The sequence below is a fragment of the Caloramator sp. E03 genome, assembly GCF_006016075.1.
GTDB lineage: Bacteria > Bacillota > Clostridia > Clostridiales > Caloramatoraceae > Caloramator_B.
In genome coordinates, this window is the sequence record NZ_CP040093.1 from 1,542,501 (window position 1) to 1,600,171 (window position 57,671).

General features: G+C 30.9%; 56 protein-coding genes, 1 tRNA gene and 1 pseudogene (1 of these 58 only partly in view). 45 read left to right on the top strand and 13 right to left on the bottom strand.

Going from position 1 to position 57,671, the window contains the following annotated elements:
- From gyrA to dnaA, 7 genes are all read right to left on the bottom strand, one after another.
- Positions 1–2,388: the 5' portion of a DNA gyrase subunit A gene (gyrA, locus tag FDN13_RS07650; RefSeq protein ID WP_207670870.1), read on the bottom strand. 54 nt of this gene lie to the left of the window's left edge; the window shows 2,388 of its 2,442 coding nt (coding positions 1–2,388); it begins with the start codon at positions 2,386–2,388; its stop codon lies beyond the left edge, outside the window.
- Between the two features lie 14 nt (positions 2,389–2,402).
- Positions 2,403–4,307: a DNA topoisomerase (ATP-hydrolyzing) subunit B gene (gene gyrB / locus FDN13_RS07655; RefSeq protein ID WP_138979659.1), complete on the bottom strand. Its 1,905-nt coding sequence runs from the start codon at positions 4,305–4,307 to the stop codon at positions 2,403–2,405.
- A gap of 17 nt (positions 4,308–4,324) precedes the next feature.
- Positions 4,325–4,582, bottom strand: coding sequence for an extracellular matrix regulator RemB (gene remB / locus FDN13_RS07660; RefSeq protein ID WP_138979660.1), 258 nt, complete (start codon positions 4,580–4,582; stop codon positions 4,325–4,327).
- Between the two features lie 38 nt (positions 4,583–4,620).
- Entirely contained in the window at positions 4,621–5,733 is a 1,113-nt protein-coding gene (recF, locus tag FDN13_RS07665) for a DNA replication/repair protein RecF (protein ID WP_138979661.1), read from the bottom strand.
- A gap of 1 nt (position 5,734) precedes the next feature.
- Complete coding sequence (locus FDN13_RS07670; RefSeq protein ID WP_138979662.1) at positions 5,735–5,959, bottom strand: RNA-binding S4 domain-containing protein; 225 nt, start codon at positions 5,957–5,959, stop codon at positions 5,735–5,737.
- A gap of 57 nt (positions 5,960–6,016) precedes the next feature.
- Positions 6,017–7,108 (bottom strand): DNA polymerase III subunit beta, encoded by a 1,092-nt coding sequence (dnaN, locus tag FDN13_RS07675; RefSeq protein WP_138979663.1) that lies wholly within the window; start codon positions 7,106–7,108, stop codon positions 6,017–6,019.
- Positions 7,109–7,379: 271 nt separating this feature from the next.
- Entirely contained in the window at positions 7,380–8,726 is a 1,347-nt protein-coding gene (gene dnaA / locus FDN13_RS07680; protein ID WP_138979664.1) for a chromosomal replication initiator protein DnaA, read from the bottom strand.
- A 498-nt stretch (positions 8,727–9,224) separates the two neighbouring features.
- On the opposite strand from dnaA, the gene rpmH reads away from it, so the two are divergent.
- The 9 genes from rpmH (at position 9,225) to FDN13_RS07725 (ending at position 16,336) form a co-directional block, all read left to right on the top strand.
- A complete protein-coding gene (rpmH, locus tag FDN13_RS07685; RefSeq protein ID WP_138979665.1) occupies positions 9,225–9,359 on the top strand; it encodes a 50S ribosomal protein L34 in 135 nt (44 codons plus the stop codon).
- Positions 9,360–9,418: 59 nt separating this feature from the next.
- Positions 9,419–9,793: a ribonuclease P protein component gene (gene rnpA / locus FDN13_RS07690; protein WP_138979666.1), complete on the top strand. Its 375-nt coding sequence runs from the start codon at positions 9,419–9,421 to the stop codon at positions 9,791–9,793.
- Positions 9,765–9,974 carry a membrane protein insertion efficiency factor YidD gene (gene yidD, locus FDN13_RS07695; RefSeq protein ID WP_138979667.1) on the top strand — a complete coding sequence of 70 codons (210 nt, stop codon included), beginning with the start codon at positions 9,765–9,767 and terminating at the stop codon, positions 9,972–9,974. The genes rnpA and yidD overlap by 29 nt, the downstream gene beginning before the upstream one ends.
- Positions 9,975–9,989: 15 nt before the next feature.
- The gene (yidC, locus tag FDN13_RS07700; protein WP_138979668.1) at positions 9,990–10,664 is read left to right on the top strand and encodes a membrane protein insertase YidC; all 675 of its coding nucleotides are present in this window, start codon (positions 9,990–9,992) and stop codon (positions 10,662–10,664) included.
- 14 nt (positions 10,665–10,678) lie between these two features.
- Positions 10,679–11,305: an RNA-binding cell elongation regulator Jag/EloR gene (jag, locus tag FDN13_RS07705; RefSeq protein WP_138979669.1), complete on the top strand. Its 627-nt coding sequence runs from the start codon at positions 10,679–10,681 to the stop codon at positions 11,303–11,305.
- Positions 11,306–11,416: 111 nt separating this feature from the next.
- Positions 11,417–12,799: a tRNA uridine-5-carboxymethylaminomethyl(34) synthesis GTPase MnmE gene (gene mnmE / locus FDN13_RS07710; RefSeq protein ID WP_138979670.1), complete on the top strand. Its 1,383-nt coding sequence runs from the start codon at positions 11,417–11,419 to the stop codon at positions 12,797–12,799.
- Positions 12,800–12,814: 15 nt separating this feature from the next.
- Positions 12,815–14,698: a tRNA uridine-5-carboxymethylaminomethyl(34) synthesis enzyme MnmG gene (gene mnmG / locus FDN13_RS07715; protein WP_138981053.1), complete on the top strand. Its 1,884-nt coding sequence runs from the start codon at positions 12,815–12,817 to the stop codon at positions 14,696–14,698.
- A gap of 3 nt (positions 14,699–14,701) precedes the next feature.
- Positions 14,702–15,421, top strand: coding sequence for a 16S rRNA (guanine(527)-N(7))-methyltransferase RsmG (rsmG, locus tag FDN13_RS07720; protein WP_138979671.1), 720 nt, complete (start codon positions 14,702–14,704; stop codon positions 15,419–15,421).
- A 126-nt stretch (positions 15,422–15,547) separates the two neighbouring features.
- The gene (locus FDN13_RS07725; RefSeq protein ID WP_207670871.1) at positions 15,548–16,336 is read left to right on the top strand and encodes a ParB/RepB/Spo0J family partition protein; all 789 of its coding nucleotides are present in this window, start codon (positions 15,548–15,550) and stop codon (positions 16,334–16,336) included.
- 314 nt (positions 16,337–16,650) lie between these two features.
- Here FDN13_RS07725 and FDN13_RS07730 read toward each other — a convergent pair whose 3' ends face one another.
- Together FDN13_RS07730 and FDN13_RS07735 are read right to left on the bottom strand one after the other, a co-directional pair.
- Positions 16,651–17,826, bottom strand: coding sequence for an ISL3 family transposase (locus FDN13_RS07730; RefSeq protein WP_138979155.1), 1,176 nt, complete (start codon positions 17,824–17,826; stop codon positions 16,651–16,653).
- A gap of 194 nt (positions 17,827–18,020) precedes the next feature.
- Complete coding sequence (locus FDN13_RS07735) at positions 18,021–18,290, bottom strand: TMEM165/GDT1 family protein (protein ID WP_138979673.1); 270 nt, start codon at positions 18,288–18,290, stop codon at positions 18,021–18,023.
- 89 nt (positions 18,291–18,379) lie between these two features.
- Between FDN13_RS07735 and FDN13_RS07740 the strand changes: the two genes are divergently transcribed.
- From FDN13_RS07740 to FDN13_RS07755, 4 genes are read left to right on the top strand one after another with little or no spacing between them, the layout of a single operon-like run.
- A complete protein-coding gene (locus FDN13_RS07740; RefSeq protein ID WP_138979674.1) occupies positions 18,380–19,150 on the top strand; it encodes a ParA family protein in 771 nt (256 codons plus the stop codon).
- A 2-nt stretch (positions 19,151–19,152) separates the two neighbouring features.
- Positions 19,153–20,004, top strand: coding sequence for a ParB/RepB/Spo0J family partition protein (locus FDN13_RS07745; protein WP_138979675.1), 852 nt, complete (start codon positions 19,153–19,155; stop codon positions 20,002–20,004).
- A gap of 48 nt (positions 20,005–20,052) precedes the next feature.
- Positions 20,053–20,544 carry a DUF4446 family protein gene (locus FDN13_RS07750; RefSeq protein WP_371414811.1) on the top strand — a complete coding sequence of 164 codons (492 nt, stop codon included), beginning with the start codon at positions 20,053–20,055 and terminating at the stop codon, positions 20,542–20,544.
- 56 nt (positions 20,545–20,600) lie between these two features.
- On the top strand, positions 20,601–20,855 hold the full coding sequence (locus tag FDN13_RS07755) for a YkuS family protein (RefSeq protein WP_168190110.1): 255 nt from the start codon (positions 20,601–20,603) through the stop codon (positions 20,853–20,855).
- On the opposite strand, the gene yyaC is transcribed toward FDN13_RS07755, so the two are convergent.
- The 3 genes and pseudogenes from yyaC to FDN13_RS07770 form a co-directional block, all read right to left on the bottom strand.
- Positions 20,828–21,430 carry a spore protease YyaC gene (yyaC, locus tag FDN13_RS07760; RefSeq protein ID WP_138979678.1) on the bottom strand — a complete coding sequence of 201 codons (603 nt, stop codon included), beginning with the start codon at positions 21,428–21,430 and terminating at the stop codon, positions 20,828–20,830. The genes FDN13_RS07755 and yyaC overlap by 28 nt on opposite strands.
- Before the next feature lie 64 nt (positions 21,431–21,494).
- Positions 21,495–22,538 carry a sporulation integral membrane protein YtvI gene (gene ytvI / locus FDN13_RS07765; RefSeq protein WP_138979679.1) on the bottom strand — a complete coding sequence of 348 codons (1,044 nt, stop codon included), beginning with the start codon at positions 22,536–22,538 and terminating at the stop codon, positions 21,495–21,497.
- A 279-nt stretch (positions 22,539–22,817) separates the two neighbouring features.
- Positions 22,818–23,858: pseudogene (locus FDN13_RS07770) on the bottom strand (IS6 family transposase).
- Between the two features lie 120 nt (positions 23,859–23,978).
- On the opposite strand from FDN13_RS07770, the gene glnA reads away from it, so the two are divergent.
- The 16 genes from glnA (at position 23,979) to FDN13_RS07850 (ending at position 36,321) form a co-directional block, all read left to right on the top strand.
- Positions 23,979–25,319 (top strand): type I glutamate--ammonia ligase, encoded by a 1,341-nt coding sequence (gene glnA / locus FDN13_RS07775; protein ID WP_138979680.1) that lies wholly within the window; start codon positions 23,979–23,981, stop codon positions 25,317–25,319.
- 9 nt (positions 25,320–25,328) lie between these two features.
- A complete protein-coding gene (locus tag FDN13_RS07780) occupies positions 25,329–25,886 on the top strand; it encodes an ANTAR domain-containing response regulator (RefSeq protein ID WP_138979681.1) in 558 nt (185 codons plus the stop codon).
- Between the two features lie 107 nt (positions 25,887–25,993).
- Positions 25,994–26,575, top strand: a complete 582-nt coding sequence (gene yedF, locus FDN13_RS07785; protein WP_138979682.1) for a sulfurtransferase-like selenium metabolism protein YedF — start codon at positions 25,994–25,996, stop codon at positions 26,573–26,575.
- 8 nt (positions 26,576–26,583) lie between these two features.
- The gene (locus FDN13_RS07790; protein ID WP_138979683.1) at positions 26,584–26,844 is read left to right on the top strand and encodes a DUF3343 domain-containing protein; all 261 of its coding nucleotides are present in this window, start codon (positions 26,584–26,586) and stop codon (positions 26,842–26,844) included.
- A gap of 78 nt (positions 26,845–26,922) precedes the next feature.
- Positions 26,923–27,783: a mechanosensitive ion channel family protein gene (locus FDN13_RS07795; RefSeq protein WP_138979684.1), complete on the top strand. Its 861-nt coding sequence runs from the start codon at positions 26,923–26,925 to the stop codon at positions 27,781–27,783.
- Positions 27,767–27,988, top strand: a complete 222-nt coding sequence (locus FDN13_RS07800) for a DUF951 domain-containing protein (protein ID WP_138979685.1) — start codon at positions 27,767–27,769, stop codon at positions 27,986–27,988. The genes FDN13_RS07795 and FDN13_RS07800 overlap by 17 nt, the downstream gene beginning before the upstream one ends.
- Before the next feature lie 79 nt (positions 27,989–28,067).
- Entirely contained in the window at positions 28,068–28,352 is a 285-nt protein-coding gene (gene rpsF / locus FDN13_RS07805) for a 30S ribosomal protein S6 (RefSeq protein ID WP_138979686.1), read from the top strand.
- A gap of 18 nt (positions 28,353–28,370) precedes the next feature.
- Complete coding sequence (locus tag FDN13_RS07810) at positions 28,371–28,793, top strand: single-stranded DNA-binding protein (protein WP_138979687.1); 423 nt, start codon at positions 28,371–28,373, stop codon at positions 28,791–28,793.
- A gap of 24 nt (positions 28,794–28,817) precedes the next feature.
- Positions 28,818–29,060, top strand: coding sequence for a 30S ribosomal protein S18 (rpsR, locus tag FDN13_RS07815; RefSeq protein WP_138979688.1), 243 nt, complete (start codon positions 28,818–28,820; stop codon positions 29,058–29,060).
- Positions 29,061–29,190: 130 nt separating this feature from the next.
- Positions 29,191–29,517 (top strand): MazG-like family protein, encoded by a 327-nt coding sequence (locus FDN13_RS07820; protein ID WP_138979689.1) that lies wholly within the window; start codon positions 29,191–29,193, stop codon positions 29,515–29,517.
- Between the two features lie 11 nt (positions 29,518–29,528).
- On the top strand, positions 29,529–30,491 hold the full coding sequence (locus FDN13_RS07825; RefSeq protein ID WP_138979690.1) for a YybS family protein: 963 nt from the start codon (positions 29,529–29,531) through the stop codon (positions 30,489–30,491).
- A 25-nt stretch (positions 30,492–30,516) separates the two neighbouring features.
- Positions 30,517–32,508: a DHH family phosphoesterase gene (locus tag FDN13_RS07830; RefSeq protein WP_138979691.1), complete on the top strand. Its 1,992-nt coding sequence runs from the start codon at positions 30,517–30,519 to the stop codon at positions 32,506–32,508.
- Positions 32,505–32,951 carry a 50S ribosomal protein L9 gene (gene rplI / locus FDN13_RS07835; RefSeq protein ID WP_138979692.1) on the top strand — a complete coding sequence of 149 codons (447 nt, stop codon included), beginning with the start codon at positions 32,505–32,507 and terminating at the stop codon, positions 32,949–32,951. The genes FDN13_RS07830 and rplI overlap by 4 nt, the downstream gene beginning before the upstream one ends.
- Positions 32,952–32,962: 11 nt before the next feature.
- Positions 32,963–34,840, top strand: coding sequence for a Lon family ATP-dependent protease (gene lonC, locus FDN13_RS07840; RefSeq protein ID WP_138979693.1), 1,878 nt, complete (start codon positions 32,963–32,965; stop codon positions 34,838–34,840).
- A gap of 11 nt (positions 34,841–34,851) precedes the next feature.
- The gene (locus tag FDN13_RS07845; RefSeq protein WP_138979694.1) at positions 34,852–36,183 is read left to right on the top strand and encodes a replicative DNA helicase; all 1,332 of its coding nucleotides are present in this window, start codon (positions 34,852–34,854) and stop codon (positions 36,181–36,183) included.
- 62 nt (positions 36,184–36,245) lie between these two features.
- Positions 36,246–36,321, top strand: a tRNA-Thr gene (locus FDN13_RS07850).
- 185 nt (positions 36,322–36,506) lie between these two features.
- Here FDN13_RS07850 and FDN13_RS07855 read toward each other — a convergent pair.
- The gene (locus FDN13_RS07855; RefSeq protein ID WP_138979155.1) at positions 36,507–37,682 is read right to left on the bottom strand and encodes an ISL3 family transposase; all 1,176 of its coding nucleotides are present in this window, start codon (positions 37,680–37,682) and stop codon (positions 36,507–36,509) included.
- A 739-nt stretch (positions 37,683–38,421) separates the two neighbouring features.
- Here FDN13_RS07855 and FDN13_RS07860 point away from each other — a divergent pair.
- The 16 genes from FDN13_RS07860 (at position 38,422) to tnpA (ending at position 57,659) form a co-directional block, all read left to right on the top strand.
- Complete coding sequence (locus FDN13_RS07860; RefSeq protein ID WP_138979695.1) at positions 38,422–39,807, top strand: NCS2 family permease; 1,386 nt, start codon at positions 38,422–38,424, stop codon at positions 39,805–39,807.
- A 61-nt stretch (positions 39,808–39,868) separates the two neighbouring features.
- A complete protein-coding gene (gene ade / locus FDN13_RS07865; RefSeq protein WP_138979696.1) occupies positions 39,869–41,542 on the top strand; it encodes an adenine deaminase in 1,674 nt (557 codons plus the stop codon).
- A 158-nt stretch (positions 41,543–41,700) separates the two neighbouring features.
- The gene (locus tag FDN13_RS07870) at positions 41,701–42,987 is read left to right on the top strand and encodes an amidohydrolase family protein (protein ID WP_138979697.1); all 1,287 of its coding nucleotides are present in this window, start codon (positions 41,701–41,703) and stop codon (positions 42,985–42,987) included.
- Between the two features lie 11 nt (positions 42,988–42,998).
- A complete protein-coding gene (locus FDN13_RS07875; RefSeq protein WP_138979698.1) occupies positions 42,999–44,081 on the top strand; it encodes a 4Fe-4S binding protein in 1,083 nt (360 codons plus the stop codon).
- Positions 44,082–44,085: 4 nt separating this feature from the next.
- The gene (locus tag FDN13_RS07880) at positions 44,086–44,874 is read left to right on the top strand and encodes an FAD binding domain-containing protein (protein ID WP_243120196.1); all 789 of its coding nucleotides are present in this window, start codon (positions 44,086–44,088) and stop codon (positions 44,872–44,874) included.
- Entirely contained in the window at positions 44,874–45,326 is a 453-nt protein-coding gene (locus FDN13_RS07885) for a (2Fe-2S)-binding protein (RefSeq protein ID WP_138979700.1), read from the top strand. The genes FDN13_RS07880 and FDN13_RS07885 overlap by 1 nt, the downstream gene beginning before the upstream one ends.
- Positions 45,323–47,632: a xanthine dehydrogenase family protein molybdopterin-binding subunit gene (locus FDN13_RS07890; protein ID WP_138979701.1), complete on the top strand. Its 2,310-nt coding sequence runs from the start codon at positions 45,323–45,325 to the stop codon at positions 47,630–47,632. Before FDN13_RS07885 ends, FDN13_RS07890 begins: the two co-directional genes overlap by 4 nt.
- A 1-nt stretch (position 47,633) precedes the next feature.
- Entirely contained in the window at positions 47,634–48,206 is a 573-nt protein-coding gene (locus FDN13_RS07895; RefSeq protein WP_138979702.1) for a nucleotidyltransferase family protein, read from the top strand.
- A 2-nt stretch (positions 48,207–48,208) separates the two neighbouring features.
- On the top strand, positions 48,209–50,350 hold the full coding sequence (locus FDN13_RS07900; protein WP_138979703.1) for a xanthine dehydrogenase family protein molybdopterin-binding subunit: 2,142 nt from the start codon (positions 48,209–48,211) through the stop codon (positions 50,348–50,350).
- Positions 50,340–50,816 (top strand): (2Fe-2S)-binding protein, encoded by a 477-nt coding sequence (locus tag FDN13_RS07905; protein WP_138979704.1) that lies wholly within the window; start codon positions 50,340–50,342, stop codon positions 50,814–50,816. The genes FDN13_RS07900 and FDN13_RS07905 overlap by 11 nt, the downstream gene beginning before the upstream one ends.
- Positions 50,810–51,631 (top strand): FAD binding domain-containing protein, encoded by an 822-nt coding sequence (locus FDN13_RS07910; RefSeq protein WP_138979705.1) that lies wholly within the window; start codon positions 50,810–50,812, stop codon positions 51,629–51,631. Before FDN13_RS07905 ends, FDN13_RS07910 begins: the two co-directional genes overlap by 7 nt.
- 18 nt (positions 51,632–51,649) lie before the next feature.
- Positions 51,650–52,876 carry a YgeY family selenium metabolism-linked hydrolase gene (locus tag FDN13_RS07915; RefSeq protein ID WP_138979706.1) on the top strand — a complete coding sequence of 409 codons (1,227 nt, stop codon included), beginning with the start codon at positions 51,650–51,652 and terminating at the stop codon, positions 52,874–52,876.
- Position 52,877: 1 nt separating this feature from the next.
- The gene (locus FDN13_RS07920; RefSeq protein WP_138979707.1) at positions 52,878–53,861 is read left to right on the top strand and encodes an ornithine carbamoyltransferase; all 984 of its coding nucleotides are present in this window, start codon (positions 52,878–52,880) and stop codon (positions 53,859–53,861) included.
- A 1-nt stretch (position 53,862) separates the two neighbouring features.
- Complete coding sequence (locus FDN13_RS07925) at positions 53,863–55,233, top strand: 8-oxoguanine deaminase (protein ID WP_138979708.1); 1,371 nt, start codon at positions 53,863–53,865, stop codon at positions 55,231–55,233.
- Positions 55,234–55,330: 97 nt separating this feature from the next.
- Positions 55,331–57,001, top strand: coding sequence for a formate--tetrahydrofolate ligase (locus FDN13_RS07930; protein WP_138981054.1), 1,671 nt, complete (start codon positions 55,331–55,333; stop codon positions 56,999–57,001).
- 184 nt (positions 57,002–57,185) lie between these two features.
- The gene (tnpA, locus tag FDN13_RS07935) at positions 57,186–57,659 is read left to right on the top strand and encodes an IS200/IS605 family transposase (RefSeq protein WP_138978540.1); all 474 of its coding nucleotides are present in this window, start codon (positions 57,186–57,188) and stop codon (positions 57,657–57,659) included.
- The last annotated feature ends 12 nt before the right edge of the window (positions 57,660–57,671 follow it).

A 57,671-nucleotide genomic window follows, 5' to 3' on the forward strand; every position in this document is an offset into this window, starting at 1 on the left:
CCTTTCATCTTCTTTTGTCTTCATTAATGTTACTCCCATAGTATTTCTTCCTTGTCTTGAAATTTGATCAACTTCAAGTCTTATTATGATGTTGTTATTGTTTATAAGCATTATTTCATCACTATCTTTTACTGTTTTTGCACCAACTATTTTTCCTGTCTTATCTGTGACTTTATAGGTTATTATTCCTTTTCCTCCTCTATGATGAACAGTATATTCAGTATACGGTGTCCTCTTTCCATACCCATTTTCACTTACAATAAGAAGATCTTGATTTAAGTCTAAAATTTCTACACCAACTACAATATCATTTTCCCTTAGAGTTATAGCTTTAACTCCAGCAGCTGTTCTTCCCATAGCCCTTACGTCCTCTTCATTAAATGTAAGACTATATCCATTTTGAGTTACTATCGTTATGATCTGCTTTCCATCCGTAAGCTTTGCACCAATAAGTTCATCAGAATCCTTAAGATTAATTGCATTAAGACCATTTTTTCTCATTGAACTAAACTCACTTAATATAGTCTTCTTTATAAGACCATTTTTGGTCACAAATAATAGATATTCTTCATCATTAAATTCTTTAATAGAAATTACTGTCTGAATTTTTTCTCGTGGATTTAAAGGTAGTATATTTACAATATTAGTTCCCTTTGCAGTTCTTCCACCTTCAGGTATTTCGTAAGCTTTAAGTTTATATGCTCTTCCCATATTAGTAAAGAATATAATGTTATTGTGGGTTGAAGTTATAAATAAATGTTCAACAAAGTCATCTTCTCTCGTTGAAAGACCCTGTATGCCCTTCCCCCCACGCTTTTGACTTTTATAGTTATCAATGGATATTCTTTTAATATATCCTGCATGAGTAATAGTTACTGCTACTTCTTCTTCCTGTATCAAATCTTCAACATCAATTTCTTCAAACTTACTTACTATTTTTGTTCTTCGATTATCGCCATATTTTTGTTTTATCTCATTAAGCTCATCCTTTATTATACTAAGCAATAACTTCTCATTTTGCAGTACTTCCCTTAGATAATTAATAGTTTTTATAAGTTCTTCGTATTCCTCTTCAATTTTTTCTCTTTCAAGACCTGTAAGCCTTTGTAGCCTCATATCCAGTATCGCTTGTGCTTGTTTTTCTGAAAGACCAAATCTTTGCATTAATCCTGTTCTTGCAATTTCAACTGTCTTAGAACTTCTTATAAGATTTATTACTTCATCTATATGATCAAGAGCAATTCTTAAACCTTCTAATATATGTGCTCTTGCTTCTGCTTTATCAAGATCATATTTAGTCCTTCGAGTTACAACTTCTTTTTGGAAATTTATATAATTAGTTAAAATTTCCTTTAAGTTTAATGTTTTAGGCTCTCCATCTACAAGAGCAATCATTATAACCCCAAAAGTATCTTGCATCTTTGTATGCTTATAAAGAAGGTTTAAAACAACATTAGGGTTAGCATCTCTCTTTAATTCTATTACTATTCTCATTCCCTGCCTGTCTGATTCATCCCTAAGGTCTGATATTCCTTCTATTTTCTTATCCTTTACAAGTTCTGCAATATCTTCAATCAGTTTTGCTTTGTTAACTTGATATGGTATTTCTGTTACTATAATTTTATTTCTCCCTTTTTCTTCTTCTATCGTAGCCTTTGCTCTTACAATTATTCTTCCTCTTCCTGTTTCATAAGCCTGTTTTATCCCATCTTTTCCAAGTATAATCCCTGCAGTTGGAAAATCAGGACCTTTTATTTTAGTCATAAGTTCCTTTATAGTTACATCTGGGTTATCAATAAGCATAATAGTACCATCAATAACCTCTGTAAGATTATGTGGAGGTATATTGGTTGCCATACCTACTGCTATACCTGAGGAACCATTAACAAGTAGATTTGGAAATCTTGAAGGAAGAACCGATGGTTCTTTTTCACTTCCATCAAAATTATCTACAAAATCAATGGTATTTTTATTAATATCCCTCATCATTTCCATTGCAATTTTTGAAAGTTTTGCTTCTGTATAACGCATTGCAGCTGCACTATCGCCATCAACAGAACCAAAATTTCCATGTCCATCTACAAGCATATATCTTGTTGAAAAATCCTGTGCAAGTCTTACCATTGCATCATATACAGCGCTGTCTCCATGAGGATGATATTTACCTAAAACATCTCCAACGATTCTTGCACTTTTTCTATATTGTTTATCAGGGAAAAGTCCAAGTTCATGCATAGAATATAATATTCTCCTATGAACAGGCTTTAGACCATCCCTAACATCAGGTAGAGCTCTACCTACAATTACACTCATTGCATAATCTATATAGCATTTTCTCATTTCATCATTTATATCTACTGATTGAATTTTTTCATTCATCTCTTCCATAACTTCACCTCAAGTTAAATATCAAGATTTTGAACTTTTTTTGCATTTTGTATTATGAAATCACGCCTTGGTTCAACTTTATCTCCCATTAATATTGTAAATATCTGGTCAGCTTCTACTGCATCTTCAATATTAACTCTTAACATTTTTCTTGTTTTAGGATTCATTGTAGTTTCCCAAAGCTGTTCTGGATTCATTTCTCCAAGACCTTTATATCTTTGGATTGTTATATTATCTCTTCCTATTTCATCAAGTTTTCTTTCAAGCTCTCTATCATTATAAGCATAATAGTCTTTCTTATTTTTACTTATCTTATAAAGTGGCGGCTGGGCAATATATACATGTCCTTCTTCAATAAGCGGTCTCATATATCTATAAAAGAACGTTAAAAGTAAAGTTCTAATATGTGCACCGTCAACATCAGCATCCGTCATTATTATAATCCTGTCATATCTTATCTTACTCAAGTCAAATTCTTCATCTATTCCTGCACCAAAAGCTGTTATCATAGATCTTATTTCAGCATAAGATAGCACTTTATCAAGTCTTTGCTTTTCTACATTCATTATTTTTCCTCTAAGAGGAAGAATAGCCTGAAATCTTCTATCTCTTCCCTGTTTTGCAGAACCTCCAGCTGAATCCCCCTCAACGATGAATATCTCACATTGTTTTGGATCCTTTTCAGAACAATCTGCAAGCTTTCCAGGAAGAGCTGTATTTTCAAGGACACTTTTTCTTCTTGTAAGTTCTCTTGCTTTTCTTGCGGCTTCCCTTGCCCTTGAAGCCATTATACATTTATCTATTATTGATTTTGAAATTTGAGGATTTTCCTCTAAAAAAGCTGAAACTTTATCAGAAACAATCGAATCTACTATACCCCTAACCTCTGTATTACCAAGTTTTGTTTTAGTTTGTCCTTCAAATTGTGGGTTAGGAATTTTAACCGAAATAACAGCTGTAAGTCCTTCCCTTGTATCTTCTCCTGAAAGATTGCTTTCATTTTCCTTTATAAACCCATATTTTCTTGCGTAGTCATTTATTACTTTTGTAAGAGCAGTTTTAAATCCTGAAACATGAGTACCACCTTCTGTGGTATCTATATTATTTGCAAATGAAAAAATACTTTCATTATAACCATCGTTATACTGCATCGCAATTTCAACTATTATATCATCCTTATTACCTTTTATATATATAGGCTTTTCATTAATAACCTCTTTATTTCTATTAAGATAAGTAACAAATTCTCTAATTCCACCCTCGTAATGAAAAACCTCTGTTTTTCCAGACCTTTCATCTGAAAGGGTTATTTTTATTCCATCATTTAAAAATGCTAATTCTCTTATTCTTTGAGATAGAATTTCATAGTCAAACTCAAGGGTTTCAAAAATTTGATAATCTGGCTTAAAAGTTACAGTTGAACCTGTATCTTTAGTATTACCTATAACTTTAAGTTCTGTTACTGTTTTACCTCTTTCATATCTTTGATAATATATCTTTCCTTCATTTTTAACTTTAACCTCAAGCCATTCTGAAAGTGCATTTACAACAGAAGCACCAACGCCATGTAATCCTCCTGATACCTTATATCCTCCTCCACCAAACTTTCCTCCTGCATGAAGAACTGTAAATACTACTTCAACAGCAGGTTTATTTAACTTTGGATGTATTCCTATTGGTATACCTCTTCCATTATCAGTTACAGTAACTGAATTATCAGCATGTATTGTAACTGTTATCTCATCACATGTACCTTCTAATGCTTCATCTATTGCATTATCAAGTATTTCATAGACAAGATGATGAAGTCCTCTTGAACCAGTACTGCCTATATACATTCCTGGTCTTTTTCTAACTGCTTCTAGTCCTTCCAACACTTGTATTTGGCTAGCATCATATTTATTCTTTTCTTTTGCCATTTACTTCACCTCTCTTTTTATAGCTCATCTACAAATTCACTGCGTTTAGTAAGAGTAACCGAAGATATTGGAGAAAGATATATAACACTCTTTTTATTTTGTTCAGTTATAATAAAGGACTTCGGCTCTTCACAAGATATTCTTTTAATAAAACCTTCTTCTTCAGCTGTTTTTAAAAAATGTCTTGTGTCGTCATTTTTTGTAGAATTAATATCGAATATAGCAATAATTTCAGATAGTGGTATTACCACATTCTCTCCAAGATGTAAAAACATAGAATATTATCCTCCTTAAAAATCTTTCATCTTAATTTTCATGTCTGTTGCCTTGTAATTGTACCTTCTTTTACGCTGAATACAGACTTGTTATCAAAATGAAAAGCATTTATATCATTTAAAGTTGTACAAGTTAGAAATGTTTGAATGCTCTTAAAAGCACTCAAAAGATGCTTTTGTCTGTTAATATCCAGCTCTGACATAACATCATCAAGCAAAAGTACAGGATATTCTCCAACTTCTGCTTTTATTAATTCAAGTTCAGAAAGTTTTAGTGATAAAGCTGCTGATCTTTGCTGACCTTGTGAAGCAAAGATTCTCGCATCTATACCATTTATTTTAATTATAATATCATCTCTATGCGGACCTTTTAAAGTATAGCCTCTTTCTATATCTTTATCAATTTCATTTAAAAAATTGTTTAATAAATTTTTTTTAATCTGATCTTTATTTTCAAAATAAGTACCATCATGCTGATATAGTATTTCTATTTCTTCATCGCCGTTAGTTATTTTTCTATGAATTAATCTTGCAATCATTGAAAGCTTTTTTATAAATTCATGCCTTGCCTCAACAATAAAACTTCCATATTCAGCAAGTTGCTCACTAAAAATCTCTAATTCAGCTTTTAATGAAGATTTATTACTAACTGATTTTAAAAGATTATTTCTTTGTAGAAGTACACGATTATACTGCATCAATGCATGATGATATTTGGGCCTTATTTGGTTTAACTCATTATCAATAAACTTTCTTCTAACAGATGGGCCTTCTTTTAAAAGTTTTAAATCTTCTGGAGAGAATATTACTACGTTTAAAATACCTAAAGCATCTGACAGTTTAATATTTTTTGAACCGTTGATTCTTACACCTTTTTTATCTTGACTATTTATAAGTATCTCAATTTTTGTGGTATTATTTTGCTTTTTTATTTCTGTTTTTATATATGCTTTATCATTTCCCCATCTTATTAGTTCCCTGTCTTTAAAGGTTCTATAAGATTTTAAACTACCTGAATAATATATTGCTTCAACAATATTCGTCTTACCTTGAGCATTTTCTCCAACAATTACATTAAGTCCATTTATTGGTCTTAATGTAATATTGCTGTAATTTCTAAAATTAATTAGTTCAAGGGATTCTATATGCATATTACTTCTCCTCGACCCTTACAATTTCGAAAGAACCAACATCATTAACAGACACTATATCCTTTGGATATATTTTTTTTCCTCTTTGAGTTACCACTTCTCCATTTACTTTAACATCACCATTTTTTATAATAAGTTTTGCATCAGAACCTAAACCTACTATTCCTGCCCATTTTAACAGTTGATCAAGTTTTATATATTCTGTTTTTATTTCTATTTTTTTCATAAACAACCTCCGATTTTTAACTATACAAAACCACCTGTAATCAGGTGGTTAATATAATTATAGTCTAACAGGAAGCACAAGGTAAATATAATTATTTGAATCACATTTTTTTACTACACAAGGACTCACATTAGTAGTAAATTCAAGATATATTTCCTCTGAATCTATTACCCTTAGAACATCAAGAAAATATTTTGAATTAAAAGCTATTTTAATTTCATCGCCTTCAAGTTCAACATCTACTTCTTCATATACCTTTCCTATTTGTGAATTAGAAGTTATTATCATTTTATCTTGACTAATATCAAATTTAATTAAATTAGTCTTTCCTTCCCTTGCAAGTAATGAAGCTCTTTCTATACTGTCAAGTAGTTCACCAGTCTTTACTTTTACTCTAAGCTTATATTCGTCAGGAACTATCTGTCTGTAGTTTATAAATTCTCCATCAAGAAGCCTTGATATAATCTTTGTATTATCAAGGGTAAATAAAATATGATTAGGTGTAAAGGTTATTTTAACAGTATCATCAGTAGGTTCAAGTATTTTTGATATTTCACTTAAAGTTTTACCTGGTATAACAGCACTTATATTTTCATAACTACCTATATTTTCACTTTTAAGTGCAAGTCTATATCCATCTAATGCAACAAAATTTAACGTTCCATCTTTTATTTCAAAAAGTATACCAGTTAATATAGGTCTTGTTTCATCTGGTGCTATTGCAAAAATTGTTTGTCTAATCATATTTTTTAATAAATCCTGAGATAATTCGTACATTATATTTTCATTTATTGAAGGTAATGATGGAAATTCTTCTGGATTACTTCCTATCAATGTAAATTCTGATTTTTGGCATTTAATTAGTATGTTATTTTCTTCCATTTTCATACTTATCATATCATTAGGAAGCTTTCTTATTAATTCTGCTAAAAGTTTTGAATTTAAAACAGTTGCTCCATTTTTGTTAATGTTTGCATTTATATAAGTTTCTATACCAAGGTCAAGATCTGTTGCTGTAAGGATAACTTTATTATCTTTAGCTTTTATTAGTATTCCCTCAAGTATAGGATAAGTTGTTTTATTTGAAGCCGCTCTTTGAACTGTATTAATTGCGTTTTCAAGTAATTCTTTTTCACAAGTAAACCACATTTTAATACCTCCTAAATAATCCACAAAGGATAATTATAATAAAAAAGAGAGAATATATATTTATATTTTAGTAGTAATAGTAATAGTAGCTGTGAAATTGTGAATAACTTTTAAAAGCTTTTGTTTTTAAGAAACGATTCAAAAAATAATTGTGGATAAGATGTTTACTTAAGAGCACACTTTATCCACATTGTTATTGCTATATATTTAAAAAAAAATATATCCACAGCTTATTCAAAAAGTTATTTACATTTGTTTATTATTTTTTTTATTATTTTTGTTGTATTTTTTTTGTAAGTTCATCTATGGTATCTTTAAGTGCAGGATCTGTTTCAAGGCTTTCTGTTATTTTTTCAAAGGCATGTATTACTGTTGTATGGTCTCTTCCTCCAAATTCTTCTCCTATCTTTGGAAGTGATAAGTCTGTAAGCTTTCTTGAAAGATACATAGCAATCTGCCTTGGGTATGCAACATTTTTAGTTCTTCGTTTAGATTTAAAATCTTCGGCTCTCAAATTAAAATAACTTGATACAACATCTTGAATGAGCTCAATAGTAATTTGTTTAGAGTTTTTGTTAGATATAATGTCCTTTAGAGCCTCCGTTGCAAGATCAACAGATATTTCTTTATTTGCCAGTGATGAATATGCAACAACCCTAATTAATGCTCCTTCAAGTTCACGAATGTTAGATTGTATTTTATTTGCTATATAGACCATAACTTCGTTTGGAATGCTTAAATTTTCAACATCTGCTTTTTTCTTTAAAATAGCAATCCTTGTTTCAAAATCTGGAGGTTGAATGTCTGCAATAAGTCCCCATTCAAATCTTGAACGTAGCCTATCTTCTAATGTTGGAATTTCTTTTGGTGGTCTATCACTTGATATTATTATTTGTTTATTTGCTTCATATAGTGCGTTAAAGGTATGGAAAAACTCTTCTTGAGTTCTTTCTTTACCAGCAATAAACTGTATATCGTCAATTAAAAGAATGTCTACGTTTCTATATTTATTTCTAAATTCTATATTTTTATCATCCTTAATTGAGTTTATAAGTTCATTAGTAAATTTTTCAGAAGAGACATAAACTACTTTTGCGTTTGGATTAGTATTTAATACATAATGCCCTATAGCGTGCATAAGGTGAGTTTTACCAAGTCCAACTCCACCATATATAAAAAGAGGATTATAAGCTTTTGCTGGAGATTCTGCAACAGCAAGAGAAGCTGCATGGGCAAATCTATTACTATTTCCAACTACAAAAGAATCAAAAGTATATTTTGGATTTAACATTGAATTTGAAGTATCGTCTATAGTTTTTTCCTTTACATTTTCAGATGAATTTTTCTCAACGTTTTTAAATATATCATCTTCAGGAAGCACAATCTTAATATCGTAGTGTTTTGAAGAAGTAAGTTTGATTGCATTTGAAATAAGATCTTTGTATCTTGCTTCAAGTATATTCTTTGTAAATTCGTTAGGTGCTGCAAGAAATAAAGTTTCTTGGGTTAATTTTAATGGTTCAAGGCATTTTATCCATGTATTGAAGCCTATCTCTGAAAGTTCTGATTTAATGATATTAAGGACTTTTTGCCATAAATCAATAAGTTCAGTTCCCATGCAATTGCCTCCTCTTAAGTTGATAAATAAAAAATGTTTTTTATATAATTATCAACATTTTTTTATGTAAAAAAACCTATTATAAAAAATGTTGATAAAAATAAAAAAAGATATAAACAAGTATGTTAATATGTTAGTATTAAATATAAATTTAAAATTATCCACAAAGTAAAAATAACAAAATTAACAGGCAATAACTAATGAAAATACAAGAATAAAATTTAAAATATAACAATTTATACACAAACTTATCCACAAACTGTGAATAAGTTTAGTTATAAACAAAAAATTATTAGTTATTAACTGTGCATAAATATATTAACAAATAATTAAAATACAAGCAAGAGTTATCCACAAAAAACACATTAAATTATTAACAGTATTGTGGATTATGTATTTCTTGACAGTTTAAATACATAAATATATAATCTTTATAGTACTCTAATAATAATGATAAAAATCCATTAACATAGAAAATTGTAAAAGGGGGTGCGTTAGATGTTAAGAACATATCAGCCAAAGAAAAGACAAAGAAAGAAAGAACATGGATTTAGAAAGAGAATGAAAACCCGTTCAGGAAGACTTGTATTACAAAGAAGAAGAAGAAAAGGAAGAAAGAGATTAACAGCATAAGGCCGCATTTTAGTGGCCTTTTTGTGCAATTCATCCTTCTATGGAGTGGTATATTAATAATGAAAAAAGAAGAAAAAGTCAGAAAAAATGCACATTTTCGATATATATATAGAAAAGGAAAGGCTATAAACAATGATTTACTTGTTTTATATATAGTTAAAAATGGAAAAAATATAAATAGAGTGGGTATTTCTGTAAGTAAGAAGATTGGAAAAAGTGTAGTTAGGAATCGTGTAAAGAGACTTATAAGAGAGTGTTTTAGAAAAAACAAAGATAGTATTAAAAAGGGATATGATTTTATATTTATAGCAAGAAAAAAATCTGCTATGGCTAATTATTATGATATATATGATTCTGTAAAAAATCTTATTAATAAAGGTGGTTTATTAAAAGAAGGTGAAAAAGATGAAAAGAATATTGATTTTTCTAATTAAGATATATAGAAAATACTTTTCGCCTATGAAGCCACCAAGCTGTAGATTTTACCCAACTTGCTCCCAGTATGCAATTGAAGCTATAGAAAAATACGGGGCTATAAAGGGAAGTTTTTTAGCTATAAAAAGAATATTAAAATGTCATCCTTTTCATAAAGGAGGGTATGATCCTGTACCCTAAAAGGAGGTATAAATTTTGAATATACTGGTAAAGCCTTTAACAAGCTTTTTTGATCTTATAAATCAATTTGTTACAGGTATTGGAATAAAAAACCTTAGTTTAGCTTATTTTTTGGATATTTTTATATTTACTCTAATAATAAGATTCATAATACTTCCATTAACAATAAGTCAAACAAGATCATCAGTTAAGATGGGAGAATTACAGCCTAAATTAAAAGAGTTACAGGAAAAGTATAAAAATGATCCTCAAAAATTGCAGCAAAAACAAATGGAACTATATAAAGAAGCAGGAGTAAATCCGCTTGCTGGGTGTCTTCCAATTTTTATTCAATTTCCTATTTTTATTGCTATGTACTATGTAATTTATAATTTTAAAGGATTTGCAGGAGTGCCATTTCTTTGGGTTCCAAGTTTGAGTATGCCTGATAAATATATGATTTTACCTATTTTATCAGGATTAACTACTTTTTTATCAGGACTTATGATGCAACCAAAGACAGATGATCCTTCAGCTAAAACTCAAAAACAAATGAATATATTTATGTCTATATTTTTTGTTTACATAAGCTATAAATTTAGTGCAGCTCTTGTTTTATATTGGATAATTGGTAATATAATACAAATAACACAACAGTATTTTATAATAAATAGAATAAAGCATAAAGAAGAGGAAAAGCTTGTAAAATAAGGTGGTGTAAACCTATGAAATCTATAGAGATGGTGGGTAGAACTGTAGAGGAAGCGATAGATAATGGATTAAAGGTTTTAAGATTAACAAGAGATAAAGTAAAGGTTGAAGTTATTGATAAAGGTAATAAAGGTATCCTTGGGTTACTTGGAACTAAGCCTGCTAAAGTAATAATAACTGTTAAAGAAGATTATGAGGTAATAGCAAGAAAATTTTTAAGAGAATTACTTGATAAGTTGGGTATTAAATGTGAAATACATATAAAGGATGAGGATAATATACTCAAGGTAAATCTTGTTGGGCCTAAAATGGGAATTTTAATAGGGCATAGGGGAGAGACTCTTGATGCAATCCAATACCTTTTAAGTCTTGTTATAAATAAAAATAATGATGAAAATAGTTATAAAAAGGTAATTCTTGATACGGAAAACTATAGAAAAAAGAGAGAAGAAACTTTAGTTAAGCTTGCAAATAGGCTTGCTTATAAAGTAAAAAGGTATAACAAGAGCATAACATTGGAACCTATGAATCCTTATGAAAGACGAATAATCCATTCAGCTCTTCAAAATAATCCTTATGTAACGACTCACAGCGAAGGGGAAGAGCCCTATAGAAAAGTTGTTATTGAAGTTAAAAAATAAAAGATGGCCTGTATGAGAAAATCATACAGGCTTTTATGTGTTAAAATGATGTTTTTTGGTATAATAAAATAATAAATTATAAAAGATATAAAATAAATGAGGTGGAAAATAATGATTAATGAGGATACTATAGCTGCAATTTCTACTTCAGCTGGTGAAGGAGGAATTGGAATCGTAAGGATATCCGGAAGTAAAGCCCTTGAGATATTAGATAAGGTATTTGTAAGTCATAGAGGAAAAAGCGTTTTAAATATGAAAAGTTATAGTATGATGTATGGTTATATAAAGGATAAACAAAAAGATGAAATAATTGATGAAGTAATAGTAAGCTATATGAAAGCTCCTAATACCTATACAAGAGAAGATATTGTAGAAATTAACTGTCATGGGGGAGTAATTGCTGTTAAAAGAATATTGTCACTTGTTTTAAGTAATGGAGCAAGACTTGCAGATCCTGGAGAATTTACCAAAAGAGCATTTTTAAATGGAAGAATAGATTTATCCCAGGCAGAAGCAGTAATAGATATTATAAGGTCAAAAACTGATGAAAGTATGAGACTTGCAATCAATCAGGCTCAAGGTAAACTTTCAGTAAAAATAAGAAATATAAATGACAGACTTTTAAATATACTTGCTCATATTGAAGCTTCAGTTGATTTTCCAGAAGATGATATAGAAAAAATTATAACAAATAAATTAATAAGAGATGCAACAGAAATAGAAAAAGAAATGGATGTACTTATAAGAAATGCTGATACAGGAAAAATAATAAGAGAGGGGTTAAATACAATAATAGTTGGAAAGCCTAATGTTGGAAAATCCTCATTATTGAATATATTACTTCAAGAAAAAAGGGCAATAGTAACTGAAATACCTGGTACTACAAGGGATATAATAGAAGAATATATAAACATCAAAGGTATACCTATAAAAATAATAGATACAGCTGGTATTAGAGAAACTAAGGATTTAGTTGAAAAAATTGGAGTAGAAAAGACTAAAGAGTATATAGATAGGGCAGATCTTGTTATATTTATGCTTGATGCAAGCAAAATTATAGAAAAAGAAGATTTAATTATAATGGATTTGATATCAGATAAACAAAAGATAATAGTTATAAATAAAATAGATGCTCCATCTAATCTTGATATTAGTTTGATTAAAGAAAAATTTAAAGATTCTCCTATTATTTTTGCATCTGTTAAGGAAGAAAAAGGTATTGATGAAATTAAAAATAATATTGTAGAACTTGTATATAAAGGAAAAGTTTTGGGAACAGATGTGTATGTAACAAATATAAGACATCAGGAAATACTTAAAAAGGCTAAAGAAAGTGTTAAAAATGGTATAGAAACTTTAAAATCAGGGTTGCCTATAGACTGTGCTTCTATTGATTTTAAAGATGCCTACTTAAAACTTGGAGAGATTACAGGAGATACTGTATCTGATGATGTTATAGATAGGATATTTTCTAATTTCTGCATTGGAAAATAAGAACTTGAGGTGAAAATTATGTATAAAGCTGGAAGTTATGATGTTATTGTTGTTGGGGCAGGTCATGCAGGATGTGAAGCTGCACTTGCCTGTGCAAGGCTTGGATGTAAAACCCTTGTTATAACTTTAAATCTTGATAGTATAGCATTAATGCCTTGTAATCCTGCAATTGGAGGTACTTCAAAAGGGCATCTTGTAAGAGAAATAGATGCACTTGGAGGTCAGATGGGAATAAATATTGATAAAACATTTATACAATCAAGAATGCTAAACACTGCTAAAGGACCTGCTGTACACTCATTAAGAGCTCAGGCAGATAAAAAGAAGTACCAATTGTTGATGAAACATACTTTAGAGAAGCAAGAAAACCTTGTTATCAAACAAGATGAAGTTATATCTTTAGATATTGAAAATGGAAAAATAAAAGGGCTTGAAACAAAAAATGGGGCTTATTTTGAATGTAAAACAGCTATACTTACAACAGGAACATATTTAAAAGGAAGAATAATTATAGGTGAAGTAAACTATAGTGGTGGCCCTAATGGGTTATTTCCTGCTAATGAATTATCTAAGAGTTTAAAGGAAAATGGGATAGAGCTTAGAAGATTTAAAACAGGTACTCCAGCAAGAGTCAATAAGAGAAGTATTGATTTTTCTAAAATGATTATACAGCCAGGAGACGAAAAGATAGTTCCGTTCTCATTTATATCTGGAAATATATATAGAGAACAAATACCTTGTTATCTTACATATACAACTGAAGAAACAAAAAAAATAATCCTTGAAAATATACATAGATCTCCTTTATATACTGGACAGATAGAAGGGGTAGGACCAAGGTATTGTCCATCAATTGAGGATAAAATAATGAAGTTTCCTGATAAAGAAAAGCATCAGGTATTTATTGAACCCGAGGGAGAAGATACTGAAGAGATGTATATACAGGGTATGTCAAGTTCATTACCAGAAGATGTTCAAATAAAAATGTATAGATCAATACCTGGGCTTGAAAATTGTGAAATATTAAGAACGGCTTATGCTATAGAATATGATTGTATTGATCCTACTCAGTTAAAATTATCCCTCGAACATAAAAATATTGAAGGTTTATTTTTTGCAGGACAGATTAATGGAAGTTCAGGCTATGAAGAAGCTGCTGCTCAAGGAATAATGGCTGGTATCAATGCAGCATTAAAGATTAAGAATTTAGAGCCATTTATACTTGATAGATCAGAGGCATATATAGGTGTATTAATTGATGATCTTGTTACAAAAGGTACAAATGAGCCTTATAGGATGATGACTTCAAGGGCAGAGTATAGACTACTATTAAGACAAGATAATGCTGATTTAAGACTTACTGAAAAAGGTTATAAAATTGGTATTGTAACAGAAGAGAGATACAATATATTTATGGAAAAGAAAATGAAAATACAAGAAGAATTAAAGAGAATCAAAAATTACATAATTCTTCCTACAAAAGAGAATAATGATATATTGAGACAAATAGGAAGTTCTGAAATTAAAAGTGGTATATCTATGTATGAACTTTTAAAGAGACCTGAAATGAATTATAGTGTAACTAAAGCCTTGGATAAGGATAGGCCTGAGCTTAATGATGAAATTTTTGAAGAAGTTGAAATTGAAACAAAATACGAAGGATATATAGAAAAGCAAATGCAACAGGTTGAGCAGTTTAAAAAACTTGAAGTAAAAAAAATACCAAAATATATTGATTACAATGAAATAAGTGGACTAAGGATTGAAGCAAAGCAAAAATTATCAAAAATAAAGCCAGAGAATATAGGACAGGCATCAAGAATATCAGGTGTATCCCCAGCCGATATATCAGTTTTACTTGTATATATAGAACAGGTGAGAAGAAAAAAAGGAGAGTAATTTATGGATTGTAAACAGCTATTGGTAAATGGTTGTAAATTATACAATATTGATATTGATCAAATACAAATTGAAAAATTTATTGCTTATAAAGAAATTCTAAAGGAATGGAATGAAAAAATTAATTTAACTGCTATTGTTGACGATGAAGGTATTGTAAAAAAACATTTCTTAGATTCTATATCTATTATAAGTTCTAATGTTATAAAAGAAAATTGTAGCATTATAGATATTGGTACGGGAGCAGGTTTTCCAGGTGTACCTTTAAAGATTATAATGCCTTCATTAAAGATTGTACTTTTGGATTCTTTGAATAAAAGAATAAAATTTTTGAATGAGGTTATAAAAGAGCTTGGATTAAATGATATTGAAGCAATACATGGGAGAGCAGAGGAAATAGCAAAAGATATTAAGTATAGGGAAAGCTTTGATATTGCAACGGCAAGAGCTGTTGCAAACCTTACTATGCTTTCAGAATATTGTATACCTTATGTTAAAGTTGGTGGGTATTTTATTGCTATGAAAGGGCCTTCATCAGTTGATGAGATAAATGAGAGTAAAAATGCTATTGGAACCCTTGGAGGAAAAATTAAAGATGTCATTGATACAAAAATATATGAAGAGGACATAAATCATAAATTAGTTATTGTCGAAAAAATAAAAATCACTGAAAAAAAATATCCAAGAAAATCGTCGCAAATTGAGAAAAAACCGATATTATGACGAATAATTAATATTTAGAAATAAAAATATGAATAAATATGTTGTATAATTTATGATAAAATATAGCAGGAAAAGAAGAAAAAATATAGAAATAAACAATAAGCAATTTTAAAAGGGATGGTGGAGATGCAAGCTGAAAGAGAAATAATTAATATACCTATTAATATGATAAAACAAAATATTTACCAGCCAAGAAAACAATTTGACTCAAATTCGCTTATTGAATTGTCAGAATCGATTAAAGAATATGGAGTATTACAGCCTATTAGTGTAAGAAAAAGGGATGATAAATATTATGAGCTTGTTGCTGGTGAAAGAAGACTTAGGGCATCCCAGCTTGCCGGTCTTGAAAAAATCCCTGCAATTGTCGTAGATGTAGATGATAGTGAATCGGCTATACTTGCTTTAATTGAAAACCTTCAGAGAGAAGATTTGAACTATATCGAAGAAGCTGAAGGATACTACAACATAATAAAAGAAATGGGAATAACACAAGAAGAGTTATCAAAAAAAATAGGTAAAAAACAATCAACTATTGCAAATAAAATTAGACTATTAAAACTTTCATCTACAATTAAAGAAAGGCTTATAAAAGAAGGGCTTACTGAGAGACATGCAAGGGCATTATTAAAAATACCTGATGAAAAAATTCAAAACAGAATTATTGATGAAGTAGTTAAAAAGAATTTGAATGTGAAAAAAACAGAAGAACTAATAGAAAAAGAAATTAGTAAAAATAATAAAGACATTGAGAATAAAAGTGATAATAAAAATAAAATGAAGTGGGCAATAAATCCAAGAATTATAACAAATACAATTAAGCAAATTATGAGTAAAAACGGTATCAATGCTGAATATAGGCATAAAGAAGAAGAAGATTATATGGAAATAATAGTTAGGATATCGAAACGATAATTTAAAATTATTTAATTTTATTAGCAAACATATTTTGATATAAATTATTTTTTAGAAAGAAAAGAAGAAAAATAATATTTTTATTTACAAATAGGAACTTTTATGAAAATTGTAAGACTAAAAACATAAAAGTTCCTATTTTTTTAGGTTCTATGTCAATAGTTGGGGTGGGCATTTTATTCAAATGCCTGCCCTTGCTAATTTTCAAGAAGTTTTAACGAATTAAAGAAAGTGAATCAAAAATTCTCTAAAAATGGGCATAACAAAAAGACCAAACTAATGTTGGTTTTTGAAAAATAGAGTACAGTAATCAATTACTTGCAACAATGCAGAATTCTATTTCTAAACCTGTTAAAATTTCTGAACCCAAACGCATTTCTTTTAATAACTTTAATCTTGTTGTTAAAACCTTCAACACATCCATTCGTATAAGGAACATCAAAGGAATTAACTATTTCCTTAAACCACCTGCTTAAAGTTTCTGCACATGAAATATATTCTTTTATACCGCTTTTTCTTGCTATCTCAATCCATTCCTTTAGTAATATTTTTGCTTCAGAAGCAGACCTTGCATCTGAAATTTTGTAAAAGGATTCCTTAAGGTAATGGGCATGTCTTAATTCATCATTGTATAAAAGCATAATTTCAAGTTGTCTCTTAGAGTCTTCATCTAAGGAATCTTTTCTAGCAAGAATGAGTTTTCGACTTTTTTTGTAATATCGCCTTAGTTTCTTATCCATATTCTTTTGAATGCGCTTTCTAACGTTTTCTATAGCCCAGGTGTTGTAGCGCATAAAGTGGAACTTATCTATGATGATAGTTGCATTTTTAAAGTATGTTTTAGCAATGTCAGCATATTGACTCCACATATCAATAACTACATATTTTACCTTATCCCTGTTTTTAAAATTTCTAAAGTAATCCGAAAGGATATGAAATCGTCTATCTTTAATAATATCAATTACTTTATGATTAACAGGATCAACTAATATACAGTGATATTTTGAGCCACCAGAATTACCTTTAAATTCATCAATAGATATAACTTCAGGCAAAGAATACGCAGTATAACTAACAGTATCAAAAATGCGTTTTACAGTATGGGTGGAAACATTGGCTTTTAAGGAAACATGCTTCATGCTATTAACATTAGATAGTTCGTTAATTATGAAGAAAGATAAGCGGTTTGTCATTCTATGATAGCGTGGAAGAAAATCTAGCTTTTCATAAAAGCGCTTACCGCATTCTGAGCATACTAATCTCCTTTTTCTAAGAATGATAAAAGTTTTTTTAAACTGAATGGGTACATCTTTAATTCTTTGTTTTCTGTAATCATGAACTTTAGATGTAGTATAGCCACAAACTGGACAAACATGTGGTTTCTTTTTAGTTTCAACAAATATCTCAATAAAATCATCTTTATTAACAACGTTTTTTACAAAAACATCTTTTAAGTTTAGTAAATTGTTGATAAAATTATACTTAAGCACTTTATTGGATGCCTCCTTTCTAAAATTTTGTTTTGGTTAATTTTATTTTAGCAAAGTTGGCATCTGAATAAAGTGCTTTTTTCTATTTAAATAAAAATGTTGAGGTTTACCACCCCAACATTTATTATAGAACCTTTTTTTATAATAAAATAAGGAAAATCTTTAAAAATTTGCTTTAGATTATATTAGGTTAGTTATATTTTATTAAATAAAAGAAGAATACCTATAATTATAAATGCTATTGATGATGCTAATTGAATAATATAAGGAGGTATGTATTTATTTATTATTGATCCAAGGAGTACCCCAAGTAACGATGAACAAACTAATGCAAGGGATGAGCCGATAAATACGGAAAGTTTAGAATGGTACTCTGCAGAAAGAAGCATTGTAGTTATTTGAGTTTTGTCGCCTAATTCGGCAATGAAAACAAGAATAAATGTTGTTAATATTATTTTTAACATAAAATCCTCCAAAAGTATTTAATAATAAAACATGTTACTGTAAAATATATATTAGGCTTTATATAAAAATATACAGGGAGGTGATAAGAATGGGAAAAATAATTTCTATATTTAATCAAAAGGGAGGAGTAGGGAAGACTACTACTAATATAAATTTATCTGCATATTTAGCTTCAATGGGAAAAAAAATATTAACTTTAGATATAGATCCTCAAGGAAATACAACAAGTGGAATTGGAATAGAAAAAAGAAAGCTTGAAAATTCGATATATGATGTAATTATGGGACTTCCTGCCGAAAAAGCTATTATAAAAACTAAAATTAAAGATTTAGATATAATTCCATCGAATGTTGAATTGGCAGGTGCTGAAATTGAGTTATCAACAAAAACAAATAGAGAAAAGAGAATAAAAGATGCATTAGAAAGTATAAAAAGTAAATATGATTATATATTAATTGATTGTCCACCTTCTCTTGGATTATTAAGTATAAACGCATTAACTGCTTCTAATAGTGTATTAATACCTATTCAATGTGAATATTACGCTCTTGAAGGCGTTGGGCATCTAATGAGTACAATACAGTTAGTTAAAAAGAGTTTAAATAAAGATATATATATACAAGGTGTTATAATGAGTATGTTTGATGGAAGGACTAATTTATCAATTGAGGTAGTTGAAGAAGTTAAAAAATACTTTAAAGGGAAGGTTTATACTACTATAATTCCAAGAAATATAAAGCTTGCTGAGGCTCCAAGTTATGGTATGCCAATAATGTTATATGATAAAAACTCAAAAGGTGCTGAAGCGTATAAAAAACTTGCTGAAGAATTTTTAGAATATGATGAAGGAGATGAATAGAGTTGAGCACTAAGAAAAGTGCTTTAGGAAGAGGATTAGGAGCATTAATTCCTGAAATTAATGATAATAAAGCATCAGAAAACAATATTAATGAGATAGATATAAATGAAATAATGCCTAATGAAAATCAACCAAGAAAAAAGTTTGACGATGAGAATATTAAGGATCTTGCGGAGTCAATTAGAGAGCATGGCATTATACAACCTATTCTTGTAAGAAAAGAAGGAGAATATTATAAAATCGTTGCCGGAGAAAGAAGATGGAGAGCAGCTAGAATTGCAGGATTAAAGAAAATTCCTGTTATAATAAAAGATATGACAGATAAAGAAATGATGGAAATATCTTTAATAGAAAATCTTCAAAGAGAAGATTTAAATCCTATAGAAGAAGCTCTTGCATATAAGAGATTAATGGAAGAATTTAATTTAACACAAGAGCAAATTGCAATAAGAGTTGGAAAATCAAGACCTGTTATTACAAATTCATTAAGGCTATTAAATCTTGACAAGAAAGTTATTGATTATATAATAGAAAGTAAACTTTCTGAAGGTCATGGAAGGATATTAGCATCTATTGAAAATAAACAGCTTCAGGTTGAGATAGCAAAAAAAATAATTGAAGATGGATTAAATGTAAGGCAAACTGAAAAAATAATACAAAACATAAAGAATAATAAAACAAAAAAGATTAAAAACAAAAAAGAAGATTCTTATATTAAAGATATACAGGAAAAACTTATGAATCACCTTGGTACAAAAGTAAATATTAGTACAAAAAGAAAAAAAGGTGTTATTGAAATCGAATATTACTCAAAAGAAGATTTAGAAAGGATATTAGAATTATTCAATATATAATGTTTCACGTGAAACATTTGATTTAAATTATGAGGAGATGATATAGCTGTGATATTGTCTATTCTTAATCAATATCAATCCATAATATATATAGTGGTTCTGATTTTTGTTATAATACTATTAATAATTGAAATACTAAATAGAATTGAATTAAATAGAATAGAGAAAAAATATAGAAAATTGATGAAAGGTTCTACTGGTAAAAATATTGAAGAAATGCTCTTTGAATATAAAAAGAATGTTGAAGAAGCTATTGAAACAGTAAAAAATATTAAAGATGATTATAATGATATTAATGAAAGATTAAAAGGATGTGTTCAAAAAGTTTCAATAGTAAGATACAGAGCATTTGATGATGTTGGAAGTGATTTAAGCTTTTCCATAGCATTATTAAACGATAAAAATAATGGAATAGTTTTAACTGGTATATATGGAAGAAATGAATGTACAACCTTTGCAAAGCCAATAGAAAATGGAATATCAAAGTATGATCTTTCAGATGAAGAAAAAATGGCACTAAAAGAAGCTATGTCAAAATGAAAGTTTTGAATAAAAAACATCCTCCTTCAAATACTAATCTAAAGGAGGATGTTTTTATGATTGTAAGCGTTGATAATAATTTAGTAGATTTAAAGAAATTCCTCATAAAGAATGGAATTGAAGTTTATAACATAAGTGACGGGGTTGTTTCTGATGCATATATATATTCTATGAAAAATAACGATATTTTAAAATTTTATAATTCAATTCATGGAAAAGGTGAAGGCTCATTAATTATAAATGCTGATGGTAAGAGTTTTCAAGACATACTATATTTCTTAAATCATAGGGTATATTCATCTTTATTTTGAATATACCCTAATTTTGTATTTATTTTTTTTAGTGCTGAAAAAAGGCTTAAAGATATTACATCAGCAAGTTGCATTACAAGGTAAAGCCTTGTACTTTGTAAAACTATATATTCCATAAAGCCGGAAGTATTAACTATACCAGTTATACTAATATCACCAACAGGTGTAAGGTTTTTGTTTACTCCAGCTCCAGGATATAAAGGTCCTTTAATAAGATTTATTTTTCCAACATTCTCAATTTTACCTAATGAAGCATCGACTGCAATAATTAAAGGTTTATTAAAAGATGAGTAAATATTATTTATAGTTGGCTCAAGATTTTTTGCGTGGATAGGCTCTTTAAGTGTACCTAATACATGTATATATGATTTTTTAATAAGTTTTGAAAGCTTTTCGCCAACTAAAGGCCCAAGACAATCACCAGTTGAACGATCAGTACCTATGCACAGAATAATAATATTATTAAAATCATAATTAATGTTTATTAGTAAATTCATAATCTCTTTTGACATTAAAAATATTGACTCAGGTTTAGTTCCATCTACAGAAAAGTAAAGAGGTCCATTTTTTAGCATAAAAAAACCTCCCTTTTGATTATATAAAAAGTTTATCCAAAAGAGAGGATAATTATTCTAAATTTTACAGTACATTCGATTTGTTTAATATTTTATAAAATACTAAGAGAAATAATAAATATAACATTCCAATAAATCCATGAGACATAATTCCAATGAATATTGCTGCAAGAACAGCAATAGGTTTAAGCCCAAGAGATGAAGAAACTATTTTAGGTTCAAGTATCTGTCTTAAAACTGTTACAATTATATATAGCAATAATATGCTAAAACAAATAGCATACTTTTTTGAAAAGAAGTAAAAAAGAGCAACTGAAAAATATATTATGCCAATTCCTATAATAGGAAGCAGATCACATATTGCACTTATAATACTAAGGGACAATGCATATCTTATCTTAAGTATTGAAAATCCAATTAAAGTTTCTATAAATGTTAAGAATACAATAAAAGTATAAGCTTTTATATAGCCACTAAACATCTTATTTCCTTCGTTCCAAATCATAACAACTTTATCTTTAGTTTTATCGGAAAATATAGATAAAAACCTACTTTGCATAAGTGCTAAATCAATAGAAAATAAATAAGTTCCAATTAGTGTTATAAATATGATTAGAAAAACCTTTGGAAGTTTAATTGCAAAGGATACAGATGTTTTAAGTATTGTAACGGTTATAGAATATGCATTTGATAATAATGATATAATTTCATCTTTAAATCTATTCACATATTCAGGGCTAATCTGCGAAAAATATTGTTCATATTTATTTATGTAAACTTGAGAAATATTTATTATATTATTTATATCAGGTAGATTATTTAGTATATCTCTAATTTCTATAGATATTTTAAAAATTATTAAAACAATTATAAATAATATAATGGTAAATATAATGATAGTTGACAGTAGTGAAGAAATGTTAAGACTTATTTTCAGCCTTTTATTTAAAAAAATGGTAATGGGTTTAATCCATAATGCAATTATAAAAGCTAATACAAATGGAAGAGTATACGATAAAGTTGAAAAAAATAAAATAAAGAGCAAAGTATAAACAATAACAAAAATAGCTATATTTTTAACCTTTTTAATAAAAGCTTCAGTAAACATTTAATCACCTCTTTTGATATTATAACATAATTCTTTTACATATTGTTTTTTTTAATTACTTTTATATAATATTGTATAATAATTAAAAGTGATTGTGTTAAGTAAATATGAAAAAATAGCGTAGCTACACGTATAATTACACAAAATTACACAGTTTTTTTATGTAATCTAAATTAATAAAATTTGATAATACTGGATTTATCAAAAAAAGGCATGCCGAAGGCACCTACTTAAAACTTAAAATGTAGGTGTGTTAAGAATATATGGTTTATTTGAGAATTAAGCAGACAGAAGCCAGTTATTAATATTTTTTTCATCAACTAAAATACCAGCAACTTGTGCAGGAGTTAGATTGTTTAAAGAATAGTGAGGTCTTAAAAAATTATAATGGAAAATAAACATTGCTATTAGAGTGTTTGCACTTTCAAATGATTTAAAACCTCTTTTACGTTTATACCAGTCTTTAAATGTATCATTAAAAGCTTCTAGCAAGTTGTTGGATATATCATCTTTAAATGATTGAACTTTTATGTGTTTTGAAGAATTAAAAATAGTTTTAGTAGCAAGATTATATGAGCCTAATCTATCGGTCACAATAGCCGATGGACATCCAAACTTACTTGCAGATTTAAACAAGGAAAAAGCTTGAGAAGCATCTCTTGAAGGAGATAAATTAAAACCAAGAACCATTCTGGTTTCTGAATCTATAATTAACCAAAGATAATGTTTTTTACCATTAATAAAAACGACAGTTTCGTCGGCATGCCATTCATCAGATGCACTTAAATCAAGATTTTCAGTAAGTTTATTAGCTATACTTAGAAAAATTGGAGCAAATTTTTTTGCACCAAGATGCAATAGTTACATGAGAAACTTTGACATTGTAGGTTAGTTTAAAAAATTGAGATATTCTTCTTGTTGAAGAACCATTTAGATAATAGAGGTTAAGTGCAGTAAGAATTAAAAATAATGGAAATCTCATTCTTTTAAAATCTGTCTTTCCTTTAATTAATTCACAAGATGCAGAGGGTATATTAATAGGTTTTGCAACATAAATAGAATGACCACATTTTTTAGAGTTGCAAGTATAATGGGAATAGTACTCATAATCATGGTGCAAATAAGTACCACTACCACAAACAGGACAACGAGGATACCCTCTCAATACACGATTTTCTTACCCTTATAATCTTCAAGAGTAAACTGACGTCTACAGTCTTTACATTGATATTTTTGATTACCTGCTTTGTCTTTCCCAAAGCGATAGAGATTTTGACTATGGCATCTTGGACATGAAATTTTATTCAATGACTTGCACATAATTTCATCTCTCCTTCGGAGGTATTTTGTTTTTCGCTATATATAAGATAACTCAAAGGAGAGATGAAATTCAAATATCATATAACTTAACAAAACTTTAAAAGTTTACAGGAGGTTATTATGAAGGGAAAATACAAAAAAGAAGATATAATAAGGATTATTGATGAGGAAGGAATAGAATTTATCTATCTTCAGTTTACAGATATTCTTGGTGTTATGAAGAATGTAGCAATTCCTGCTCAAGAGATATCAAAGGCATTAAATAATGAAGTTGCTTTTGATGGTTCCTGTGTAGATGGATTTGTGAGGATGGAAGAGTCAGATATGTATTTAAGACCGGATATTGATACATTTTGTATATATCCATGGGGTGGAGCTTTTGGAAGAGAAGCAAGATTTATTTGTGATGTTTATAATCCTGATGGTACTCCTTTTGAGGGCGATCCAAGATTTATATTAAAAAAAGTTTGTAAAGAAGCAGAAGATATGGGATATAAAATGTACATAGGACCTGAGTGTGAATTCTTTTTATTTCATACTGATGATAGAGGAAAACCTACGCTAATAACACATGATGATGCAGGATATTTTGATCTTGCTCCAATTGATTTAGGAGAAAATGCAAGAAGAGATATGGTTATGACACTTAAAAAAATGGGATTTGATATAGAAGCATCTCATCATGAGATAGCTCCTGGTCAGCATGAAATTGATTTTAAATTTGAAGAAGCACTATATGCAGCTGATAAAATAATGACCTTTAAATCAGTTATAAAGATTGTGGCAAAAAATCATGGCCTTCATGCTACTTTTATGCCCAAACCTATAAATGGCATACCTGGTTCAGGAATGCATATAAATCAAGCACTCTATAGTAATAAGAATAATAAAAATGTTTTTTATGATGAACTTGACAAATATAAATTATCCAAAATAGCATATAACTACCTTGGAGGACTTATAAAACACGCCAAATCTATATGTGCAATAACTAATCCAACAGTTAATAGCTACAAAAGACTTATCTCAGGCTATGAAGCACCTGTTTACATAACATGGTCTTCAAGAAATACGAGTCCTTTAATAAGAGTTCCTATAAGCAAAGAAGAAAATACAAGGTTTGAATTAAGAAGTCCAGATCCATCATGTAATCCATATCTTGCATTGGCAGTGATACTAAAGGCAGGTATTGATGGTATTAAAAATAATATTATGCCACCAAAAAATATTGATAAGACTATTAATGATATGGATGAAGAATATAGGGATAAAAATTTAGTAGAATCTCTACCGCAATCGCTAAATGAAGCAATTAATTTTTTATGTGATGATGAAGTTATAAAGGGGGCACTAGGTAAGCATATATTTGAAAGATTTGTTGAAGCTAAAAAAATAGAATGGGAAGAGTATAATAAGAGCATATCTTCTTGGGAGATAGAAAAGTATCTAACAAGGTTTTAGGAGCAGATTATGTTACGGCTTAGAATTATTTTAGGAGATAACGATGAAAGTTTTATTTTAAGCACGTCGTCTCTTTTAAAAAGCCTTGGATATAATGTTATTGATACAGATACTTCGGGAACAGCTTTAATAAGAAAAATAAGGACTTTAAAACCAGACGCTGTACTTGTCGATGTAAATATAAAAGGTATATCAGGCTTTGAAATAAGCAACATAGTTGAGGGAGAAGGAATTTGCCCTTGTATTATAACTCTTAAAACAAATCCTTCAGAATATGCAGTAAAGCTTCAACAAAAACTAATATATGCATATTTGCAGAAACCTCTTAACGTATCTAATATTGAATATGTAATTGATAATGCATACGTAAACTTTAAAAAGATATTAGAGCTTAATTCTAAAATAAATGAAAGAAAGATAATTGAGAAAGCAAAGGGGTTACTTATGTCAAAATATAACATGAGTGAAGAAAAAGCCTATGAATATATGAGAAAAAAGAGTATGGATAAATCAACAAGTATGTATAAAATAGCCCTTGCAATAATTGATATAATAAATAAAAAATAAATTAATATTTTAAATAGTTTACGATATCATATTGAATTTTTCTATAATTAATATGTTTTATTTCTTTTTTGCTATATTTAAAATATATGAATTAAGGAGGGATTGATTTGAAAAAAATTGATTGTAGAGGATTGGCATGTCCTAAACCTGTTATAATGACCAAAAAAGAATTGGAAAGCATGGAATCAGGAGAGCTTGAAGTTATTGTTGATAATGAGGCTGCAAAAGAAAATGTATCTAAACTTGCAAAAAACATGGGGCTAAACTTTGAAGTTTTCAATGAAGACAAACTATTTCATATAGTTATAAAGAAAGATTTTACAAGCTGTGATTGTAAAATAGAAACTGAAAGCGAAAAAATAGTGATACTTGTTAGCAGTGATAGATTTGGATCAGGTGATGATAAACTTGGTGCTGCACTAATGAAAAGTTATTTGTATGCTTTAACTGAATCTGAAATAAAGCCAAAAACTATGATTTTTGTAAATGGTGGTGCAAGGCTTACAATTGAAGGCTCTGATGTTTTAGAAAGTATTAAAACTTTAGAAAGCAGTGGAGTAGAGATATTAGTATGTGGAACTTGTCTTGATTTTTATGGTATTAAAGATAAGCTTGCTGTTGGAAATATCACTAATATGTATACCATCGTTGAAAAAATGAATTCTGCCTCAAATACAATAAAATTATAGTGATTTATATGAATGAATATGGTTTAATTACTTTTGAAAGTGTAAACTTTGCAATGCAGGCAGAAGCAGTACTTAAGGGTGAAAATATATATCATCAGATAATTCCAACACCAAGAGAAATTACATTAAGTTGTGGACTTTCCATACGGTTTTCTGTTGATAATGTTAATAATATTAAAACCCTTGTGAATGAAAATAGGATAAAGATTAAAAAAATATATATTGTAAAAGGGACAGGCAATAATAGAACAATTGAATCTTTAGAATAACAGAATTTTATTCTGTTATTTTTTATTGTTTTAAAATATAAAAATAGGATATAATCATAATGAAAAAGGGGGGATTTTGTGGATAATAGTTTTTTTAATTTTAATGATAAACTTTTGATAAATTATGCAACCAGTTTATTAAAAACAGTCGTAATTTTTATATTAATTAAAATTACAATAAGTTTGGGCAATAAGCTTATAAGTAGATTCTTTAATAAACAAAAGCAGTCTAAATTTGGAATTAACGATAAGAAAGCAGATACATTAAGTGAGTTATCAAAGAGCATATTAAGATATGTTATGTATTTTATTGGTGTTGTATGGATATTAGAAACATTAGGGCTTAGTATAAAAACTGTTATTGCAGTAACGAGTGTTGCAGGAGTAGCTGTAGGCTTTGGAGCACAAAATTTTGTTAAAGATGTGATATCTGGATTTTTTATATTATTTGAAGATCAATTTGCTGTAGGAGATTATGTTGAAATAAATGGCCTTTCTGGATTTGTTGAGACATTAGGAATTAGGGTTACAAAGCTTAGAGATTTTTCAGGAGATCTTCATATAATACCAAACGGAAGTATAGCGATAGTTACAAATAAATCAAGAGGAAATATGAGAGCTCTTGTAGATATTACAATATCTTATGAAGAGGATATTGACAGAGCAATAGATATTATTAAAATGGTAAATGATGAAATGAAAAAAGAGTTTAAAGAGATAGTAGAAGGCCCAAGCGTGTTAGGAGTTACAAATTTTAGTGATTTTGGTGCTACTATAAGGGTAATTGCAAAGACGCAGCCAATGAAACAATGGGGTATTGAAATGGAGCTTAGAAAAAGAATAAAAAATGCACTTGATAAAAATAACATTGCTATACCAATTCCAAAAAGGATTATCATGGATTACAAAAAGGGGGAGAAAGATGGTAACAAATTTTAGCCTTGGAGATGTAGTTCAAACAAAAAAAGAGCATCCCTGTGGAAGTAATCAATGGGAAGTAATAAGGCTTGGAGCTGATATAAAAATAAAATGCTTAGGTTGTGGAAGAATTGTAATGCTTCCAAGGCCAAAGTTTGAAAAGTCAGTAAAAAAAATAGTTAAAAAAGCTAATGAAAATGAGAACAATAATATTGCTCATCAATGAGAATTATGATAAAATAGGAATGTTGTAATCCCTGCTCACAGCGTGTGAGCCGTTAGTCCAGAGGGAGGAGGTGAACGTCATGAAAAAATATGAAACTCTATATATCATAGCACCTACTTTAAATGAAGAAGAAGTTAAAGGCGTTATAGAAAAGGTAAAAGGTGTTGTTGAAAATGGTGGAGGAGTAGTTGAAAATATTGATGAGTGGGGTAAGAGAAGACTTGCCTACGAAATCAATAAGGTAAACGAAGGCTACTATGTATTAATGAATTTCAGTGCAAATAACGAATTACCTAAAGAATTAGACAGAGTTTTAAGAATCTCCGACAATATTATTAGGCACATCATTGTTAAACTTGATTAATAATAAGGTGGTGTAACAATGAATAAAGTTATATTAATAGGCAGACTTACTCGTGATCCAGAGCTAAAATTTACAGCGGGATCGGGGATTGCTGTGGCCACCTTTACTTTAGCAGTTGATAGAAATTATACTAGCCAAAGTGGTCAAAGGGAAACTGACTTTATTCCAATTGTTTGTTGGAGAAAACTTGCTGAAACAGTTGCAAACAACCTTTCAAAGGGTAGGCTTGTTGCTGTATCAGGTTCTATTCAGACGAGAAAATATACTGCACAGGATGGAACTAATAGGTATATAACTGAGGTTATAGCAGATACAGTGCAGTTTTTAGATAGGCCTAAGGATGGAGGTTCTACTCAAAAAACTGATATTTTAAGTGAAGATCATGATATTGAAGATACGGGTTTCTTCCCAGTAGAAACGAATGATGATATTCCATTCTAATTCTTTAAGGTAAGGAGGGATAAGATGTCAAATGTAAAGAAGAATCCAAAGCAAAGAAAAGCAAAAAAGAGAGTTTGCACATTTTGCATGGATAAAGCTGAAGTTATAGATTACAAAGACGTAGCAAAACTTAAAAAATATATAACAGAAAGAGGCAAGATTCTTCCAAGAAGAATATCAGGAAATTGTGCAAAGCATCAAAGAGAGCTTACAATAGCTATAAAAAGAGCAAGAAATATTGCCTTGTTACCATATACAACAGAATAATAAATAAAAAAGTGCCATTGGCACTTTTTTATTTATTATTTTACTATCTTGATAATTTCTTTGCTATGTTGTAGCATTACATTAAAAGGTATTTATATAGTTATTTAAACATGGTTGGGGGTTGAATTATATGAATAATGAAGATTTTGATATAATGAGTAATATAAAACTTATCGAAAATTATAAGGCTTTTTTATTAGCATCGGTATCAGACTTATTTACGACTATGGCAAAAGGCAACAAAGGAAATATAGATGATATTATAGATGAATTATCAGAGATAATAATATTTTCATATCTTCTTGCAAAAAGACTTGGCATTGATTATTCTACAATAGATGATAGAGTTATTAAAAAATTAAAAGTTGGTGTTTATGAAGAAAACGTTGTGGAAAAAGAATATCAAGATTATTCAAGGCTTATTTCGTATATAAAAAGTGGACGAAAATCTGAGTAGGGGGACTTATTATGAGAATTCAAAGTTCAACGAAATCATTAGTAGAATCAGCGATACTAACGGCAATAACAGTAGTATTGATACTTCTTAGCCTTTATATACCTGTACTTTATATGATAGGAATATTCCTATGGCCTCTTCCTATTACATTTATTTATGTAAGGCATGGTGTAAAATACAGTATAATGTCTCTTATTGTTGCCGGTATAATAACTGCAATCTCTTATGATCCAATATCAGCACTTAATATAACTGCTACTTTTGGACTTGTTAGCATAGTTCTTGGATATTGCCTAAAAAATAAAAAGGATTTTTTCTTTTCTATAATAGTAATGTCGGCTGCTATGTTTGTATCTTTAATATTGGTAATGAAGGTTTTTAGCTTTTTTATGGGGCAGGATATTATATCTATGTTAACTCAACAAATGGATGAAATGAGACAAATAGCAATGCAGATGTATTCAAAAATGGGTGTACCAAAGGAAACCCAAGATATTGCTTTAAATGCTTTTCCAACGGCAGATGTGTTTAAAACCATATTTCCAATTGCTCTTTTGATTGGAAGTATAATGATGGCATTTATAAGTTATGTTATTGCAGGTAAAGTTTTCAAAAGATTTGGATATAATTATAGTAAAATAAAGCCTCTTTCAGAGTGGTATATGTCGGTTCAATTTGTAATGGGAATAATAGGCCTTGTTTTGTTGTCATATTTAATGGTATATTTTAAAATAAAAAATTCTCAAATGTTGTTTATTAATACAACCATACTATTACAGTTTGCCTTTATCATAGATGGACTTGCAACAGTAGACTTTTTTATGAAGAAAAAGGATGTTACAAAGGGACTTAGAATATTTATATTGATTTTTTTGATGTTATCACAGATAGGAAGGCTTTTATTATTTGTAGGGATAATAGATTATGCTTTAAATTTAAGAAAACTCGATGAGAAAAGAATAATAAGAAGCTAAATACTCCATATAATGGAGGGTTATTATGGATAATAAATTTAAAAGTTTTTTTCCTAACACAAGAGTGTATATGCTTATAATAGCTATTCTTATTTTATTGATACTTTTTTTAGGTCACCTATATGTTGGAATTGCATGTATTTTAATGTTTGGATATCTTGTATTTTACAACTTGAGGAATAACAGGCTAAGAAAAGATGAATGGAAGAGGTTCATAGAGGATGTTTCGGAAAATCTTGACGTTGCAGGAAGGAACACACTATCCAAAATTCCTATGCCTCTTGTTATAGTAAATAGTGAAGGTCAAATATTATGGGGTAATAGCCTTTTTACATCTATTGCTTCTAAGGATATTTACAGTAAAAATATAAATGTACTCATAAAGGATTTTAATCTTAATAAAATACTTGAAAAGAAAATAGATGTATTTGAGAAGGTGGCTTTAGATAAGAAGATATTTAATATTCTTGTAAGCCCTATTGAGATAAATAGTAATAAACAGGATACGAAATACATTGTTATTCTTTATTTTGTTGACAAAACTGATTATTATACTATCTCAGAAATGTATAGCGATAAAAAAACTGTTGTTGCTCTTGTCGAATGTGATAACTATGATGAAGTTGTAAAAAGTACAGAAGAGCAAAACAGACCAGCACTTATTGCTGAGATAGACAAACGAATAAATGCTTTTGCCAGTTCTCTTGAAGGTTTTATTAGAAAATATGATGATAATAAATATATTATTGTTTTTGAAAATAGGTATTTAAGCCAACTTATAGAGAGAAAGTTTGATATACTTGATGCTATAAGAGAGATAGATATTGGAAATAAAATGCCTGTTACATTAAGTATAGGAATTGGTAAGAATGCAGATACATTTTATAATGTTCATCAATATGCAGTTGCAGCAAAGGATCTTGCGCTTGGACGTGGAGGAGATCAGGCTGTTATAAAAGATGGAGATAGGCTTTCATTCTATGGAGGAAAAAGCAAGGAAGTTGAGAAGAAAACAAGAGTAAAGGCACGAGTTATAGCTCATGCAATTTCAGAACTTATAGATCAAAGCAGTGAAGTTATAATAATGGGACATGATACTCCAGATATAGATAGTATTGGTGCAGCTATTGGTATGTATAGAGGATGCAGACAAAGAGGCAAAAATGCATATATATTTTTAAATAAACCTGACAGCTCTGCTGAAAGATTAGTTGATTTATTTGTAAAAAGTAAAGACCATCAAGGAATTTTTGTTAATAAGGAAAATGCTTTTTCTAAAATCACTAAAAATCCTCTTTTAGTATTAGTTGACGTTCATAGAAAAAGTTTTGTAGAATGCAAAGAGATGCTTGATAGAATAAATAACATAATAATAATAGATCACCATAGAAAAAGTGTTGATTTTATAGATAATGCCACTATATCATATATAGAGCCTTACGCATCATCAGCAAGTGAGCTTGTGACAGAGATTTTACAGTATCTTATTGAGAAACCAAAGCTTCTTGATATAGAAACACAGGCTTTAATGGCTGGAATTTACGTTGATACAAAGAACTTTACATTTAAAACAGGAGTTAGAACTTTTGAAGCAGCTGGTTTTTTAAAGAGGCTTGGTGCTGATTTGATTGAGGTTAGAAAGCTTTTTGCGGATGATTTTGAAACTTATCAAGAAAGAGCAAAACTAATATCGAGTGCAAAGATTAAAAATGGAATTGCTGTTGTTATTCAAGGAAATCCAGTTAAAAATAGCATAATAATACCTCAAGCTGCAGATGAACTTTTAAAGATAAATGGAATTGAAGCATCCTTTGTTATGGCATCCTTAGGAAATGAAATAATGATTAGTGGAAGGTCCCTTGGAGATATAAATGTACAACTTATACTTGAAAGTATGGGTGGAGGAGGCCACATGACTATAGCAGGGGCCAAGCTTACAGATGTTACAATTAATGAAGCAGAAAAAATGCTTTATAATGCAATAGATAATTACTTAAAGGAGAGTGACAAAAAATGAAAGTTATTTTAAAACAAGATGTTAAAGGTCTTGGTAAAAAAGGTGATATTGTAAATGCTTCCGATGGATATGCAAGAAATTTTCTTTTTCCTAAAAACCTTGCAATGGAAGCTACTGAAGGAACTATAAAAGATTATCAAATAAAAAAAGAAAGTGAAGCTAAAAAGAAATTAAAGGAATTGCAAGAGGCACAGGAACTTGCTAAAAAGATTTCACAGCTTACCTTAACATTAAAAGTTAAGGCAGGAGAGAATGGTAAACTTTTTGGCTCAATAACTTCAAAGGATATTTCTGAAGCATTAAAAAACCAGTACGGATATCAAATAGACAAGAAGAAGATAGTGCTAAATGAAGCAATTAAAGTTGCAGGAAGCTATGATGTTGAAGTAAAAATATATCCTGAGGTTAGTGCAAAGTTAAAAGTAACAATTGTTCAGGATTAGGAGGATTATAAGTGAAAAAAGTAGTAACAGTCGAAGCAAAAAATGTGGATGAAGTATTAAACGATGCATACAATACGCTGTTTTATCAAGTAGATGAAATATTTGAATTGATAAAGAGAATTTGGGGTGAAGAATATATTTCCTCGGCAATAGAATCAGAAGGGCTCAGTGAAAATATTAAAAGTGAAAACATTGAGGATAGGATATATGTTCTTCAAAAGCTTATTTTGAAAAAGGATAGTTATATTGACGATCCTATATATGTTATGGAATGTATTAAAAAAGAATTAGCTAAATTAATTGCTAAAGCTAATTTAGAAAATGAGCTTGAAATTGAAGTTGAAAATTACCTTAAAGATAAACAGGACAAGCTTATTGATGAGATAAAGCTAAATATAATAAAAAAGAGAAAGGGAAAAGAAAATAAAAATACTTTTAAAAAGCTTATATACCTTCAAAAGCTTGATACAATAAAGCTTTCAAAATCAGCAATGGAACTTTTAAGACCGACAAATATAGATGAGATTATTGGTCAGAAAAAGGCTGTGGCTTCGGTTTTATCAAAACTTGCTTCACCATTTCCACAGCATATAATTTTATATGGCCCTCCAGGCGTAGGCAAGACAACTACTGCAAGGATTGCATTAGATATTGCAAAACAACTAAAATCAACTCCGTTTAGAAAAGATGCCCCTTTTATTGAAGTTAATGGAACTACAATAAGATGGGATCCAAGGGAAATTACAAATCCTCTTTTAGGATCTGTTCATGATCCTATATATCAAGGCTCAAAAAGGGATCTTGCAGAAACTGGTATACCAGAACCTAAAATAGGGCTTGTTACACAGGCTCATGGAGGGGTTTTGTTTATTGATGAGATAGGAGAACTTGATTTAGAACTTCAATTTAAACTATTAAAAGTATTAGAAGATAAAAAAGTAGAGTTTTCATCATCTTACTATGATCCTGATGATGAAAATATTCCAGCTTATATAAAGAAGTTATTTGAGGAAGGAGCACCGGCTGATTTTATATTGATAGGTGCTACAACAAGGGAACCTCATGAGATAAATCCAGCATTAAGGTCAAGATGTGCTGAGGTTTATTTTGAGCCTTTAAGGAAAAAGGACATACAAAATATTGTTTTAAATGCAGCGAAAAAGTTAAAAATAGGAATAGATGATAAAGTTGCGGAAATCATAAGCCAATATACCATTGAAGGAAGAAAAGCTGTAAATATACTTGCAGATGTATATGGTCATGTGATTTATAAAAGAGGAGAAGAAAACCTTAGAATAACCTGTGAGGATTTATATGAAGTTATATCACTATCAAGGCTCCTCCCTTATAATAAAATAAAAGGCAGAAGTGAATATGAGATTGGAAAAGTTTTTGGTCTTGGTGTCAGCGGATTTGTAGGTTCAACAATTGAAATAGAAGCAGTTGCTTTTGAAAGAACATGTGGAGGCGGAACCATTAGGTTTAATGATACAGCAGGTTCTATGGCAAAGGACTCGGTATTTAATGCCGCATCAGTAATAAGAAGCATTACAGGAAAAGATATTTCAAATTATGACATACATGTAAATGTTATTGGAGGAGGAAGGATTGATGGGCCTTCTGCAGGAGTTGCAATTGCAGTTGCAACTTTAAGTGCAATAACAAAAAAACCTGTAAGGCAGGATGTTGCAATTACAGGAGAAATATCTATTTTAGGGCATGTAAAACCAGTAGGGTCAGTAATTGAAAAAATATATGGTGCAAGTCAGGCAGGTATTAAAAAAGTTATAATCCCCTTTGAGAATTTTAAAGAAATATCTTTAGAAGATGAGGAGATAGAAATAATACCTGTAAAAAATATAGATGAAGTCCTCAAAGTTATCTTTTAGGAGATGGTATTATGGAAGGAGTTAGGGTGCTTCCGCATAATATTGAGGCTGAACAGGCAGTATTGGGAGCTATGCTTCTTGATAAGGAGGCAATAGCTGCAGCAGCTGAAATTTTATCAGGGGATGAGTTTTATAAAGAATCTCATAAAATATTATTTGAAACGATAGTTGAGATATTCAATAGGGACGAACCAGTTGATGTTGTTACTTTAGTTGATATTTTAAAAAGTAGGAATCATCTTGAAGTTGTTGGAGGAGTCTCCTACATTTCATCTCTTGCAGCTTCTGTTCCTACAACAACCAATGTAAAATATTATGCTAAGATAGTTGAGGAAAAAAGTATACTACGAAGGCTTATATTTGCATCAAATGGGATTATAGAAAAATGCTATACACAACAGGAAGATGTTGAAGAGGTATTAGGAACTGCTGAAAAAAGCATTTTTGATATTTCACAAAAAAAAGGTCATCAGGACTTTGAACATTTAAGTACAATTATTACAAGAAGTTTTGATGAATTTGAAAGGCTATATAAAAATAAAGGTCAAATAACAGGAATTCCTACAGGTTTTACAGAGCTTGATAGAAAAACATCAGGACTTCAAAAAAGTGATTTTATACTGGTAGCAGCAAGACCTTCAATGGGAAAAACAGCATTTGCTCTTAACATAGCACTTAATGCAGCTTTAAGAGCAGGAAAAAGCGTTGCGATATTTAGCCTTGAAATGTCAAAAGAGCAACTGGCATATAGAATGCTTTGTTCAGAGGCTAATGTAGATATGCTTAAACTTAGAACAGGAGATCTTGAAGAAGATGATTGGATAAGGCTTGCGAGAGCAGCAGGCCCTATGGCCAATGCTAAGATATATATTGATGATACCCCTGGGATATCAATAGTTGAAATGAGATCAAAATGTAGAAGGCTTAAAATTGAAAGTGGGCTTGATCTTATTTTAATAGATTATCTTCAATTAATGTCTGGCAGTGGTAAAAGCGATAATAGACAGCAGGAAGTATCAGAAATATCAAGATCACTAAAAGCACTTGCAAAGGAAATGGAAGCACCAGTAATATCTTTATCTCAGCTTTCACGTGCTCCTGAGGCAAGAGCAGATCACAGACCAATCTTGTCAGACCTTAGAGAGTCAGGTTCAATAGAGCAGGATGCAGATATTGTTATGTTTTTATATAGAGATGAGTATTACAATAAGGAAACGGATAAAAAAGGTATTGCAGAGGTTATTATAGCAAAGCAAAGAAATGGTCCAACAGGAACAACAGAGTTAGCATGGCTTGGTCAATATACTAAATTTGGCAACCTTGACAGATATCATAGCAATTAAGAGGTTGTCTGTTTTTTATGTTGACATTAAAATAAAAACTAATTAAGATATACTTGTAGAATGCTTCATTGGCCCAGTCGGTAGGGCAACTGATTCGTAATCAGTAGGTCGGGGGTTCGAGTCCCCCATGAAGCTCCATAAGACCTTGAAAATAGGGTTCTATGTCAATAGTTGGGGTGGGCATTTTATTCAAATGCCTGCCCTTGCTAATTTTCAAGAAGTTTTAACGAATTAAAGAAAGTGAATCAAAAATTCTCTAAAAATGGGCATAACAAAAAGACCAAACTAATGTTGGTTTTTGAAAAATAGAGTACAGTAATCAATTACTTGCAACAATGCAGAATTCTATTTCTAAACCTGTTAAAATTTCTGAACCCAAACGCATTTCTTTTAATAACTTTAATCTTGTTGTTAAAACCTTCAACACATCCATTCGTATAAGGAACATCAAAGGAATTAACTATTTCCTTAAACCACCTGCTTAAAGTTTCTGCACATGAAATATATTCTTTTATACCGCTTTTTCTTGCTATCTCAATCCATTCCTTTAGTAATATTTTTGCTTCAGAAGCAGACCTTGCATCTGAAATTTTGTAAAAGGATTCCTTAAGGTAATGGGCATGTCTTAATTCATCATTGTATAAAAGCATAATTTCAAGTTGTCTCTTAGAGTCTTCATCTAAGGAATCTTTTCTAGCAAGAATGAGTTTTCGACTTTTTTTGTAATATCGCCTTAGTTTCTTATCCATATTCTTTTGAATGCGCTTTCTAACGTTTTCTATAGCCCAGGTGTTGTAGCGCATAAAGTGGAACTTATCTATGATGATAGTTGCATTTTTAAAGTATGTTTTAGCAATGTCAGCATATTGACTCCACATATCAATAACTACATATTTTACCTTATCCCTGTTTTTAAAATTTCTAAAGTAATCCGAAAGGATATGAAATCGTCTATCTTTAATAATATCAATTACTTTATGATTAACAGGATCAACTAATATACAGTGATATTTTGAGCCACCAGAATTACCTTTAAATTCATCAATAGATATAACTTCAGGCAAAGAATACGCAGTATAACTAACAGTATCAAAAATGCGTTTTACAGTATGGGTGGAAACATTGGCTTTTAAGGAAACATGCTTCATGCTATTAACATTAGATAGTTCGTTAATTATGAAGAAAGATAAGCGGTTTGTCATTCTATGATAGCGTGGAAGAAAATCTAGCTTTTCATAAAAGCGCTTACCGCATTCTGAGCATACTAATCTCCTTTTTCTAAGAATGATAAAAGTTTTTTTAAACTGAATGGGTACATCTTTAATTCTTTGTTTTCTGTAATCATGAACTTTAGATGTAGTATAGCCACAAACTGGACAAACATGTGGTTTCTTTTTAGTTTCAACAAATATCTCAATAAAATCATCTTTATTAACAACGTTTTTTACAAAAACATCTTTTAAGTTTAGTAAATTGTTGATAAAATTATACTTAAGCACTTTATTGGATGCCTCCTTTCTAAAATTTTGTTTTGGTTAATTTTATTTTAGCAAAGTTGGCATCTGAATAAAGTGCTTTTTTCTATTTAAATAAAAATGTTGAGGTTTACCACCCCAACATTTATTATAGAACCGAAAATAGTTTTTCAAGGTCTTAATTTTTTGGTTTAAATAATATGTTTGAACAGAATTAATTAAAAGTGCATATCATTTTTTTTTAGAAATATATATAAATAGAGAGGAAAATATTTAATACCATAAGTAACATAATTAGGGATAAAAATATTCAATATTGTTCGTATCCTATTTTATAAGATTTGTTAGAGCTCCAATTTAACATATCGCACAATGTGTAGCATTTCAAATCTTTGAATCTGAAATTTTCCATTTTCATACATATTGAGAATATAGTTGATATTATTAAAAAAAATAAAATATAATATATATAATGGTAAATATAACCAGGCTGGAGGTTATTAATATGTTTAAAAGGTATAGGGTCACTTTTACTTTTGACGGATATGAGTACCTACTTTATGATGGAAGTGACTTATTATACGCTATACAAATATTATTAATGAACAGCGAACTAAATCCTGTTATTGAAGAATTTCAGTTTTGTAGATTGCGAAGAATAAAATAATTAAACAAATAAATAAAAAATAAATTTAAAATTAGTATTTATTGAATAAGATAAAATAAATATAATTATAAAAATTTAAATAAAGGGGTGATTTTTTTGAGTACAAAAACTCAGACGGCTAAAGCAAATTTAAACAACAAGGGATTCTTTGACAGGTACTTTAAGCTTAAAGAAAATAACACTTCGGTTAAGACAGAAGTTATTGCAGGTATAACTACTTTTCTTACTATGGCTTATATTATAGCTGTAAACCCATCTTTTTTATCAACGACTGGAATGGACAAGGGTGCTTTGGTTACTGCAACCTGTATTGCAGCAGGAGTTACAACTATAATAATGGGCTTTTATGCTAATCTTCCTTTTGCTCTTGCATCAGGTATGGGTCTTAATGCTTTCTTTGCTTTTACTGTTTGTGGTGTTATGAAGGTTTCATGGAAAGTGGCATTAACGGCTGTATTTATTGAAGGTATAATATTTATAATTTTATCTCTTACAAAGGTTAGAGAACTTGTTGTAAATGCTATACCAAATTCCTTAAAGCTTGCGGTAAGTGCAGGTATAGGGCTTTTTATTGCATTTATTGGATTTGAAGATGCTAAAATGATTGTTCTTAATGAAGCAACCCTTGTAACACTTGGTAAAATTGCAGATCCAAGGGTTATAATATGTCTTGTTGGTATTATAATAATTGGAGTACTTGTTCATAAAAATGTAAAAGGCGCTATACTATGGGGAATTATTACTTGTTCGGTAATAGCTTGGATTTATGCAATAATAATCGGCCCTGAAAATGCATCAAAGCTTTATGATATACATCTTCCTTCAGCAGCTTTTTCAGTTTATGGAATAGGACCTATTGCAGGAAAATTTGATTTTTCATTTTTAAAGGACAGCAGAGCTTTATTAAATTTTCTTTCAATTATGATTACCTTCTTGTTTGTTGATTTCTTTGATACAGTTGGAACCCTTGTTGGAGTAGCTTCAAAGGCAAATATGTTTGATAAAAATGGGAAAGTTTTAAGGGCAGATAGAGCACTTTTAACTGATGCAATAGGTACAACCCTTGGAGCATGTGTAGGTGTTTCAACTGTTACAACATATGTCGAAAGTTCTGCTGGAGTAGTTGAAGGAGGAAGAACAGGACTTACAGCTGTTGTTACAGGAGTTTTATTTCTTCTTTCAATAGTTTTAGCACCTATATTTATGGCAATACCAGGATGCGCTACAGCACCAGCTCTTATAATAGTTGGACTTTTTATGCTTCAAAATGTTATCAAAATAGATTTCTTTGATTATACTGAGGCAATACCTGCATTTTTGGCAATAATACTTATGCCATTAACCTATAGCATAGCAAATGGACTTATGTTTGGTATTGTATCTTATGTTGTATTTAACTTTCTTGGAGGTAAAAAAGAAAAAATATCTCCAACAATGTATATTCTTGCTATATTATTCATATTAAAAATGATATTTATGTAATTTATTATTCAGCATGTATTTTCAATACATGCTGAATTTTTAAAAGGGCAGGTGAAGGAAAATGAATACAAATAAAAAACAGATAGACATGGCACTTGGAAAAGAAAAGGCAGAAATTGTACTAAAGAATGGTTTTGTAATAGATGTATTTAATGAGGATATTTTTAAAGCTGATGTTGCAATAGCAGAGGGTAAAATAATTGGTATTGGAGAATATGATGGTATAAAAGAGATTGATTGCAGTGGCAAATATATTTCACCTGGATTTATAGACTCTCATGTTCATATAGAGTCTTCAAAGGTTATTCCTAACACTTTTTCTTTAGAACTTTTAAAAAGGGGAGTTACAACATGTATTGCAGATCCTCACGAAATTGCAAATGTGCTTGGCATTGAAGGAATTAAATTCATGATTGAAAATTCAAAACAGGCAGCTATAGATATATTTTTTATGATGCCCTCCTGTGTCCCAGCAACGGAATTTGAAGATAGTGGAGCAGTTCTTAGAGCAGAAGACTTAAAAATATTTAAATGTTATAAAGAGGTTTTAGGTCTTGGGGAAGTTATGGATGTTTATTCAGCAATAAATTTTAAAGAGGATATGATTGAAAAAATAAATACTTATAGTGATAAAAAAATAGATGGTCACTGCCCTTTAATAGATGAAAAAAGCCTAAATGCTTATATGCTGTTAGGAGTATGTACAGATCATGAATGTTTTGGTATTGAAGAGGCTTTAGATAAAATTAGAAAAGGAATGTATGTAATGATAAGAGAAGGCTCTGCTGCAAGAAATTTAAAAGGTCTGATAGGAGCTATAAACGATAAGAACTTTAGAAGGTTTTTATTTTGTACTGATGATAAAAGCATTTTAGATATTGTAAAGGAGGGTTCAATAGATTATAACATAAAAAAAGCAATAGAGTATAAAGTGGATCCTATAAAGGCAATTACAATAGCAACATTAAATGCAGCCCAGTGCTATGGATTAAAAAATAAAGGAGCTATTGCAATAGGCTATGATGCTGATATTGTTATACTTGATAATCTCTATAGTATAAAAATAAATGCAGTTTTAAGAAAAGGGAAAATTAATCCAGAGGTTAAGAATTTTGATTCAATAGATATAAAAAATTCTATGAATATTGATTATATTACAGAGGATAAACTTAAAATTAAATATGATGCAAAAAATATTGATGTTATAAAGGTAATCAAAGGTTCTTTAATTACAGAAAAAGTTAAAAGGAATGTTGTTTTAAAGGATGGATATATAGATAGCATTGAGGGTGAAGATATTTTAAAGATAGGAGTATTTGAAAGACATAAAAATACAGGAAAATTTTCTTTAGGATTTATAGAGGGATTAGGGCTTAAAGGCTGTTCAATTGCACAAACTATAGCCCATGATAGCCATAATATAATAGTTGTTGGAGATAATGATGCTGATATAACCTTTGCAGTAAACAGCCTTATAGATATAGGAGGAGGAATAGTTGCAGTTTCAAGAGGCAGGATAATAGGTAAGATAAGCTTACCTGTTGGAGGGCTTATGACAACAGATTCAATAGATAAAGTAGTTTATAATTTGGAAAATCTATATGCATCAGTAAAAAGGTTTTTAATAGATAAGAATATAGACGTATTCTTGACTTTATCCTTTATGGCACTACCAGTGATACCAAAGTTTAAAATAACTCCAAGAGGACTTTATGATTTTGAAAATGGATTTTAAATTAATAATAAGAATAAATTCAAATAAACGGTAAAAATCAAGCAATATCTGCCAAACATATAATCCTACTTAATATGTAAATATTGTAAATAATACCATAAAGCGTATAATATAATTAAGAGGAAAATGAAGGAATTTTTGAAAAAGGAGGAGGTTGTTTGAAGGCTTTAATAAATGCTAACATCTATGATTTTATGAATTTTCAAAAAAATAAATATATATTATTTGATAATAAAATAGAGGAAATAGGTGATATGAAGGATTTTAAATACAAAGAGGAGGCTTATGACTGTAAAGATTCTATAGTTATGCCAGGGCTTATAAATTGTCATACTCATGTTTATTCTACCTTTGCAAGGGGAATGAACATGCCTTTTAATCCAAAGAACTTTATGGATATACTTTATCAGCTTTGGTGGAAGCTTGATGGAAATCTTGATAAGGAGGCAATATATTTTAGTGGACTTATCTATGGCATTGATTGTCTAAAGTGTGGGGTAACTACGATAATAGATCATCATGCAAGTGGCCTTTATATAAGGGGAAGCCTAATGGAACTTAAAAAATCATTATGCGATTATTTAGGGTTAAGAGGGATATTTTGCTTTGAAAGCAGTGATAGGTTTAATATAGATGAATGTATTGAAGAGAATATTGAATTTTGCAAGAAAGCCTCGGACAAGCACTGTGGAGTATTTGGTATGCATGCATCTTTAAGTTTGAATGATAAAAGCTTAAATAAAATATCTAAAGCTATAGAGAATACTCCAATACATGTACATGTTGCTGAGAGCATAGATGATGTATTGGACTGTTATAAGAAATATGGTAAATCGATAGTTGAAAGACTTGATAGCTTTAATCTTTTAAAGGAGAATTCTATTTTAGCTCATTGCGTGCATATAAATGAAAAGGAAGCACAGATAATATCTGAAAGGAATTGCTATGTTGTATTAAATCCTACTTCCAATATGAACAATGCGGTCGGGGTTTCTAATTACGATGTACTAAGAGAAAATAACATAAAGTGTATGATTGGCAATGATGGCCTTGGGGCAAATATTACAAGGGATTATCTTAATATATCATTTGCTATGAAAAATAGATTGAAAAGCCCTACTAAATTTTCATTGGAGGATTTAAAAAATGTTATAAATAATGGATACGAATATGTTTCAAAAATGCTTGGTATAAAAATAGGGAGAATAGAAAAGGGTTATTGTGCGGATATGATAGTAGTGCCCTATAATCCACCAACTCCAATTGATGAATCCAATATATTAGGACATGTTTTTTATGGAATGTTTGATAATTTCCATCCCAGGTATGTATGGATAGATGGTAATTGTCTTTTAAAGGATTACAATCTTACCTTTGATGAAACTGATATATATGAAAAATCAAAAGAACAGGCCCAAAAGGTTTGGAGAAGGATAGAAAATTGAGAGGTGAGTTTATGGATTTAAGTACAAGTATAGGAGGTATAAGTTTAAAAAACCCTATTATGCCAGCATCAGGACCACTTGTTTCAAGCTATGAAAAGATGATTGCTCTTGAAAAAATGGGAGTTTCATGTATAGTATCAAAGACTATATCAAAGGAAGCTGCAAAGGTTCCAAGACCATGTATTATAGGTGATAATAACAGCATATATAATGCAGAGTTATGGTCTGAATATCCTTTTGAATTTTGGTTAAGTGATATTTTGCCAAAGTTAAAGAAAAACCTTAAGGTACCTTTGATAATAAGCGCTGGCTATACTAAGGAAGATATGGAATTCTTGATTCCAAGGCTTGATGAATTTGCAGATGCCTTTGAAATATCAACCCATTATATAGGCAAGGAACTTAATGTTATTGGTGATACTGTAAAGACAATAACTAACCTTACTAAAAAGCCAGTTTTTATAAAAATAAGTCCTCATATTACAGATGTTCTGGAATTTGCAAGAGTGGTTAGGGAAAATAAAGCTGCTGGTATTGTTGCTATAAACTCCTTAGGTCCTGGAATGAAAATAGATTTAAAAAATAGAAGGGTTTTAGTTGGAAACGATAAAGGAGAACTTTGGATTTCAGGGCCTTCTATAAAGCCAATAGCCCTTGCAATAATAAATAGGATAAAGAGGTTTATGCCTGATTTTACTGTAATTGGAGTGGGAGGAATAAAAAACGCAGAGGATGTTTTAGAGTTTCTTCTTGCAGGAGCAGACGCTGTTCAGATTTTATCCTCTGCAATGCTAATGGGGAAGCAGATATATGAAAAGATAATTGAAGATCTGCCTATAGCCCTTGAAAAATACAATTTTAGTAGTGTAAAGGATGTTATTAAAACTTCCCTTGAAATACCTTTAGTTAAATTTGAGCCAAGCTATCCTAAAATTGATAAAAACAAATGTATTCTCTGTGGATTATGTGAAAAAATTTGCCCTTATTTTGCGTTAAATGTGGATAAAGAAGTTTATATTGATTATAAAAAATGCTTTGGATGCGGTCTTTGTCAGTCTAAATGCCCTGCAAAGGCTATATCGGCAGTTTTTTAAGGAGGTGCTTTTTTTGAAAATAAAAAATTTTTTCAGGGCAGAGAGTCTTAAAGATGCTTATGAAGCATTAACTAATGGAGGTACTATACTTGGAGGAGGAGCTTTTTTACATCTTTTAGATAATGAAGTTGAAATTGCTGTTGACCTTTCAAGATTAAATCTAAACTATATATTAGAAAAAGAAGATGTAATTGAGATAGGCTCCTATACAACGTTAAAAGAAATAGAAGATAGTAGTATCCTTTCATCATATTTTAATGGAATACTATCAAAAGCAGCATCAGTTATAGCTGGGGTACAGGTTAGGAATATTGCAACTATAGGGGGATGTATAGGAGGATGCTATGGCTTTTCTGACATTTTAACTTGCCTTTTGGCCCTTGATGCAAAGGTTCAGTTATATAATAGAGGAATAGTTTCCATGGAAGAATTTATTGAAAATAAAGATACAAAGGATATTATTGTAAAAGTAATAATTAAAAAGGATGAAAAAAAAGCTTCGTTTTTAAGTATGAGAAACAGCTATACTGATTTTTCCATGTTAAATGTTGCAGTTTCAAACTTAAAAGGAGGTATAAAAATAGCCGTTGGAGCAAGACCTCTTGTAGCTTCTTATGCATATAAGGCAATGGATTATTTAAAAGAGAATGGTTTGAATGATGAAACAATAAAAAGGGCAGGAGAAATAGCAAGGGATACATTAAACTTTGGAAGTGATATCAGGGCTTCAAGTGAATATAGAAAGGAGCTTTGCAGCGTTCTTGTAAGAAGGGGACTTGAGGAGGTGATATAGTGAAAATACATGTAAGGGTAAACGAAAAGGATAGGGAAATGGAGATTCAAGGAAGTGAAACAGTTTATGATATACTAAAAAGCCTTAACATAACAAGCGTTAGAAAATCCTGTGATACTGGAGTTTGTGGGCTTTGTACTGTACTTTTAAATGGTAAGCCAATACCATCCTGTTCATATCTTGCAGCTAAAGCTGATGGATGTTCAATAACAACTATTGAGGGAATAGAAGAAGAGGCAGAGAGATTTGGAAAACTTATGAATGAAGAAGGTGCTGTTCAATGTGCATACTGTTCCCCTTCCTTTGTACTTGCGGTAGTATCTATGAAAGACAATTTAAAGAGCTTTGACGATGAGAGTATAAATAGATATCTTGCAGGTAACCTTTGCAGATGCTCAGGGTATCAAGTACATTTAAGAGCAATTAAAAGGTATTTAGGGGTGATAGAATGAAAGAGGTAAAAAAGTCAACTCCAAAGATAGAAGGAATGGGACTCATAAAAGGAAGGCCAGCCTATACAATGGATTTTGTTCCTTCAAACAGCCTTGTAATTAAAATATTAAGGAGTCCCTATCCCTTTGCAAGGATTAAAAATATTAATACTGAAAAGGCAGAAAAACTTCCTAAAGTTGCTTGCGTATTAACATTTAAAAGTGTTCCAAGAAATATAGTAACAAGGGCAGGTCAAGGTTATCCAGAGCCTTCACCGCATGATAAATTTATACTTGATGAGTATGTAAGATATGTTGGTGATGAAGTTGCTGTTGTCGCAGCAGAAGATGAGAAGACAGCTATAGAGGCTTTAAATTTAATTGAGGTTGATTATGAAGTTTTAGAGCCTGTTCTTGATTTTGAAAAGGCTGAAGGGAATCCTTCAATTATTCATCCTGAAAAGGAATGCCACGAGATGTTTCCAATAGGATATAATCCATCTAAAAATATAGCTGCTGAATATAATATGGAATTTGGAGATGTAGATGAAGTATTAAAGCGTTGCGAATATGTTGTAGAAGAAACATATTATACTCAGCCTCAGGCTCATGTTGCTATGGAGCCTCACTGTTGCTTTGCTTATATGGACATACAAGGAAGGATAAATATAGTTTCTTCAACTCAAACGCCTTATCATGTAAGAAGGATAGTAGCAGAGGCTCTTTCTATTCCCATTGAGAAAATAAGAGTGATAAAGCCTAGAATTGGAGGAGGATACGGAGGTAAACAAGCTCTTCATGGGGAATTTTATGTAGCTCTTGTTACATTAAAAACGGGAAGACCAGCAAAACTTGAGTATACAAGGCAGGAGGTTTTTGAAGCAACCTATACAAGGCATCCTATGAAGATAGAAGTTAAAATGGGTGCCGATAAAAATGGCAATATTAAAGCTATTGATATGCATATACTTTCAAATACAGGTGCTTATGCAGAACATGCACTAACTGTATTTATGGTTGCTGGATCTAAGACTCTCCCTCTTTATAATAAAGCAGAGGCAGTAAGGTTTGGAGGAAAAGTTGTATACACAAATCATACTCCTGCTGGAGCATTTAGAGGATATGGTGCTGTACAGGGAAACTTTGCCCTTGAATCAACAGTTGACAAGCTTGCGCAAAAATGTGGAATTGATCCGGTAGATTTTAGAGCAATGAATATGATTAAAGAAAAGGAAACATCTCCAATATTTAAAATAATGGGGGAAGGTACTGAAGGAGTTGACATGATAGTTGAAAGCTGTAAACTTGATTATTGCTTAGAAAGGGCAGTTCAGCTTAGCGGCTATAAGAAAAAAGATAAACGGGCTAAGAAAAATAATAAAGTTAGAGGTATAGGATGTGCTATTGCGATGCAGGGTTCTGGAATACCTGCAATAGATATGGGTTCTGCACTTATAAAGTTAAACGATCAGGGTTTTTTCAATCTATTAGTTGGTGCAACAGATATAGGTACAGGCAGTGATACTATACTTGCTCAAATTGCTGCTGAGGCTTTAGGAGTTTCAGTTGATAAAATAGTAGTTTATTCCTCAGATACAGATCTTACTCCCTTTGATTGTGGTGCTTATGCATCAAGTACAACTTATGTTTCAGGGAACGCTGTTAAAAAAGCAGCAGAAAAGATGAAAAGTATAATAATTGAAGAAGGAGCGAAGGTACTTGAAAAGGAAGTTTATGATGTTGAGTTTGATGGGAATATAATCAAAACTAAAGATGGAGAAAAGCAAATCACATTAAAGGACCTTTCTACAAATCTTTTCTATAGCAAAAACCAAAAACAGCTTGCTGTATGTGAATCATTTTGCGGTGAGGTTTCTCCTCCACCTTTTTTGGCAGCTTTTGCTGAGGTTGAGGTTGACATTGAAACAGGAAAAGTTGATTTAATAGATTATACTGCAGTAGTAGATTGTGGCACGCCTATAAATCCAGCTCTTGCAAGGGTTCAAGTTGAAGGAGGAATTGTTCAGGGAATTGGTATGGCAATGTTTGAAGATGTAAAATACAGTACTAATGGGAAGCTTTTAAATAACAGCTTATTAACTTATAGAATTCCTTCAAGGCTTGATGTTGGCAAAATAACGGTTGAATTTGCAGATAGTTTTGAAACTACAGGACCTTATGGTGCAAAATCTGTAGGAGAGATTGGAATAGATACTCCCCCAGCAGCTATAGCCAATGCTATATATAATGCAGTAGGTGTTAGGATAACAAAGCTTCCTATAAAACCAGAGGATGTATTAAAGGCATTGAAAGAAAAGGAGAGATAGTTTGAAAATAGATGGAGTAATACTTGCAGCAGGTTTTTCAACAAGGGCTAATACTTTTAAAATGACTTTGGAATTTAAAGGTAAGACCATATTAGAAAATGTCATAGATAATATGAGTTTATATGTTGATAGAATAATCATTGTTGGAGGATATAGGATTGAGGAAATAGAGAAAATAGTCAAAAGATATGAAAAGGTTGAACTTATATTTAATGATAAATATGAAGAGGGTATGTTTAGTTCTATAAAGAAAGGGATATCTAAGGTAAGTGGAGATAAATTCTTTTTAACGCCAGGGGATTACCCTTTAATTAAGCCCTTTGTATATAAAAAGCTTTTGGAATGTGAAGAGGATATTGCAATTCCCGTATATAATGGAAAGAGGGGGCATCCAATCCTTATAAATAGCAGGCTAATAGATAATATTTATAATCCAAAATATACAAATTTAAGAGAATTTATAAAGGATAATAATGTTCAATTTATTGATGTTGACTGCATTGGTATTATTAAGGATATTGATACAATGGAGGATTATAGGGAAGCATTAAATCTTAACGACAAGGGGGGATAACTTTGATAAGGGATATAGGAGAACCTATTAAAAGGGTTGATGCTAAGTCAAAGATATCTGGAGATGAGAAATATACCTGTGATGTAATTTTTAAAGATATGCTCTATGCAAAGACTTTAAGGTCAAGGGAAGTTAGGGCAAAAATAAAGTCGATAAAATACCCTGATCTTACAGAGGGTTATTATATAATAGATAAAAATGATGTGCCAAAGCTAAACAGAGTTAAAATATTAAAATATGATATGCCAATTTTTGCTGATGGGGTAGTAAATTATTTAGGAGAGCCAATAGCAATAGTAGTTGGTAAAGATAAAAAGGTGATAGAGGATATAATTTCAAAGATAGAGGTTGAATATGAAAAGATAGAACCTATACTTTCAATAGAAGAGGGGCTTTGCACAAAACAACCAATATATGGTGATAACAACCTGTTTGCAGATTATAAGTATTGTAAAGGGAATATTGATGATGCAAAAAAGAGGGCAGCTTATGTATTTGAGGGAGAATATGAGACGGGTTATCAGGAGCAGTTTTACTTAGAAACACAGGGGGTTATAGCGACCTTTGAGGATGATAAAGTTACGGTTTATGGTTCTATGCAATGTCCTTACTATATTAAAAATGCTCTTTTAGAATGTCTTGGATTTGATGAGGATAAAGTAAGGGTTGTTCAGTTTGCAACAGGAGGAGGTTTTGGAGGGAAAGAGGACTATCCTTCTTTAATAGCAGCACAGGCTGCCTGTGCTGCTATTAAGACTAAAAAGCCTGTAAAAATTGTTTACGATAGGGATGAAGATATAGAATTTACAACAAAAAGGCATCCTTCAAAGATAAGGCTTAAAAGCTATCTTGATTCAGAATATAAAATAATAGGTATGGAAGCAGAAATAATACTTGATGCTGGAGCCTATGCAAGTTTATCAGAGGTTGTTCTTCAAAGAGCTATGTTTGCAATAAGTGGGGTATATAATATTGAAAACCTTTGCGTAAAGGGAAAGGCAGTTGCAACTAATAAGGCAATTAGTGGTGCTTTTAGAGGCTTTGGAGCACCACAGGCTTTCTTTGCAATTGAAATGCATATAGAGCATACGGCAAAGAATTTTAAAATTGATCCTTTGGAGTTTAAGGTAAAGCATCTTATAAAAAAAGGGGATAAATCCTCAACAGGAGGAATATTTAGAGAAGAGGTAAGGCTAAAAGAGATGATAGATAAAGCTTTAGAAATGTCATCCTACAATGAGAAGAAGATAAAATTTAAACAGGAAAAAAAAGATGGTAAATTAAAGGGAATAGGAATGAGCCTTTTCTTTCATGGAGGTGGATTTACTGGAAGTGGAGAGAGGGATCATATTAAGGCAAAGGTTAAACTTGTTAAAGATGAAGAAACTGTTGAAATACTTGTTTCAAATGTTGAGATGGGACAAGGTGCCTCAACAACTCTTAGAAAAATAGTAGCCTACACTCTTAACTTACCAATTGAAAAGATAATATTTAATAACCCTGATACTGATAAAGTCCCAGATTCTGGACCTACTGTTGCATCAAGGACAACGGTTATAGTAGGACAGATTTTAAAGGTAGCTTCAGAAAATTTAAAGAAAAGATGGAATGAGGGTAAAAGAGTTGAGATAGAAGAGAGCTTTAAATATCCTGAAGAATATTTTTGGGATGGTGAGAATTTTATAGGGGATGCATATACATCCTATTCCTTTGGGGTAAATGTTGCAGAGGTTGAAGTTGATCCTATAACTTATGAGTGTACTATTAATAACTTTTATGCAGTTTATGATATAGGAAAAGCAATAGATGAAAGGATAGTAAAGGGACAAATAGATGGAGGTATTGTTCAGGGCCTTGGCTATGGAGGAATTGAAGTTATGGAAAATATAGATGGAAGATTTAAACAAAGAACAAGTTCTGATTATATAATCCCTACATCGATGGATGTTCCAAATATTTATAGCCATCTTTTATGTGAGCCTTTTAAATATGGTCCTTATGGTGCAAAGGCTCTCGGAGAATTACCTATTGTTGGGGCAGCTCCAGCTTATGCTCTTGCCATTGAAGATGCTTTAGACATTGATATATGCAGTATACCTGTAAGGCCAGAGAAGATTTTGGAGGTAAAAAAATATGGAAAGTAAAATAAGATTTATTTTAAATGGTGAGGGAGTAGAAGTTAAATGTAGTCCTCTAAAAAGGCTTTTAGATGTTTTAAGGGAAGATTTCAATCTTTTAGGAGTTAAAGAAGGTTGTGGAAAAGGGGAATGTGGTGCATGTTCTGTTTTAATTGATGGTGAGCTTATAAATTCCTGCATATATCCTATTGCAATGGTTGAGAACAAATCGGTTGTTACAATTGAAGGTTTCAGAAAAACTAAAAAATTTGAAATATTAAGCAAAGCTTATGAGGATGTTGGGGCAGTACAATGTGGCTTTTGTACTCCAGGGATGATAATGGCTTCTGAAGCTCTTTTGAGTAAAATACCAAATCCTTCTGATAAAAATATAAGGGAAGCTCTTTCAGGTAATCTTTGTAGGTGCACTGGATATAACATGATTGTAGAGGCTATAAAGCTTGCAGCTAAAAGAGGTGAAGGGATATGGTAAAGGCATATAAACCTTCATGTTTAAAAGATGCATTAGAAATTATAAACAATAAAAAATGTTTACTCTTTGCTGGTGGAACGGACATTATGATAAAGAAAAAGAGTTTTTATAGTGCTGAATATAACTTTGAAAACGTACTCTTCTTGCATTCTATAGATGAATTAAAGGGTATAGTGAGTGAAAATAGTTATATTAAAATAGGATCTTGTTGCACATTAAGTTATATAGTACAAAGTAAACTAATACCTAAAACTTTTAAAGATGTGGTAGAGTCTATGGCATCTCCTGCTATAAGGAATGTTGCAACAATAGGAGGCAATATTTGTAATGCATCTCCAGCTGGAGATACTCTACCTTATCTTTATGCTGTAAATGCTATTTTAACACTTGAGAGTTTAAGCGGCAAAAGAGAGGTTTATATTGGAGATTTTATAAAAGGACCTAAGATAATAGATATAAAAAATGATGAAATATTAACTGAAGTTAAGATACCTGTTGAAGATTTTGATATTTCTATATTTAAAAAGGTTGGTACAAGAAAATCAACAGCTTTGTCAAAGGTTTCCTTTGTAGGACTTGCAAAGAAAAAAAACTTAAAGGATATAAGGATTGCCTTTGGAGCCGTTGGTCCAACAGTTGTGAGAAGTAGGGAGATTGAAGAGAAAATAATTAATATGGATATAAAAGATATTCATAAAATAATTGATATGTATAGCAATATAATTACTCCTATCGATGATCAAAGGTCTACTTCATTATATAGAAAAGAGGTATCCTTAAGACTTCTTGAAAACTTTTTATTGTCTTTTAAATAATTTTTTATAGGTGATGTTATGGAAAAGGAATTTAAAGAAAAAGAAATTTTAAAACTTGCTGAGAACTATAAAGAGGATATTAGCAAGTTTTTGAGGGATATGATAGCTATCCCAAGTGAGAGTGGTAATGAGAAGGAGATTATACTTAGAATTAAAGAGGAAATGATAAAGGTAGGCTTTGATAAGGTAGAGATAGATCCAATGGGAAATGTACTTGGATATATTGGGAAAGGGAAACACATAATTGCAATGGATGCTCATATAGATACTGTTGGTATTGGAGATATTTCTCTTTGGGATTATGACCCTTATATGGGTTATGAGGATGATGAGATAATAGTAGGAAGAGGAGCAAGCGACCAAGAGGGTGGAATGGCATCAATGGTATATGCGGGTAAGATAATAAAGGATTTAAACCTTTATGATGATTATACATTGATTGTTACGGGAACGGTTCAGGAAGAGGATTGTGATGGACTTTGCTGGCAGTATATCATAAATGAAGACAAGATAAGACCAGAATTTGTTGTAAGTACAGAGCCAACATCCTGCAAAATTTATAGAGGGCAAAGAGGAAGAATGGAGATTAAAGTTACAACAAATGGTATAAGTTGCCATGGTTCAGCCCCTGAGAGAGGAGATAATGCTATATATAAGATGGCACCTATAATAAATGATTTAAAAGGATTATCAGATAACCTTGGTTATGATGAGTTTTTAGGAAAAGGTTCTCTAACGGTATCTGAGATTTTCTTCTCATCTCCTTCAAGATGTGCTGTTGCAGATAAATGTACAATTTCAATAGATAGAAGGCTCACATTGGGCGAAACATGGCAAAGTGCACTTATAGAAATTGAAAATCTTCCATCAGTTAAAAATGCAAAGGCACAGGTTTCTATGTATAGCTATGATAAGCCTTCCTATACAGGACTTATATATCCTACGGAATGCTATTTTCCAAGCTGGATGATTCCAGAGGATCATGATGTGTGCAAAATTCTGGTTAATTGCTATAAAAGACTGTTTAAAGATGAGCCTGTAATTGATAAATGGACATTTTCTACAAATGGAGTAGCTATAATGGGAAGATACAATATACCATGTATTGGTTTTGGCCCAGGACATGAGGAGGAAGCCCATGCTCCAAATGAAAAAACTTTTAAAAGTGAGCTTGTAAAATGCGCAGCAATGTATGCACTAATACCTATGATGTATGTAAATTTTATACAAAATAAGGAGGGTTAATATGCAAACTTTATTTAGAGGGAGACATTTTATAACTCTTCAGGACTATACAAATGAAGAGATAGAAACTATGCTTGAGGTTTCTTTTGATTTAAAAAAGAAATTTGCGATGGGAATTAATACTCCATACCTTCTTTACAAAACAATATTTTTAATGTTCTTTGAGCAGTCAACAAGGACAAGAAATTCAATGGAGGCAGGCATAGCCCAGCTTGGAGGACATGCTAATTATCTTGATACGAGCACTATGCAAATAAGTCACGGTGAAAGTGCAAAGGATACAGCTATAATACTTTCAAGATTTGGACACGGAATTGCTTGTAGGAACTGTTTTTGGGGGATTGGGAATAAATATTTAATGGAAATGGCAAAGTATTCAACTGTACCAATAATGAACCTTCAATGCGATCTTTATCATCCTATGCAGGCCCTTGCAGATTTGATGACTATCAAGGAAAAATTTGGTGATACAAACAAGCTAAAAGTATCGATAATCTGGGCCTATGCAACAAGCCATAAAAAGCCTATATCAGTTCCAGTGTCTCAGGTTCTTTTGTTCCCAAGGTTTGGTATGGATGTAACTCTTGCTTATCCTATAGGTTATGAACTACCAGACTGGGTAATAGAAAAGGCAAAGAATTATGCAGAGAAATATAAGGGTAGTTTAAAGATAACTCATGATATGGAGGAGGCATATAGGGATGCAGATGTTGTTATACCAAAGAATTGGGGTAGCTGGGTTACCAATCCAAGTAAGGAGGCTATAGATGACCTTCTTGAAGCAAACAAACACTGGAAGTGTACTGAAGATATGATGAAGTTAACAAGCAAAGACTCTATATATATGCATGCTCTTCCAGCAGATAGAAATAATGAGGTTGAAGATTCTGTAATAGATGGACCACATTCTGTCGTATATGATGAGGCTGAAAACAGGCTACATACAGCAAAAGCTGTTATGACTCTCCTTATAGGAGGAAAGTGATATGTATATGCTGTTGAAAAACATATCTAAGGTTTTAACCTTTGATGATAATGACAATATATTTGATGGCGTAGATATATTGATTAAGGATAATGAAATTGTAAAGATAGGTAAAAATATTGAAATAGATAACCTTAGTGGTAGTGTTGTTGATTGCAAAGGCTTAATTGCAATGCCGGGATTTGTGAACACACATCACCATCTTTATCAAACACTTTTCAGGGGAATAGATGAGGTCCAGGAAAAGCCTCTTTTTCCATGGCTCATAGGGCTTTATGAGTTTTGGAAACATATAGACAGTGAGGCTGTTTATTATGGTTCTATGGTAGGATTCTGTGAGCTTTTAAAGACTGGATGTACTACAACAATGGATCACCATTATGTTTTTCCAAAAGGTAAGAGTCCATACCTAATAGATGAGCAGATAAAAGCCTCAAGAGATATAGGTATACGATTTCATGCTACAAGAGGCTCTATGTCAAGGGGGAAAAGTAAAGGAGGACTTCCACCGGATTGTGTTGTTCAGGATGAGGAGGAAATACTTTTAGATTGTGAAAGAGTGATAGATAAATATCATGACAGCAAAAAATTTGCTACGAACAGGATAGCCTTGGCCCCCTGTTCACCCTTTTCAGTAACTTTATCTTTAATGGAAAAGTGTAGAGATCTTGCAAGGGAGAAAAAAGTCATGCTTCATACTCACCTTGCTGAAACTTTAGATGAAGAAAAGTATTGCATAGAAAAGTATGGTAAAAGACCTGTTGAGCTTATGGAAAGTATAGGATGGGTTGGAGAGGATGTTTGGTTTGCCCATGTAATACATGTAAATGATGATGAAATTAAGATTTTAAAAGGAAGTGGTGTTGCTCACTGCCCATCTTCAAATATGAAGCTCTCAAGTGGAATATGTAGGACAACGGAACTTGTTAAAGCAGGAGTTAATGTTGGCATTGCTGTTGATGGCAGTGCTTCAAACGATGGCTCTAATATGTGGGAGGAAGTTAGAAGGGCTTATCTTCTTAATCATTTAAAGTATGGTAATGAAGGGCTTAGTGCTTATGAAGTTTTAAAAATGGCAACAAAGGGAGGAGCTAAAGTTTTAGGAAGGGACGATATAGGAGAGTTGTCCTGCGGTAAAGCTGCAGATATCATACTTTTGGATATAAGTGATATTGCTTATGCAGGCTGTCATAATCCTATAGTTGGTATAGTAACCTGTGGAAACTCAAGCCTTGTTAATATGACAATAGTTAATGGTAAAATACTTGTAAAGGATGGTCACCTTACCTTAGTTGATGAAGATATGATAAAAAATGAAGCTAATAAAATAGCAATGGAAATTGTAAGAAGAGAAAGAGAGAAAATGTATTAAAATCCAAAATTATTGTTTATAATAGAAATAATAGTTCAATCTTTATAATTTTCAATGTTATATTATAACAAAGGAAGGGATGATTATGATGGGTAAGGTGCCAAGTGATATTGAAATAGCACAAAAAGCTAAAATGAAGGATATTAGGGAAATTGCAAAATCTGCCGGGATACTTGAAGATGAGCTTGAATTATATGGAAAATACAAAGCAAAAGTTTCCTTAGATATTTTTAAAAGATTAAAGGATAAAAAGAACGGAAAGCTTGTGCTTGTTACGGCTATAACTCCAACACCAGCAGGAGAGGGAAAATCAACTACAACTGTAGGTCTTGGACAAGCACTAAATAAGATTGGTAAGAATGCAATAATAGCATTAAGAGAACCTTCTTTAGGCCCTGTATTTGGAATTAAAGGAGGGGCAGCAGGAGGAGGATATGCTCAAGTTGTACCTATGGAAGATATTAATCTCCACTTTACAGGGGATATGCATGCAATAACCTCTGCAAACAACCTACTATCAGCAGCTATAGATAATCACATCCATCAGGGAAACAGTCTTAGAATAGATTCCAGGCAAATTATATGGAAAAGAGTTTTAGACATGAACGATAGAGCATTAAGGGATGTTGTAATTGGCCTTGGGGGGAAAGCAAACGGTTTTGTAAGGCAGGATGGCTTTATGATAACTGTTGCTTCTGAGATTATGGCAATACTTTGCTTATCGGAAGATCTTATGGATTTAAAAAGAAGGATAGGCAAAATAATAATTGGATATAATTTCGATGGCGAACCTGTAACTGCAAAGGATTTGAAGGTTGACGGTGCTATGACTCTTCTTTTAAAGGATGCAATAAAGCCTAATCTTGTTCAAACTCTTGAAAATACTCCTGCACTTATTCATGGAGGTCCCTTTGCAAACATTGCCCATGGATGTAATAGCTTGATTGCAACAAAACTTGGATTGAAACTTGCAGATTATTTAATTACTGAAGCAGGTTTTGGTGCAGATCTTGGTGCTGAAAAATTCCTTAATATAAAATGTAGGTATGGGGGATTAAATCCATCAGCTGTGGTTATCGTTGCAACAATTAGGGCTTTAAAGATGCATGGAGGAGTTAAAAAGACTGATCTTAATATAGAAAACCTTGAAGCTCTTGATAAAGGTTTTGCAAATCTTTCAAAACAGGTTGAAAACATAAAGAAGTTTGGAATCCCTGTTATGGTTGCAGTTAATAGATTTTCTGCTGATACAGAATCTGAAGTAGAACTATTAATTAGAAAATGTAAAGAATATGGCGTGGAGGTTGCTCTTAATGAAGTATGGGAAAAAGGTGGAGAAGGCGGAATAGAAATGGCTGAGAAACTTGTAGACCTATTAGATAGGGAACAATCAAATTATAAACCTCTATATGACATTGAAAAATCCATACCAGAAAAGATAGAAACAATCGTTAAAGAAATATATGGAGGAGAGGGAGCTGACTTCTCACCAAAAGCATTAAAGGAAATAAAAAAACTTGAGGAACTTGGACTTGACAAAATGCCTGTATGTATGGCAAAAACTCAGTATTCCTTATCTGACAACCCTCAGCTTTTAGGGGCTCCAAAGGGTTTTAGGATTACTGTAAATGATGTTAGAATATCAGCTGGTGCTGGTTTTATAGTATGCCAGACAGGTGATATAATGACAATGCCGGGACTTCCAAAAGTTCCAGCAGCTGAAAACATAGATATAGATGAGAATGGAGTTGTAACAGGACTGTTTTAATATTTATTTTATAAATAAGGTGGGCATAATCAACCCACCTTATTTCATTTTGTTTTATGAATACCACGGGCTATGCCCGTGGTTCTAAAAAGCTTATAGCTATGGGTAGAAAAAATTTTCCTCCTTTGATAGAATAAATGATAACGGTCTGCCAACCGAAATCAAATCAAAGGAGGAAAACAATATGGATAATGAAAGTTTATCACATACCAAATGGAATTGTAAATATCATATTGTATTTGCACCAAAATATAGACGGCAAATAATATATGGGAAAATAAAAGAAGACATAGGCAAGATATTAAGAAAATTATGTGAATATAAAGGAGTAGAAATAATAGAAGCAAACGCATGTAAGGATCATATACATATGCTTGTAAGTATACCACCTAAATTAAGCGTAGCACAGTTTATGGGATATTTAAAAGGGAAAAGTTCATTGATGATATTTGATAGACATGCAAATTTAAAATATAAGTATGGGAATAGACAGTTTTGGTGTAAAGGATATTATGTAGATACAGTAGGCAGAAATAAAAAAGTGATAGAAGAGTATATAAAGAATCAATTACAGGAAGACATAGCGTATGATCAAATAAGTTTGAAAGAATATATAGACCCGTTTACGGGTGAGCCGGTGAACAAAGGCAAAAAATAAGCCCCTTTAGGG

What these genes read in the sequence shown, in the direction of transcription:
- FDN13_RS07780 (WP_138979681.1), top strand. Translation starts at nt 25,329, where the DNA reads ATGTTACGGCTTAGAATTATTTTAGGAGATAACGATGAAAGTTTTATT.
- yyaC (WP_138979678.1), bottom strand. Translation starts at nt 21,430, where the DNA reads ATGCTAAAAAATGGACCTCTTTACTTTTCTGTAGATGGAACTAAACCT.
- FDN13_RS07820 (WP_138979689.1), top strand. Translation starts at nt 29,191, where the DNA reads ATGAATAATGAAGATTTTGATATAATGAGTAATATAAAACTTATCGAA.
- FDN13_RS07920 (WP_138979707.1), top strand. Translation starts at nt 52,878, where the DNA reads ATGCAAACTTTATTTAGAGGGAGACATTTTATAACTCTTCAGGACTAT.
- rplI (WP_138979692.1), top strand. Translation starts at nt 32,505, where the DNA reads ATGAAAGTTATTTTAAAACAAGATGTTAAAGGTCTTGGTAAAAAAGGT.
- tnpA (WP_138978540.1), top strand. Translation starts at nt 57,186, where the DNA reads ATGGATAATGAAAGTTTATCACATACCAAATGGAATTGTAAATATCAT.
- FDN13_RS07845 (WP_138979694.1), top strand. Translation starts at nt 34,852, where the DNA reads ATGGAAGGAGTTAGGGTGCTTCCGCATAATATTGAGGCTGAACAGGCA.
- FDN13_RS07740 (WP_138979674.1), top strand. Translation starts at nt 18,380, where the DNA reads ATGGGAAAAATAATTTCTATATTTAATCAAAAGGGAGGAGTAGGGAAG.
- jag (WP_138979669.1), top strand. Translation starts at nt 10,679, where the DNA reads ATGAAATCTATAGAGATGGTGGGTAGAACTGTAGAGGAAGCGATAGAT.
- FDN13_RS07790 (WP_138979683.1), top strand. Translation starts at nt 26,584, where the DNA reads ATGAATGAATATGGTTTAATTACTTTTGAAAGTGTAAACTTTGCAATG.
- rnpA (WP_138979666.1), top strand. Translation starts at nt 9,419, where the DNA reads ATGAAAAAAGAAGAAAAAGTCAGAAAAAATGCACATTTTCGATATATA.
- FDN13_RS07810 (WP_138979687.1), top strand. Translation starts at nt 28,371, where the DNA reads ATGAATAAAGTTATATTAATAGGCAGACTTACTCGTGATCCAGAGCTA.
- ytvI (WP_138979679.1), bottom strand. Translation starts at nt 22,538, where the DNA reads ATGTTTACTGAAGCTTTTATTAAAAAGGTTAAAAATATAGCTATTTTT.
- FDN13_RS07875 (WP_138979698.1), top strand. Translation starts at nt 42,999, where the DNA reads ATGGATTTAAGTACAAGTATAGGAGGTATAAGTTTAAAAAACCCTATT.
- FDN13_RS07755 (WP_168190110.1), top strand. Translation starts at nt 20,601, where the DNA reads ATGATTGTAAGCGTTGATAATAATTTAGTAGATTTAAAGAAATTCCTC.
- dnaA (WP_138979664.1), bottom strand. Translation starts at nt 8,726, where the DNA reads ATGGGAACTGAACTTATTGATTTATGGCAAAAAGTCCTTAATATCATT.
- FDN13_RS07890 (WP_138979701.1), top strand. Translation starts at nt 45,323, where the DNA reads ATGAAAGAGGTAAAAAAGTCAACTCCAAAGATAGAAGGAATGGGACTC.
- FDN13_RS07725 (WP_207670871.1), top strand. Translation starts at nt 15,548, where the DNA reads ATGCAAGCTGAAAGAGAAATAATTAATATACCTATTAATATGATAAAA.
- rpmH (WP_138979665.1), top strand. Translation starts at nt 9,225, where the DNA reads ATGTTAAGAACATATCAGCCAAAGAAAAGACAAAGAAAGAAAGAACAT.
- rpsR (WP_138979688.1), top strand. Translation starts at nt 28,818, where the DNA reads ATGTCAAATGTAAAGAAGAATCCAAAGCAAAGAAAAGCAAAAAAGAGA.
- rpsF (WP_138979686.1), top strand. Translation starts at nt 28,068, where the DNA reads ATGAAAAAATATGAAACTCTATATATCATAGCACCTACTTTAAATGAA.
- remB (WP_138979660.1), bottom strand. Translation starts at nt 4,582, where the DNA reads ATGTTTTTACATCTTGGAGAGAATGTGGTAATACCACTATCTGAAATT.
- rsmG (WP_138979671.1), top strand. Translation starts at nt 14,702, where the DNA reads ATGGATTGTAAACAGCTATTGGTAAATGGTTGTAAATTATACAATATT.
- mnmE (WP_138979670.1), top strand. Translation starts at nt 11,417, where the DNA reads ATGATTAATGAGGATACTATAGCTGCAATTTCTACTTCAGCTGGTGAA.
- FDN13_RS07670 (WP_138979662.1), bottom strand. Translation starts at nt 5,959, where the DNA reads ATGAAAAAAATAGAAATAAAAACAGAATATATAAAACTTGATCAACTG.
- ade (WP_138979696.1), top strand. Translation starts at nt 39,869, where the DNA reads ATGAATACAAATAAAAAACAGATAGACATGGCACTTGGAAAAGAAAAG.
- FDN13_RS07830 (WP_138979691.1), top strand. Translation starts at nt 30,517, where the DNA reads ATGGATAATAAATTTAAAAGTTTTTTTCCTAACACAAGAGTGTATATG.
- glnA (WP_138979680.1), top strand. Translation starts at nt 23,979, where the DNA reads ATGAAGGGAAAATACAAAAAAGAAGATATAATAAGGATTATTGATGAG.
- gyrB (WP_138979659.1), bottom strand. Translation starts at nt 4,307, where the DNA reads ATGGCAAAAGAAAAGAATAAATATGATGCTAGCCAAATACAAGTGTTG.
- FDN13_RS07910 (WP_138979705.1), top strand. Translation starts at nt 50,810, where the DNA reads ATGGTAAAGGCATATAAACCTTCATGTTTAAAAGATGCATTAGAAATT.
- recF (WP_138979661.1), bottom strand. Translation starts at nt 5,733, where the DNA reads ATGCATATAGAATCCCTTGAACTAATTAATTTTAGAAATTACAGCAAT.
- dnaN (WP_138979663.1), bottom strand. Translation starts at nt 7,108, where the DNA reads ATGTGGTTTACTTGTGAAAAAGAATTACTTGAAAACGCAATTAATACA.
- FDN13_RS07800 (WP_138979685.1), top strand. Translation starts at nt 27,767, where the DNA reads ATGGTAACAAATTTTAGCCTTGGAGATGTAGTTCAAACAAAAAAAGAG.
- FDN13_RS07735 (WP_138979673.1), bottom strand. Translation starts at nt 18,290, where the DNA reads ATGTTAAAAATAATATTAACAACATTTATTCTTGTTTTCATTGCCGAA.
- FDN13_RS07915 (WP_138979706.1), top strand. Translation starts at nt 51,650, where the DNA reads ATGGAAAAGGAATTTAAAGAAAAAGAAATTTTAAAACTTGCTGAGAAC.
- FDN13_RS07925 (WP_138979708.1), top strand. Translation starts at nt 53,863, where the DNA reads ATGTATATGCTGTTGAAAAACATATCTAAGGTTTTAACCTTTGATGAT.
- FDN13_RS07825 (WP_138979690.1), top strand. Translation starts at nt 29,529, where the DNA reads ATGAGAATTCAAAGTTCAACGAAATCATTAGTAGAATCAGCGATACTA.
- yidD (WP_138979667.1), top strand. Translation starts at nt 9,765, where the DNA reads ATGAAAAGAATATTGATTTTTCTAATTAAGATATATAGAAAATACTTT.
- FDN13_RS07905 (WP_138979704.1), top strand. Translation starts at nt 50,340, where the DNA reads ATGGAAAGTAAAATAAGATTTATTTTAAATGGTGAGGGAGTAGAAGTT.